Origin of the sequence: Paenibacillus bovis (assembly GCF_001421015.2) — a bacterium.
Lineage (GTDB): Bacteria > Bacillota > Bacilli > Paenibacillales > Paenibacillaceae > Saccharibacillus > Saccharibacillus bovis.
This window is the reverse complement of sequence record NZ_CP013023.1, coordinates 3,029,977-3,087,647: the sequence shown is the minus strand read 5'-3', so window position 1 is coordinate 3,087,647 and position 57,671 is coordinate 3,029,977. Positions and strand designations below refer to the sequence as shown.

Annotated in this window: 48 protein-coding genes, 1 pseudogene and 2 riboswitches (2 of these 51 only partly in view); of the genes and pseudogenes, 15 read left to right on the top strand and 34 right to left on the bottom strand. The window is 46.3% G+C overall.

What is annotated here, in order from left to right; genetic code table 11:
- From AR543_RS13265 to AR543_RS13235, 7 genes are all read right to left on the bottom strand, one after another.
- On the bottom strand, positions 1–575 hold the 5' portion of the coding sequence (locus tag AR543_RS13265) for an LLM class flavin-dependent oxidoreductase (RefSeq protein ID WP_060534971.1). 754 nt of this gene lie to the left of the window's left edge; the window shows 575 of its 1,329 coding nt (coding positions 1–575); the start codon lies at positions 573–575; its stop codon lies beyond the left edge, outside the window.
- A gap of 137 nt (positions 576–712) precedes the next feature.
- Complete coding sequence (locus AR543_RS13260; RefSeq protein ID WP_060534970.1) at positions 713–1,006, bottom strand: glutaredoxin family protein; 294 nt, start codon at positions 1,004–1,006, stop codon at positions 713–715.
- Position 1,007: 1 nt separating this feature from the next.
- On the bottom strand, positions 1,008–1,700 hold the full coding sequence (locus AR543_RS13255) for a GNAT family N-acetyltransferase (protein ID WP_060534969.1): 693 nt from the start codon (positions 1,698–1,700) through the stop codon (positions 1,008–1,010).
- Positions 1,701–1,745: 45 nt separating this feature from the next.
- Entirely contained in the window at positions 1,746–2,534 is a 789-nt protein-coding gene (locus tag AR543_RS13250; RefSeq protein WP_060534968.1) for an ATP-binding cassette domain-containing protein, read from the bottom strand.
- Between the two features lie 21 nt (positions 2,535–2,555).
- The gene (ssuC, locus tag AR543_RS13245) at positions 2,556–3,326 is read right to left on the bottom strand and encodes an aliphatic sulfonate ABC transporter permease SsuC (RefSeq protein ID WP_060536775.1); all 771 of its coding nucleotides are present in this window, start codon (positions 3,324–3,326) and stop codon (positions 2,556–2,558) included.
- Positions 3,327–3,508: 182 nt separating this feature from the next.
- Positions 3,509–4,531, bottom strand: coding sequence for an ABC transporter substrate-binding protein (locus AR543_RS13240; protein ID WP_064505585.1), 1,023 nt, complete (start codon positions 4,529–4,531; stop codon positions 3,509–3,511).
- A gap of 63 nt (positions 4,532–4,594) precedes the next feature.
- Positions 4,595–5,734 (bottom strand): iron-containing alcohol dehydrogenase family protein, encoded by a 1,140-nt coding sequence (locus tag AR543_RS13235; RefSeq protein WP_060534967.1) that lies wholly within the window; start codon positions 5,732–5,734, stop codon positions 4,595–4,597.
- 467 nt (positions 5,735–6,201) lie between these two features.
- On the opposite strand from AR543_RS13235, the gene AR543_RS13225 reads away from it, so the two are divergent.
- Genes AR543_RS13225 through AR543_RS13215 form a run of 3 tightly spaced genes read left to right on the top strand, consistent with a single transcriptional unit; the run spans position 6,202 to position 8,558 of the window.
- Entirely contained in the window at positions 6,202–6,630 is a 429-nt protein-coding gene (locus AR543_RS13225; RefSeq protein ID WP_060534965.1) for a CcdC protein domain-containing protein, read from the top strand.
- Positions 6,631–6,678: 48 nt separating this feature from the next.
- Positions 6,679–7,857 (top strand): sensor histidine kinase, encoded by a 1,179-nt coding sequence (locus tag AR543_RS13220; RefSeq protein ID WP_060534964.1) that lies wholly within the window; start codon positions 6,679–6,681, stop codon positions 7,855–7,857.
- 14 nt (positions 7,858–7,871) lie between these two features.
- Complete coding sequence (locus AR543_RS13215) at positions 7,872–8,558, top strand: response regulator (RefSeq protein WP_060534963.1); 687 nt, start codon at positions 7,872–7,874, stop codon at positions 8,556–8,558.
- A gap of 295 nt (positions 8,559–8,853) precedes the next feature.
- Here AR543_RS13215 and AR543_RS13210 read toward each other — a convergent pair whose 3' ends face one another.
- From AR543_RS13210 to AR543_RS13200, 3 genes are all read right to left on the bottom strand, one after another.
- The gene (locus tag AR543_RS13210; RefSeq protein WP_017812079.1) at positions 8,854–9,663 is read right to left on the bottom strand and encodes a carbohydrate ABC transporter permease; all 810 of its coding nucleotides are present in this window, start codon (positions 9,661–9,663) and stop codon (positions 8,854–8,856) included.
- Between the two features lie 37 nt (positions 9,664–9,700).
- Complete coding sequence (locus tag AR543_RS13205) at positions 9,701–10,573, bottom strand: carbohydrate ABC transporter permease (protein WP_174703742.1); 873 nt, start codon at positions 10,571–10,573, stop codon at positions 9,701–9,703.
- Between the two features lie 68 nt (positions 10,574–10,641).
- Complete coding sequence (locus AR543_RS13200) at positions 10,642–11,898, bottom strand: ABC transporter substrate-binding protein (protein WP_060534962.1); 1,257 nt, start codon at positions 11,896–11,898, stop codon at positions 10,642–10,644.
- Between the two features lie 222 nt (positions 11,899–12,120).
- On the opposite strand from AR543_RS13200, the gene AR543_RS13195 reads away from it, so the two are divergent.
- Positions 12,121–12,990 (top strand): AraC family transcriptional regulator, encoded by an 870-nt coding sequence (locus AR543_RS13195; RefSeq protein WP_060534961.1) that lies wholly within the window; start codon positions 12,121–12,123, stop codon positions 12,988–12,990.
- A 247-nt stretch (positions 12,991–13,237) separates the two neighbouring features.
- Here the strand turns inward: AR543_RS13195 and AR543_RS13190 are convergent, their stop codons facing one another.
- The 9 genes and pseudogenes from AR543_RS13190 to AR543_RS13150 form a co-directional block, all read right to left on the bottom strand.
- A complete protein-coding gene (locus AR543_RS13190) occupies positions 13,238–13,516 on the bottom strand; it encodes an HPr family phosphocarrier protein (protein ID WP_017812075.1) in 279 nt (92 codons plus the stop codon).
- Between the two features lie 371 nt (positions 13,517–13,887).
- Complete coding sequence (locus tag AR543_RS13185) at positions 13,888–14,571, bottom strand: hypothetical protein (protein ID WP_060534960.1); 684 nt, start codon at positions 14,569–14,571, stop codon at positions 13,888–13,890.
- Positions 14,572–14,596: 25 nt separating this feature from the next.
- Positions 14,597–15,406, bottom strand: coding sequence for a pyridoxine/pyridoxal/pyridoxamine kinase (gene pdxK / locus AR543_RS13180; protein ID WP_060534959.1), 810 nt, complete (start codon positions 15,404–15,406; stop codon positions 14,597–14,599).
- Between the two features lie 98 nt (positions 15,407–15,504).
- The gene (locus tag AR543_RS13175) at positions 15,505–16,446 is read right to left on the bottom strand and encodes an oxidoreductase (protein ID WP_060534958.1); all 942 of its coding nucleotides are present in this window, start codon (positions 16,444–16,446) and stop codon (positions 15,505–15,507) included.
- Positions 16,447–16,473: 27 nt separating this feature from the next.
- Entirely contained in the window at positions 16,474–17,286 is an 813-nt protein-coding gene (locus AR543_RS13170; protein WP_060534957.1) for a uroporphyrinogen-III synthase, read from the bottom strand.
- An 84-nt stretch (positions 17,287–17,370) separates the two neighbouring features.
- The gene (locus AR543_RS13165; protein WP_060534956.1) at positions 17,371–17,988 is read right to left on the bottom strand and encodes a flavin reductase family protein; all 618 of its coding nucleotides are present in this window, start codon (positions 17,986–17,988) and stop codon (positions 17,371–17,373) included.
- 364 nt (positions 17,989–18,352) lie between these two features.
- A pseudogene (locus tag AR543_RS13160) lies at positions 18,353–19,815 on the bottom strand (DHA2 family efflux MFS transporter permease subunit).
- A 64-nt stretch (positions 19,816–19,879) separates the two neighbouring features.
- Entirely contained in the window at positions 19,880–20,467 is a 588-nt protein-coding gene (locus AR543_RS13155) for a TetR/AcrR family transcriptional regulator (RefSeq protein ID WP_060534955.1), read from the bottom strand.
- A 204-nt stretch (positions 20,468–20,671) separates the two neighbouring features.
- Entirely contained in the window at positions 20,672–21,184 is a 513-nt protein-coding gene (locus AR543_RS13150; protein ID WP_060534954.1) for a mismatch-specific DNA-glycosylase, read from the bottom strand.
- A gap of 263 nt (positions 21,185–21,447) precedes the next feature.
- Here AR543_RS13150 and AR543_RS13145 point away from each other — a divergent pair, with 263 nt between their 5' ends.
- Entirely contained in the window at positions 21,448–21,828 is a 381-nt protein-coding gene (locus tag AR543_RS13145) for an IDEAL domain-containing protein (RefSeq protein ID WP_158523961.1), read from the top strand.
- Between the two features lie 289 nt (positions 21,829–22,117).
- Complete coding sequence (locus tag AR543_RS13140; protein ID WP_060534952.1) at positions 22,118–22,540, top strand: DUF4190 domain-containing protein; 423 nt, start codon at positions 22,118–22,120, stop codon at positions 22,538–22,540.
- Here the strand turns inward: AR543_RS13140 and AR543_RS13135 are convergent.
- Together AR543_RS13135 and AR543_RS13130 are read right to left on the bottom strand one after the other, a co-directional pair.
- Positions 22,537–23,403, bottom strand: coding sequence for a VOC family protein (locus tag AR543_RS13135; RefSeq protein ID WP_060534951.1), 867 nt, complete (start codon positions 23,401–23,403; stop codon positions 22,537–22,539). The two genes, AR543_RS13140 and AR543_RS13135, sit on opposite strands and share 4 nt — an antisense overlap.
- 247 nt (positions 23,404–23,650) lie before the next feature.
- Complete coding sequence (locus AR543_RS13130; RefSeq protein WP_158523960.1) at positions 23,651–24,589, bottom strand: cellulose binding domain-containing protein; 939 nt, start codon at positions 24,587–24,589, stop codon at positions 23,651–23,653.
- Positions 24,590–25,047: 458 nt separating this feature from the next.
- On the opposite strand from AR543_RS13130, the gene AR543_RS13125 reads away from it, so the two are divergent.
- Positions 25,048–26,727: a multicopper oxidase family protein gene (locus AR543_RS13125; RefSeq protein WP_060534949.1), complete on the top strand. Its 1,680-nt coding sequence runs from the start codon at positions 25,048–25,050 to the stop codon at positions 26,725–26,727.
- Positions 26,728–27,044: 317 nt separating this feature from the next.
- Positions 27,045–29,690, top strand: a complete 2,646-nt coding sequence (mprF, locus tag AR543_RS13120) for a bifunctional lysylphosphatidylglycerol flippase/synthetase MprF (protein WP_060534948.1) — start codon at positions 27,045–27,047, stop codon at positions 29,688–29,690.
- A 188-nt stretch (positions 29,691–29,878) separates the two neighbouring features.
- Here the strand turns inward: mprF and AR543_RS13115 are convergent, their stop codons facing one another.
- Together AR543_RS13115 and AR543_RS13110 are read right to left on the bottom strand one after the other, a co-directional pair.
- The gene (locus tag AR543_RS13115; RefSeq protein ID WP_060534947.1) at positions 29,879–30,427 is read right to left on the bottom strand and encodes a hypothetical protein; all 549 of its coding nucleotides are present in this window, start codon (positions 30,425–30,427) and stop codon (positions 29,879–29,881) included.
- A 319-nt stretch (positions 30,428–30,746) separates the two neighbouring features.
- Positions 30,747–31,319 carry a hypothetical protein gene (locus tag AR543_RS13110; RefSeq protein WP_060534946.1) on the bottom strand — a complete coding sequence of 191 codons (573 nt, stop codon included), beginning with the start codon at positions 31,317–31,319 and terminating at the stop codon, positions 30,747–30,749.
- 420 nt (positions 31,320–31,739) lie between these two features.
- Here AR543_RS13110 and AR543_RS13105 point away from each other — a divergent pair, with 420 nt between their 5' ends.
- Entirely contained in the window at positions 31,740–32,087 is a 348-nt protein-coding gene (locus AR543_RS13105) for a DUF3243 domain-containing protein (protein ID WP_060534945.1), read from the top strand.
- A gap of 236 nt (positions 32,088–32,323) precedes the next feature.
- On the opposite strand, the gene AR543_RS13100 is transcribed toward AR543_RS13105, so the two are convergent.
- The 5 genes from AR543_RS13100 to AR543_RS13080 all read right to left on the bottom strand — a co-directional run bounded on the left by AR543_RS13100 (position 32,324) and on the right by AR543_RS13080 (position 38,633).
- Complete coding sequence (locus AR543_RS13100; RefSeq protein WP_060534944.1) at positions 32,324–32,941, bottom strand: undecaprenyl-diphosphatase; 618 nt, start codon at positions 32,939–32,941, stop codon at positions 32,324–32,326.
- 204 nt (positions 32,942–33,145) lie between these two features.
- A complete protein-coding gene (locus AR543_RS13095) occupies positions 33,146–34,477 on the bottom strand; it encodes an amidohydrolase (RefSeq protein WP_060534943.1) in 1,332 nt (443 codons plus the stop codon).
- A 208-nt stretch (positions 34,478–34,685) separates the two neighbouring features.
- A complete protein-coding gene (locus AR543_RS13090) occupies positions 34,686–35,894 on the bottom strand; it encodes a threonine synthase (RefSeq protein WP_060534942.1) in 1,209 nt (402 codons plus the stop codon).
- 119 nt (positions 35,895–36,013) lie between these two features.
- Positions 36,014–37,354, bottom strand: a complete 1,341-nt coding sequence (locus AR543_RS13085; protein WP_060534941.1) for a response regulator — start codon at positions 37,352–37,354, stop codon at positions 36,014–36,016.
- Positions 37,355–37,586: 232 nt separating this feature from the next.
- Positions 37,587–38,633 (bottom strand): NAD(P)/FAD-dependent oxidoreductase, encoded by a 1,047-nt coding sequence (locus AR543_RS13080; protein ID WP_060534940.1) that lies wholly within the window; start codon positions 38,631–38,633, stop codon positions 37,587–37,589.
- Positions 38,634–38,949: 316 nt separating this feature from the next.
- On the opposite strand from AR543_RS13080, the gene cls reads away from it, so the two are divergent.
- From cls to AR543_RS13065, 3 genes are all read left to right on the top strand, one after another.
- Entirely contained in the window at positions 38,950–40,401 is a 1,452-nt protein-coding gene (gene cls / locus AR543_RS13075; RefSeq protein WP_060534939.1) for a cardiolipin synthase, read from the top strand.
- A 1,096-nt stretch (positions 40,402–41,497) separates the two neighbouring features.
- Positions 41,498–43,438 (top strand): threonine--tRNA ligase, encoded by a 1,941-nt coding sequence (gene thrS, locus AR543_RS13070; protein WP_060534938.1) that lies wholly within the window; start codon positions 41,498–41,500, stop codon positions 43,436–43,438.
- A gap of 66 nt (positions 43,439–43,504) precedes the next feature.
- On the top strand, positions 43,505–43,840 hold the full coding sequence (locus AR543_RS13065) for a DUF3219 family protein (RefSeq protein WP_060534937.1): 336 nt from the start codon (positions 43,505–43,507) through the stop codon (positions 43,838–43,840).
- 161 nt (positions 43,841–44,001) lie between these two features.
- On the opposite strand, the gene AR543_RS13060 is transcribed toward AR543_RS13065, so the two are convergent.
- The gene (locus tag AR543_RS13060) at positions 44,002–45,063 is read right to left on the bottom strand and encodes a hypothetical protein (RefSeq protein WP_060534936.1); all 1,062 of its coding nucleotides are present in this window, start codon (positions 45,061–45,063) and stop codon (positions 44,002–44,004) included.
- 532 nt (positions 45,064–45,595) lie between these two features.
- Here AR543_RS13060 and AR543_RS13055 point away from each other — a divergent pair.
- The 3 genes from AR543_RS13055 to AR543_RS13045 all read left to right on the top strand — a co-directional run bounded on the left by AR543_RS13055 (position 45,596) and on the right by AR543_RS13045 (position 49,916).
- Positions 45,596–46,732 carry a family 10 glycosylhydrolase gene (locus AR543_RS13055; RefSeq protein WP_060534935.1) on the top strand — a complete coding sequence of 379 codons (1,137 nt, stop codon included), beginning with the start codon at positions 45,596–45,598 and terminating at the stop codon, positions 46,730–46,732.
- Between the two features lie 198 nt (positions 46,733–46,930).
- Positions 46,931–47,872, top strand: coding sequence for a DUF4097 family beta strand repeat-containing protein (locus AR543_RS13050; RefSeq protein WP_060534934.1), 942 nt, complete (start codon positions 46,931–46,933; stop codon positions 47,870–47,872).
- Positions 47,873–48,074: 202 nt separating this feature from the next.
- The gene (locus tag AR543_RS13045; protein WP_060534933.1) at positions 48,075–49,916 is read left to right on the top strand and encodes an ATP-binding protein; all 1,842 of its coding nucleotides are present in this window, start codon (positions 48,075–48,077) and stop codon (positions 49,914–49,916) included.
- A gap of 27 nt (positions 49,917–49,943) precedes the next feature.
- Here AR543_RS13045 and AR543_RS13040 read toward each other — a convergent pair whose 3' ends face one another.
- The 5 genes from AR543_RS13040 to kdpF all read right to left on the bottom strand — a co-directional run bounded on the left by AR543_RS13040 (position 49,944) and on the right by kdpF (position 56,873).
- A complete protein-coding gene (locus AR543_RS13040) occupies positions 49,944–52,283 on the bottom strand; it encodes a histidine kinase (RefSeq protein ID WP_060534932.1) in 2,340 nt (779 codons plus the stop codon).
- Positions 52,280–52,855: a potassium-transporting ATPase subunit KdpC gene (gene kdpC / locus AR543_RS13035; RefSeq protein WP_082472224.1), complete on the bottom strand. Its 576-nt coding sequence runs from the start codon at positions 52,853–52,855 to the stop codon at positions 52,280–52,282. Before kdpC ends, AR543_RS13040 begins: the two co-directional genes overlap by 4 nt.
- Before the next feature lie 80 nt (positions 52,856–52,935).
- Positions 52,936–54,963 carry a potassium-transporting ATPase subunit KdpB gene (gene kdpB, locus AR543_RS13030; RefSeq protein WP_060534930.1) on the bottom strand — a complete coding sequence of 676 codons (2,028 nt, stop codon included), beginning with the start codon at positions 54,961–54,963 and terminating at the stop codon, positions 52,936–52,938.
- Between the two features lie 139 nt (positions 54,964–55,102).
- Positions 55,103–56,773, bottom strand: a complete 1,671-nt coding sequence (gene kdpA, locus AR543_RS13025) for a potassium-transporting ATPase subunit KdpA (RefSeq protein ID WP_082472223.1) — start codon at positions 56,771–56,773, stop codon at positions 55,103–55,105.
- 19 nt (positions 56,774–56,792) lie between these two features.
- Positions 56,793–56,873, bottom strand: coding sequence for a K(+)-transporting ATPase subunit F (gene kdpF, locus AR543_RS25060; RefSeq protein WP_064505584.1), 81 nt, complete (start codon positions 56,871–56,873; stop codon positions 56,793–56,795).
- 411 nt (positions 56,874–57,284) lie between these two features.
- A riboswitch (cyclic di-AMP (ydaO/yuaA leader) is annotated at positions 57,285–57,467 on the bottom strand.
- A gap of 74 nt (positions 57,468–57,541) precedes the next feature.
- Positions 57,542–57,671: riboswitch (cyclic di-AMP (ydaO/yuaA leader) on the bottom strand; it runs 71 nt beyond the window's last position.

The window sequence follows — 57,671 nt, the reverse complement described above, 5'->3', positions numbered from 1 at the left end:
TGATGATTCAGGGTATGCAGCTTGGAAGGATCAAAGAAAACACCGGTTGTTTTGTCCCGGACAAAGGCATCTTCTTCCCAGGAATCCCACAGCCCTTTGGTAACTTCCAGATATTCGGCAGCAATCTTGTAGCGTTCGGGATGGGAGGGATGCTGGGCGCGGCTGTAATTGAGCGCAGAGCCTTCCAGTGGAGAAGTAACCACATTCCAGCCGGCACGTCCGCCGCTGATATGATCCAGGGAAGACAGCTGTCTCGCAATCGTAAAAGGTTCGCTGTAGCTGGTAGAAATGGTCCCCACCAGACCAATCCGTGAGGTAACTGCCGCCAAGGCGGACAGAATAGTCACTGGCTCGAACCGGTTCAGGAAATGAGGCAGTGACTGCTCGTTGATAAACAACCCGTCGGCGATAAATACCAGATCAAACTTGCCTGCTTCCGCCTTTAATGCCTGGCGCTTATAAAAGTCCAGACTCACACTGGCATCCACCGGTACTTCCGGATGTCTCCATGTAGACATGCTGCCTCCGATTCCATGTATAATCGCTCCAAATTTAAGCTGACGTTGCTGACTCATTGCCGTCATCCTCTCTGCCCACAGGCCCAATAGTAGAAATAATCGTATTTGATAAGTATTTGATAGTATTAGGTAGCACCCAATCCATCTGATCCGGTTAGTTATTATTCAAAAGCCGCTCTGTATATCCTGTCGCTTCACTGTACCCTGCTCTCTTCTACCTGCGTGCTGTTCAGCAGATACTGCAGCTTCTCCAGATCCGGCTCCAGCAGAGCCGTATATTGTCCATTGCCGCCTACTTCCACGACCGGGACATGCCGGATACCATATTTGGCTTCCAGTACATCACGCAGCACATCATTGCCGGCGACTTCCAGATTGGTATAGGTATACCCGTTTATTTCCAGATAGGTTTTGATTTCCTGGCAAAAGTGGCAGCCTGTTTTGCTCCAGACAATAATATGCGTAACCGGTTGAGTGATGGTGGACATGTTATTTCCCTCCCGTAGTCGTATGGATAAATGATTGTAATTTCTGTGCAGGGTCCAGCAGTTTGGCCATAAAAACAATATGCTCGCCGTTATGGGTTTCATCATAAAAAGTATAATAACCACGTCGCTCGTACATCGGTGCCAGCCATGGGTGACGGGTTGCTGTTGCTAGCATTACTCCGGGCTGACCATGCTTGCCAGCTATAATTTCCTGTTCCAGCCAGTTCAGCAGCTGGGCTCCATACCCCTGCCCTTTGAAATCCGGTCCAACGGCAAACCAGCGGATAAACGGCAGGCTGCTCAGTTCCTGCAGCCGCGGCTGATGATCCCGATCCAGGGTAACCGTCGCGGCAATCCTCCCTTGCTTGATCAGAATATAGCATTCATGTGCGGCAATATTATCCTGAATCATCTCCAGTGTCGCGTAACCGGCCGGAAAAGGAATCTGCAGCTGACGCAGCGGTTCGTACGCATCCAGTATGACCTGCAGTAATTCCTCCGCATCTTCCGCTATAGCCTGACGGAGAACAATATCAGTCTGCCGATCAACTGAAGCTGTTGGCCGTACAGTGGAATAAGCTGTATCCTGACTGCTGTCGGCAGGTTTGGAATTATAATCCGACGATGGTTGTGTAGACAGAGAAGGCTCGGCAGGAATTTGCTGCTTGGTTGGCTTGGATCCGGTAAAAGTCATGGATATTCCTCCTTGTAAAGGGTGTATGGTACCACTATGTGCGTGCTATATCGAAAAATTGGGCTGTCTAATGATGGGCAGCGGCGTTTTGCTATCTTGCTGGAGCAATCTGCCCAGAATCTGGTTCTCAAAATGAGCAAATCCGCTATTCCGTTCCCGCGGTCGATCCAAAGTGATGCGCACATTCAGTGCAATATGTCCTTCTTCAATCAGCAGTACACGATCCGCCAGAGCAACTGCTTCACTCACATCATGGGTAACCAGTACAACCGTTAATCCCTGCTCGACCCAGAGCCGTTCGATCAGCTGCTGCATTTCGATACGCGTGAGTGCATCAAGCGCGCCGAGAGGTTCATCCAGCAGCAGCAGATCCGGATGACTGGCCAGTGCCCGTGCCAGAGCAACCCGCTGTTTTTGCCCGCCGGAGAGTACGCCCGGCCATTCCTTTTCCCGATCGGCTAATCCTACCTGTGCCAGGGCTTCACGGGCAGTATTCCTGTTTTTGTCCGGAATGCCCAGCCTTACATTATCCAGCACTGTTTTCCATGGCAGCAGCCTGGATTCCTGAAACAGAAACCTTGTTGAACGCGGCCTGTCAGACGCTGCTGCCGAAGAACCCGGGGCTGTGCGATTGATGCTGATCTGTCCGCTAGTAGGCTGCTCCAATCCGGCTATCAGACGCAGCAGCGTACTTTTGCCACAGCCGCTGCGTCCGACAATCGCGACGAACTCTCCCCGCTCAATCGTAATATCCACCTGCGACAGAATCTGCCGCTCTCCAAACCGTTTACCGATATGATGTACATTCAGAAAAGCTGCCTGATCCACGGTCATTGCTTGTTCTCCTTTGACTGTTTATTTACGGGATAGCACTGGATTCCAGCGCAGCCAGCGCTTTTCCAGCAGCTTCGCGATACTATCGGACAGCTTGCCGAGCAGCGCATACAGAAGAATACTGAGTACAATGACATCCATTTGCATAAATTCCCGTGCGTTCATCGCCATATAGCCAATCCCTGCATCGGCTGCCACCGTCTCTGCAACAATCAGGGTCAGCCACATAATACCAAGCGCATAACGGATACCGACAAGAATCGATGGCAGTGCACCTGGCAGAATAATATGCGCATATAGCGCCAGCCGACCCAATCCGTACACTTTGCCCATTTCGACGAGTCCGCGGTCTACCGAACGAATACCGTGAAATGTATTAAGATATATCGGGAAAAATACACCCAACGATACAAGAAACAGCTTGGCCTCCTCACCGATTCCAAACCAGACGATTACGAGCGGAATCAGCGACAGGTGGGGGATATTGCGAATCATCTGGATCGATGAATCCGATATTTTCTCGGACAGCTGCGAAATCCCATTCACTACACCGAGCAGGAATCCCAGACCGCCTCCGATGGCAAATCCACTCAGGGCGCGGCTTGTGCTGACAGCAATATTTTCTACCAGTTCTCCTGTACCGAGCAGCCGGATCAGTGCACGGACTACTTCTGCTGGTGTCGGTAGTATATTTCCGGCAATCCATCCGGTAGTGGTCAGCAGCTGCCAGGCAATAAGCAGCAGCAATGGCAGACCAAATGGCAGCAGCCGGTTGAACCATCTTTTTCCCAGTGATGTGCCACCATTTTCATAGCGCTGCTTTGGGGATGCTGCCGCAGAAGATCGAGATTCACGATTGACGTTATTTTCTGCAGCTGTCTGAATAGCAGGCTGTTCCTGAAGTGCCGGTGCCGGAGAAGTTATACTTTTTGAGGACACGCAATGACCTCCTTTATCGTCTTGTAATATCGCTGTTATGATTTTGGAGCTGTGGATAGACCGGAGCTGAACGCATCACTCCAGAAAGTAGATACGGTGACCGGCTTGGACAATACCCCTGCCTTGCTGAATGTATCAGCCACATCCTGCTCTGACCGGATAGTCTCTGCCGAAGCTGCAATAATACGACTGGGACGCTGGGCTTCTCCTTCCTGCAGGGTTTGCAGCGCCTGCTCTACCGGCTGATGAGTTGCATCTGCTGTAATCTGCGCCCATTTCTGTACATGACTGCGGGACCACTCATGGAATTGGTTGATTCGTTTTAGATAATCGGCAATCGCTTTTTGCCTAGCACTATCTGCGATTGCACTGTCCGATACATTCACGAGAAAACTGCCGGACAGAATATCTTTGGCACTGGCAATTGTGACGGCCTGCTTCTGATGCGCAGAGATAATCGCATTGCCATAACTTGCGAGAGCATCGACTTTACCGCTGATCAGTGCACTCAGACCATCTGCTGTGGACAGTTCCACTGCATCGATATCCTGCCATTTGAGCCCTGCTTCTTCCAGCATTTTGAGCAAGAAGTAATGAGCTGTAGTATTTTTGACAAAAGCAACCTTTTTACCTTTGAGATCTGCAACGCTATGAATCGGTGACCCCTGCGCGACTACCAGCTCCTGATTAAGCGTATTTCCTTCCTGTACTGCAACGACTTTGAAGCCGCCACCACCAGCTGCCTGGGAAGCAAAAATAGGCGGAATCTCGCTTGTAATACCAAAATCGACCTGTCCGGCGGCCATCGCTTCCAGAATCAGATTACCTCCCTGGAAAACGCTGTATTCTACATGGTAAGGTGTATCGTCCAATCCGGCCGCTTTCAAGCCTTCCTCCAGATTGCCCCAGCCCGTCTGACCGACACGGATCGTTACTTCGCCGGCAGCCGCTGCTTCACCGGAAGAGGACTCATTGGATGTATCCGAGCAGCCTGACATCAGGATCAGCAGAGCCAGCAATACCATTGGCAACAAAAGATGGTTTATACGTTGTTTCAAGAATCATCACCTTTTCTTGTTTAAAATCAATCGGTCTAGATATAAATGGGACAGTAGAATCGTTTATCGAACAATCACACTCCCTGATAACTTTTGCTGCCGATCGGCTGTCGAGGCAATCAGCTGCGTTCCGAGCTCATCCGCCTCCAGAATAGCACGGGTGACTGCATCGATATGAACTGCAAAAGCCAGATGACGTTCAGCACCTTCCCGCAGCGTTAATCCTTCGGCAATTTGTCTGGCTGCCTGCTCCCGTTCGCTTTCAATACCCAGCTGCCTCAATGTCACAGGCAGATCCAGCTGATGCAGCAGCGAAGCCAGTCGATGCAGTTCCTTGTATTCCTTTTGTTCCAGCTGCCACTGGGTAAGCAGTCCAAAAGCTACCTTTTCCCCATGCAGACTACGATGGGTATCTTCCAATCGGGTCAGGCTGTCATGCAGTCCATGCGCGATTGCTGCATGCACCGATCCATCCTGGATACTCCCTACCAGACCTGCCAGTACAATAATGGCATCTGTTACCTGTATAAAAGCTGGAGTCACCTGCTGTAGAGGAGCCTGCTCATATACATCGAGTGCGTGCTCTTCCAGAATCTCCAGTGCCAGACGAGCGGTAGCGACGCTGCTGCGCAGGGCCAGACTGGAATAGTTGCCATTTAGATTGACAGCAAATTCGTGCCATTTAACCAGCGTATCCCCGATCCCTGCTGCCAGATACCGGGCAGGTGCCGCCGCCAGCAGCGCTGTATCTGTCAGTACCAGATCCGGTGAGCGACGCAGCGGCCAATATCCGGCGGCATTACCACGCTCGTTATACAGTACAGTGAGCGCCGACCATGCTGCGCAGGTAGCCGGGATCGTCGGAATCGTCACCACTGGCAGTCCTGCCTGTTCGGCTACTCCTTTTGCCAGATCCAGTACTTTGCCTCCACCCGCACCAATAATCAGCTGAACCTGAACCTTGCGCGCTATCCCCGCATATGCCTGAATTTCTTCACGGGTGCATTGTCCCTGAAAAGGCTGCAGATGATAGCTCACTCCTGCCTCGTCCAGTGCCGGCAGCAGAGCAGGTGTAACTTTCTCGAGTGCCGTATAGCCGCCGATAATAAGAGCACTACTGCCTAACGCTCGTATATGTGAGCCGCTTGCAGCCAGCAAATTCGACTCGTTCAGATAGACCGATGGAGCTTTTACAGTGATCATGTACAGCACCCCTTTGATTTTGAATAATCATGCAGCGAGAATAACGCAGCATTGAAAATTAATACTGTTGAGCTTTACAGATTCCCCCAGTTGGACATTGCATACCGGATAGTAGATGAGCAGCGGTCATCCCTGCAATCCTTGGCAACATGCCATCCAGACTATATCCGATAATTCCGACCATTTAAGTTGGTTAAAACTTGAATAAAGTCTAGCATCCGTTACGCCGGAGCGCAATGCATCTGCTAATCAATAAATTCTATACACTTATCAAAAGGTTCTATTCATCCGCGGATTCTTCGCTCCATCTGGAGGTGGAGAACAGCTGGGACGAAATCCATCCAACCACCGATGAAGCACAGATCATTACGGATTATACTGGAATTAACTTCATGATTGGCGGGATATTTATCCGCTCCTACTGCTGATAATTCCTATCTCTCCATCTACAGAAAGCGAGTGATCCTATGGCCAGAGTCAAGGAAGTACGTCCGATTCAACTATTCCTGCTGCCGGCAATTCTGCTGTATGCTGTGTCTCCCCAGATTCAGCCTATGCTGTCAGGCGGCCTGATCATGGAAATTATATTATTTGTCAGTATAAGTATCGGCGCTATGATAGGCTGGCTTCGTTCCCGATCCCATACTGTTCATCAGGACCCTATAAATGGTAAAATTGTAACGCAATCTTCTATTACCAGCATGATTATTGTACTCGTGCTGATTGCTGTACGCGTATTCATCGGTTATTTGATTGATTCAGGGTATCTGCTGCCCCATCACAGCGATGCGGCCACATTGATATCCAACAGCCTGCTGATTGTAGCCCTGGCCAATGTCGTTACTACCCGCATTATGATTTATCTTGATTATAACCGGCTGATTCATGGAATCTGATACCGTCAGCTTCAGCAAAGAGTAACACTGCGGGAAGGAATTAATCGTATGGACAATCTGAACAGGCTGATGGGCAACCACTCGCTGGTATTCCGTCTTTCTGTCACCATCATTATGCTGTACAGCTGCTTTACCATCTATTTCCGGGAGTCCTTTTTTATCTGGTCGATCTATACAGTGACCATGCTGATTTTTGTCATTCTGACATGGGCTCCCCTCAAGCTTCATACGCTTTTTATTATTGCATTCAGTTTGTTTTTGTATGTCATGATGTTCGTTAATGAACGCATGGCTAATGCTCCTGCCAACTTTTTGGCGCTGCTCTGGGTATGGTTTGCTATTCTTTGTACCATATCGGTACGCGAGAAAAGTATTGCTTCCTTTTTTGCCCTGTTAACCGGTGTATTGATGCTGATTGCGGATTATGATCGCGGGTTTCCGTATTCCATGCTGATCTCGCTGGTAAGTATTTATTTTGGCGTACATAGCATTTACCGGTATATCTCGGTACTTCGCATTAACAGTGAACAGCTGCAGGAGCTGGAGACCGTGCACAACGAGCTGAAGCATGCCCATAATGAACTGCAGGAAAATGCGCTGCAGTCGATCCGCTACGCTGCACTGGCCGAACGTACCCGGATTGCCGGCGAGATCCATGATGGGTTGGGTCATCATTTTACTTCCCTGATCGTGCAGTTGCAGGCACTGAAGTGGATGATCCGCCAGAATCCAGATCAGGCCGAGCATACTGTCAACCAGCTGCTGGACGTTTCCCGGCAGGGACTCGCTGAAGTGCGTAGTGTCGTAAGAGACTGGTCGGTCAGTGAACGCGGGGTCAATGAACTGCATACACTTGCTTCCCAGGTCGCCGAGCGTTCGGGGATTACACTGAATTTCCAGGCGGATGCCGCCGATTCCCAGTGGGGCGAAGCGGTCGATGGCATTCTGTACCGCATCCTGCAGGAATCGCTAACCAATATTGTTCGCCATGCCGAGGCTTCGGTCGTAGACGTGACCATTAATCAACTGGGTGATCAGGTGATTATGCGTATTGCGGATAATGGAATATACCGCGAGGAGACACCTTTAACCCACGGCTTTGGTCTGCAAAATATGATCCGGCGCTGCGAGCAGCTGCAGGGTCAATGTATTTTCCGCGCACGCGAAGGCGGCGGCCTGATCGTCGAAGCCCGCCTGCCGCTATCATTTGCAATACATCATGAATAACAAAGGAGTATGCCATGAACCAGCCTGACCGTCCTATTCGTATTATGCTGGCTGATGACCAGTCCCTGATCCGTCAAGGTATCCGTTATATTCTGGATCTACAGCCCGATATGCAGGTTGTTACCGAGGCATCCACCGGCGATGAAGCGGTGGCACTTACCAGTGAATACCAGCCGGACCTGATTCTGATGGACATCCAGATGCCCGGTATGACCGGTATTGAAGCAACCCGTGCTATTTTGCAGCATCAGCCGGAGATCAAGATTGTGCTGCTGACTACCTTTGATGTACAGGAATATGTTATTGATGGTATCCGTGCAGGAGCCTCCGGTTATCTGCTCAAGGATATTGATATGAATGAAATGATTCAGGGTATTCGCTCCGTCTGTGCAGGCGGCGCCATTTACAATACAACAACAGCCGGTAGTGCGCTGGTCGAGCTGCTCGGCCGTCCTCTCTCGGTGCAAAATGGCGACGACTCCTCTGTCGCCTCCATCCCGCTGGCGGAGCCGCTGACCGAGCGAGAGCTGGAGGTGCTGCAGGCGGTCGCCTATGGCAAACGCAATTTTGAGATAGCTGCCGATCTGTATGTATCCGAAAGTACAGTCAAAACCCATGTGCATAATATTATCCAGAAGCTAGGTGTCAAAGACCGTACCCAGGCAGCCGTAGTCGCTATCCGGCAAGGCATTGTCAGCTAACTTCCGCCAATTTCACGGAGTTGAACCGTTAGAATCTTTATGCAGTTTAACCGGGGTCTGCTGGTGTTACTTTGCGTTGCCTTGCACTTTATACACTGCTAGGATACAGCGATTCTATTTCTGCATATCTATATCTATCACAATCCAAAAAATATGCAAAAAGCCAGGTTGGACCCGGGAATTACTTTTCCCGATATCCATCTGGCTTTTCTTTGATTCTATTAAGACTATCCCTATAAATAACAAAATCATTTCAAACTTACAACTTGCAGTTCCTTTCATATATCCATGCTTTTTATCCTTTGACCGAACCTGCTGTCAGACCGGTTACAAAGAAACGCTGCAGGAATACAAACAAGATGACCATCGGCAGTGCCGTAATCACGACTCCTGTCAGCAGCATTGTATAATCTGTGACATATTCGCCTCGGAACTGCATCAGTGCCAGCGGTAGCGTTAGCTTTTCCGTGCTGTTCAGCAGCATGAGTGGAATCAGCAGATCATTCCATACCATAACGAACAGGAACGCTGCTGTAGCCGACAGGGATGGACCGGATAAAGGCAATACCAGACGCCAGTAAATTTTCCACTCTCCGGCTCCGTCCATACTTCCCGCTTCCATCATTTCCTTGCTTAGCATCTCCATAAACCCAGTTAGCGTGAATACTGTCAGCGGTAGTAGCCCAGCAGCAGTTACGACCGTCAATGCGGTCAGACTGTCCGACCATCCGAGCTGACGCACCAGTGAATATAGCGGCAGCATAATAACCTGTGAAGGAATAATCAATCCGGCTACAAAGTAGGCAAAAGCGAACTTGCCCAGTCTGCCACCCAGTCGCACAATTGCGTAGGAAATCAGACTTCCCAGGAACAATACAATAACGACTGTAAATAAGGTTACCCTTGCGCTATTCCAGAAATACTGCAGCATCGGCTGCGCATCAAAAATATGAATAAAGTTCTGCAGACTCCATGTATCCGGCCAGCCCAGCGGATTCGCGTAAAAGGCCTGGCTGGTTTTGAACGAAGATACAACTACAAAGTACAGTGGCGCTGCAACCAGCAGCCCGTACAGGATCATGATAATACGTCCAACCCATTTCATTGCAGCAGCTCACCCCGTTTTCCTGTAAAATACGTTATCATCCTCTCGCCCCTTCCTGACGCAGCGCTCTGAACTGGAAGAAGGTCAGAATGCCCAGCAGCACCAGGAAGATCATCGATCCGGCAGATGCCAGCCCAAAGGAATAGTTGGAGAATGCCAGATGATAAATATACGTCGTCAAAATCTCGGTCGCATAGTTCGGTCCGCCATCCGTCATCACAAAGATCAGATCGAACGCTTTGAACGACTGAATCGTTGTATACGAGATTACGATTGCTGCCGATGGCGCGAGCAGCGGCCAGGTAATTTTGCCAAAAATCTGCAAACGGCTGGCACCGTCAATACGGGCAGCTTCCATCAATTCTCCCGGAATCGCATGCAATCCGGCAATAAAGATAATCATCATCTGTCCGGCATGCGCCCAGATCTGTACAAAGGCAATAGCATACAGGGCAATCTTGGCATCCCCTGTCCAGCTACCCATCAGACTATCCAGTCCCGCACTTTGCAGCGACATATTCAGCAAACCGATCGAAGGGTCATAAATAAACGACCAGATCAGTCCAACAGATACCGATGACAGAATAGCCGGGAAAAAGTACAGCGCGCGGAAAACCACATGCGTACGGCTATTTTTGGCGAGTACGAGTGCCAGTACTAGCGAGATTACAGTCTGCAGTACCACCACAACGACCATGAATTTGATATTATTCACAAATGCTTTACGGAACGTAATACTGTCAAAGCTATCCTTGTAGTTGGCAATCCCTACAAAATCATAGGACGGTGATACACCGTCCCAGTTGGTAAATGAGTAAAACAATCCCGATAAAGCCGGGTATACGAACAGGCCGGTGTACAGCAATATTCCTGGGAGCATAAACAGCCATAGTAATTTACGATTAATCATAAGCGTTACCGTATCCCTTTACTTTATCTTTTGACGCTGTGGTACATAGAGCTGTATATCAGCAGAAATTAGCGTCCGATCTGCTGATCGATAATAGCCTGTGCGTCCTGAGCTGCCTGTTCCGGTGTAGCACCACCCAGAACAGCCTGGATCGAGTTGGTCACAGCCTTTTGATTCTCGGCATTTACAATTGTATACCGAGGCTGGAATACTGTTTTCTTGTCTGCCCATTCCTGAGCTATATTCAGCTCTTTGCTATCATACTTGATATCCTTGAGCGTTACGTTTTGTCCGGTCTCATTGGCATACTGGGCAGCGATATCCGGTTGACTCAGGAATTCGACGAATTTCTTCGCTTCTTCCGGATGCTTGGAGCGGCTGTTGACTGCCAGCATAAATGTGCTTGTATGCACACCTTCATATTTGGCCTGATCGGCAGATACAGTAATCGGCGCGAGCAGTCCTTGCTGCAGCTCCGGATTCTGCTTGACATTTTGGCTCAGCTGGTAGGAACCACTCGCCAGCATTGCAGCTTTGCCCTGGATAAACAGCGCACCTGCAGCAGGATCTTTGGTACCCAGTGAATTTGGCTGGAAGAATCCTTTGTCATTCAGTTCTTTGAATTGAGTCAGCGTCTTCACCCAGAATTCGTCTGTCAGCTTGGCCTGTCCTGCTTCCACCTTGGTAAAAATATCTTCGCTTGGCTCGTTATTCATCACCATGGTATTCATAAATTGTCCCGGTCCAATATCCCCACCGGCAAAAGCAATCGGGATAATTCCGTTATCCTTGAGCGTCTGGCAGACTTTGAGGAACCCTTCCCAGTCTTTGGGTGGAGTCAGACCATATTTCTCGAACAGGGCTTTATTGTAAATCGGCATATTGTAGACGAGCTGATAAGGTACAGCCCATTGTTTGCCGTCCTGGCTGCCCGCTTCAATCAGATTGGCATTGTAATTTTTGAGAAATGATTCACCAGTCAGATCGGTGAATAATCCGGCTTTGGCCAGCGCGGCAAATTGTGCACCTGGGAAAGAAGCAAATACATCGCCTACCGACCCATCTGTCAGCTTCGCCTGAGCTGTCGTCTGATATTGATCAGAAGTGAGCGTTTGCATATCGACGACAATATTCGGGTTCTTTTGCTCAAAAGCATCAATAATCTTCTGGAACGTCTGTGTATCTTCCCCGCGCCAATGGAGGAAACTGATTGTTACTTTGCCATCATCTGCCTGCTTCGATCCACCTCCGCATGCAGATAGCACTCCAGTAAGTGCAAGTACCATAACAAGCAGTAAAGCCAATCTTGTTCGTTGAGTTTTCATTAACCATCCTCCATTTTTATATCGTCAATTAACATCACGGGATCATGTATGTAAATTAACTAAAGTTAAAATATCCCCATTAATTTAGTAGGAATACCGTGATTTAAATCATAGCAAAAACAAAGATTATCAAACAATGTCATTTTGTGCTGTTTTTATTTGTCAATATGTGTTGTATAATGGTAGGGTACCTATTAAAACAGAAAGGATGAATACGAACGGATGGCAAGTGATATTATTATTCAGGCCGAAAGAGAAAGTCTGGAACGTTTTATGCTTTCTCCTTCTTCATTCATACAAACCGGCGGACTGTGGATTACACAGGCAGGCCGTTATTCTATAGAACCGGGCTGTCGGAGATTATTCGCCAGCAATCCCACTTGTTTCTGGGTAGCTAACCGGCAGGGTGGTATGATTATCAAAAACGGTCATAATTATGTACTCGGCACAAATAATATATGGTGTATGCCTTCTATGGCTACCATTGAATATATCAATAATACCGATGAACCTCTCGATACGTATTTTGTAGGCTTTACCGGTCCCCAGGCTGATCTGCTGATCCAGGAAAGCAACATGAAGGACGGTTACAGCGAACTCAGTACCGAGCTTTTTGAACAGATGATTGACTATTATAATCTTATATTAAACACGAATCAGCGTTCTGATACCTTTAGCGCTGAACTACGTCGTCTGGAGCTATTATTCGGTATGTTCGCCATGCTGTCCGCCAATCAGGCAGCACGTACCGATTATACCCCGACCAAAGATCCCCTGCCCTGGATGGAACAGGCGATTGAATATATTCATGCCTATTTTGATAAAGGGCTGACTGTGACCCAGGTTGCGAATTATGTCGGTATTCACCGCACCCATTTTAGCAAACAGTTCCACGAGAAATACAGAACTCCTCCTGCTGAATATATTCGCAGTCTCAAAATGGAAAAAGCACGTCGCCTGCTATCAGACACCAATGATTCTTTGGCCGAAATCGCTTTTGCGGTAGGTTATCCGGACGTCTTTTCTTTTTCCAAAGCATTCAAAAAGCATAGTGGATTTACTCCCAAGCGATACCGGGTGCACAAATTTTGATGGTTGATATCGCCTCACTGTCGAAGCACACGCTGATCTGCTTCGCATTTTTTGAAAATCACCATCCTTCGATGCTCGCAAAACAGAAACAGATATTATTCTACAAACTTCAATAAGATCAACACTCTCCCGCTTGTCATAGAATGCTATATCCGTCCATTATAAAATACAAAAATCCCCGCTGCCGTGAGCAGGTCGATAACGATCCTGCTGCGGTAACGGGGATTTTATGATATTCAGCTGCAACCTACATCGATGGTGCAATAATAATTTGTTCAAACAGCGACTGCACATATTCCAGTGCTTCCAGCTCATCCTTGCCGCGTGTAGTCAGGCAGATTTCGGTGTTGGCTGGAATGATGGTCAGCATCATACCGAGCAGACTTTTCACATCCACCTCTCTGCGGTTCGTGTCAGGACCAAAGGATACGCGAATATCGGAAGCAAAGCGTGATGCTTCGTTGGCGATGCGCAGCAGATGTGCGCGATCCAGATTACTTTGAACGGTAAATTGATGTACTCTCATGTTCTCATATCCTCTCTCGTATTGGCATAATGGGAATTGATCCATTTGTGAGCTGCCTGTTGAACGATTAGGAAACGTCTATTGTAGCGAATAGGCAGCAGGAACGTAAAATCTGTTCCGTGCCTGGAAAGTTGTAGAAAAAATATAACCGCTTTAACAATTCAACAAGCTATATATAGTTTACATTTACCTGTTTTGACGGCAAATGATAGCCAACATTCACAAATTATCTCAAGTAAATATGCCATGATCATTTTCATGAAAATTCTATTTGTTACAAAATAAATAAAAGGGTATTCTGGCACCAAAATACCCCTGCCATAACGATAGGCAGAGGCTTTTGGATCGTGCGAGGTACCGTATGATTCTATTTACTGCAAGGTCACATCTTCATACCAGGTCAATTCATCTCCCGCTTCATTACGAAGCGTAAGTGTTACTTTTCCTTGTTCTCCACTGTGGCTCTGATTATAAATAAAACCAAAATTACGCTGGTCACTACTTGCAAAAAATCCGTCTTTGCCATTCTTGCCATTTTGTACAGCCTGATCAAACGTAGCTGTCTCATTGGAATTGGCAGCTTGCCATTCCATATTGCTTACTTTGTAGCCCTGCGGCAAAGATTCTACACGCAGGAACAGCTGACCCGGGCCTTGTTGAACAGTACTGATTTTCAGTTCTTTGGTCTCCGGGGTCAATTCGGGATTGGCATTGTTGCTGGTTCCTTTATCCGTACCTGCATCTGTGCTGCCTGCTCCTGTACCGTTATTCCCTGAACCAGCAGCTGATCCGTTAGAGCTGTCCGGAGCGGTAGTTCCATTACCGGTCGTACCTTCTGTTGATCCGGTAGAGCCGGTATCCGAACCGTTACTGGTGCCAGTTTCTGGTGCTGTTGAGCCGGTACCTCCCGGCTGCGCCTCTGTTCCGCTATCGGCCCCAGTCTCACTCGCTGCTGGTGGCTGAACAGGCTGATCTTTGTCCGATGAACAGGCACTGACCAGCATAAGCATTAGTACAAGTCCTGTACCTAGTATCCATTTGGATAAGCGATTCATAGCAATTCCTCCACTCTACAGGCTGTTATTTCAGTTGCAGACGGTGAGCCGCATGCAGTGTAGGACCTACATAACGGTTCAGCGGGAATCCATTGGATATCGCCTGTGTAATGAAGTTTTTGGCATCGCTGTAAGCATCCTTCACAGCCAGACCTTTTGCCAGACCTGCCGTAACTGCTGCAGACGTGGTACATCCTGCACCATGCGTATACTCCGTAGCGATTGCATCCACTTCAAACCAGTCAAAGCTTTGACCGTCATACAGCAGATCCAGCGCTTTGCCTTCTTTGACTTTACCGCGGGTTTTGATCAGTACATGCTTGGCACCGCGCTCATAGATACGTACGGCTGCTTCTTTCATCTGATCTTCCGTCGTAATTGGACCGGTCTTCGCCAGCTGGGAAGCTTCAAACAGATTCGGTGTAACCAGATCGGCGCCTGGAATGAGCAGTTCCAGCATCGCTTCTGTATTTTCCGGCTGAAGAACTTCATCCGTACCTTTGCAGACCATCACCGGATCAATTACGATGCGGTTCAGCGGGTAACGCTTCAGATAGCTGGCTACCAATTCGATAATCTCAACCGAGCCGAGCATTCCTGTTTTCATCGCATCAAATCCGATGCCTTCCAGTACGGTACGCATCTGCGCTTCCACTACGTTCAGTTCGACCGGGAATACCTGATGATTCCAAGTCTCCGGTTCCATAGCTACGATAGTAGTCAGCACCGTCATACCATAAACGCCTAATTCCTGAAAGGTTTTCAAATCCGCTTGAATTCCTGCTCCGCCGCTTGTGTCCGAGCCGGCTATCGTTAAGGTTTTTGGTATCGTCATGTGTGTAATTCTCCTTCGCATAGAGTCCCTTTATTTTAGCACAACCTGACATGAGAATACATCCTTTTCATGAAAAGGATATGTAAGTTTCAGCTTATTCATTCTTCTGTCTGGTGAGCTGATGTAAAATCATAATGTACATTTGTCAGTTCTTCGGATACCTTCCACAGCTTGGCTGCTGTCCCATAATTCACTTTGTGTTCAAACGAAATATCATGCTGTGGATATCCTTTGCGGCTGCCCGGACCATCGGGACCGATAAATTCACCGCCGATCAGAGAGGGTTCGGTCGCTGCATACAGGGTAGGCAGTGCGCCAAATGCCGCTGTCTGGCTGAATAATCCCCAGACAAAACGAACCGGCCAGATCGCCTGCTTGCCTGAACCGCGCGAGACCAGATTCGTATTGGCAATCCCCGGATGGCAGCCTACACTGATTGTATCAGCACCTGCTTCGTTCAGCCTTTTTTGCAGTTCTTTGGCAAATAACAGATTCGCCAGCTTGCTCTGACAATAGAACTTGCCGGCACGATAACCAATTCGTCCATCCAGATTGTTAAAATAAATATATCCTGTTCGTGCCGCAATACTGCTGAGCGTTACGATTCGTGAATGTGGAGTAGCCATCAGCAGCGGCAATAGATGGCCAGTCAGCGCAAAATGTCCCAGATGATTGCTGCCGAACTGCAGTTCAAAGCCCTGCTTGGTTTTCTGGTAAGGCGGAATCATTACTCCTGCATTATTTATCAGAATATCAAGAGAGGTATAACGGCTCCGATACAGCTCGGCAAATTCCCTGACACTGTTCAGATCGGCCAGATCGAGCGGCATGATCTCGACCTGTGCTTGTGGATAGCGCTGATTGATCTGAACGGCTGCCTGCTTGCCTTTATTTGCATTGCGTACAGCCAGCACCAATGCTGCCCCTTTGGCAGCCAGTTCCATGGCTGTCTCCAGCCCCAGTCCTCCACTGCCTCCTGTTATAATAATGCGCTTGCCTGTCTGATCCGGTATACGACTCGCTGTCCACTGCTGACCCATCCCTGTTCACTCCATTTCGTGATCTGATCACTGCTGCTCGTAATATTTGCTCATTTCAATAATCATTGCACCCATTCGCTCATTCTCTGGAGCTATAATACGCTCTACACCTTCCTGTTTCAATGCTTCGGATGTTACTTTGCCTACCGATACAGCCAGTATACGCGATCCCATTTCTTTTCTCAGCAGATCGGCATATCCATGCTCAGCCGCATCTGCGAATAGATTGCGCACCTGCACTGCTGTTGTAAAGCAAATCGCATCGATCTCGCCAGCCGCAATCTCCTGTCTGAGCTGCGCCAGCGTATCCGGTTCAGGTCCCAGATTCTGATAGGGAAGCATCGTATGCACGGATGCCGCCCCTTTCTCCTGCAAAAAGCGAACCAGCTCGGGCGCAGGATCACCATGCAGCTGTACCCAGATATTCATGCCTTCCAGGCGGATCTGCTGCAGCTGTTCCTCCAGCCCTTTTACCGTACCATCGGAATCCCGTACATCCGGAGCCAGATCTTTTGATTTGAGCGTATTATAGGTTTTGTAGCCTCGAATAGCGATATTCGCCTGACGAACTGCCGCTGTAAAATCCTCGCCTATCCCCAGACGCTCTGCCGCTTCGAATAACGCAGATGCTCCAATACCTGTGGTGAAGATTACCCATTCTGGTTGTTCTTTAATAAAACGCCGCAGTTCCTGCTCCATTTCCTGCTCTTTGAACAATGTAATGCCTTGAAGAGAACGCACTTCGGCTTGTCCGCCCTGACGTTCGATCAGTACAGACATTTCTTCCAGTTTGCGTGAGCCTGCAATAATTACTTTTTTGCCATCCATTGCCTTTGTCATGTATATCCCCCTGTATCCCCATTATTCTGTATTTCTGTATATGGAGTTATCATTTAACCTTTGAACTGGAAACAGATAAATCGGTTAACTCGGACGGTCAACACTAAATTGCTGGGCCAGACCCGCATAATTATTGCCGGCAAGACGTGCTACAGGCTTCAGCTGTTCGGTGAGAATATACATATGCTCATGATCGATTACCGTTTCGTCAAAATGGTAACACAGCACGCGCACAAGCAGCAGATCCTGTACAATGATACCTTCACCGTTGGTGATGGCCACATGCTGATCCAGCTGGCATTCATAACGTACCAGCGCTTCACGGATTCCCGGTACATTCACTTTTTCACTCGGTATCGTATGTAGATCCGTCAGATCCAGTTCACTCTGATCCGGCGGCAGACTGGCCGCCGTATGGTTCATCTGCTCGGTCATCTCCTCGTGCACGATATGAATAACGAGCTCCTTGCTGTCCAGAATATTGCGCGCTGTATCTTTCATCTGTCCCTGCTTGCGCGCGATAGAAACCGACAGGATGGGAGGATCGGAAGCAACAATATTGAAATAACTGAACGGGGCAATATTAAGAACCCTGGTTTCGGAAAGGCTGGTGACCATCGCAATCGGTCTTGGCACTACCGAGCCGGTGAGCAGCTTGTAATTTTCAATAGTAGAGATAGATTCAGCGTGTATGGTTATCATATTTCTTCCTCCTCGGATAGTGGGGTGTATTTTCTTTACTATATCTTAAATTATACGCAAAAACGATGGATAGACATGATGGAGCATGCAGATTTGGCATCACTCCTATTATTTACACATTATATACGACATATATACAGTGCCTGATCTTATCTGTATTCGGCAAGAGACAGCCGCAAAGCAGCAGCTTACTTGGTCGCGCAACTCATTCATTGAAGATAAAATGAAATGCCCCGCCATTCCTGTTAAGGGATAACGGGGCATTTATTATCTGTCAGAACAGATCAATGAGTCTATTTGCTGGTTCAGCTTCATAATTTATATGAAGCCAAACAGATGATCAACTTAACCGGAGTTCGGCTTTTTAATGCATTGGACCTTGACCAGCCTGCTTGCCTACCTGTACGCGACGGACAAAGAAGGAACATACCAGACCGATCACTGACAGTACCAGTGCGAAAATAAAGGCATGCTGGATACCTGTCGTAAATCCGGCCAGCTGATTCGCCGGACTTTGCGGATCGGTTACACGGCTCAGATAACCGGTTTGTCCGGCACTCAGAATACTAACAGCCAGTGCAGTACCAATCGCACCTGCTACCTGCTGCAGCGTGTTCATGATAGCTGTACCATGCGGGTAGTATTCGCTTGGCAGCTGATTCAGACCATTCGTCTGTGCCGGCATCATGATCATGGAGATACCTACCATCATGAACAAATGCATAGCGACAATCATACCTACAGGTGTATTCGCATTAATACCTGTATACATGAACAGAATAATAGCTACGACTGCCAGACCGATAATAACCAGCCATTTCGGTCCGAATTTGTCAAACAGTCTTCCCATAATCGGTGACAGCAGACCATTCAACAGACTACCCGGCAGCAGTACAAGACCTGCAGCCAGAGCTGTCAGCGCCATACCCTGCTGCAGATACATTGGCAGGATCAACATGGATGACAGAATAATCATCATACAGATGAACACTAGGATCAGACCGATCGTGAACATTGGATAACGGAATGCCCGCAGGTTCATTACCGGCTGCTCCATCCGCAGCTGGCGGATACAGAAGATAACGAGAGATATACCACCGATCAGCAGTGCAGCAATAACAACCGGACTGGTCCAGCCGCCGCCTTCTCCATGACCGCCAGCACTACTGAATCCGTACACGATACCACCGAATCCCAGTGTAGACAGAACGATCGACAGGATATCAATCTTCGGTTTGGTCAATTTGGAGATATTCGGCAGGAACAACAGACCACATACCAGTGAAATAATAAAGAACGGCAGTGAAATCCAGAAAATCCAGTGCCATGTCAGATTAGCTAGAATCAGACCCGAAATCGCCGGGCCGCTCGCCGGGGCAAACATAATAACAAGCCCGATCAGTCCCATCGCCGAACCACGCTTCTCTATCGGGAAAATAACCAGAATCGTATTAAACATCAGCGGCAGCAGCAGTGCTGTACCTACCGCCTGCAGTACGCGTGCTACCATCAATATTTCAAAACTCGGTGATAGCGCAGCAACAATTGTTCCTGCAATTGAAAAAACAAGCGAAGTCGTAAATAACTGCCTTGTCGTAAACCACTGCAGCAGCAATCCTGAAATAGGTACCAGGATTCCCATTACCAGCAGATAGCCGGTAGTCAGCCATTGAATAGTTGTCGGTCCTACCTGCAGCTTGCCCATTAGTGGGGTGATGGCTACATTCAGTGCCGTTTCTCCAAATAGTCCGATAAACCCGCTTAACAGCATGGCGAACAAGATCGGCATTACCTTGTATTGCTTAGTTTCTTGCTGGTCCTCTGCAGGACCTGTCTTCATGGATACGTCCACGATCCCATCCTCCTTTGATCTCTCTCTGTTGTATTTCATTTAGTGATTCATGCTTGCGCTCTTCATAACGACAGACAAATAATCGGCTGCCGTGAGCATTGGTTCTTTGCTCTGGTTGGTCAGACCGATAATCAGAGCCCCTTCCATCATGGAGATCATCAGCAGCGCAGCCTCTTTGGCTTTTTGCTTGGAGGCTCCCTCCTGCTCCAGTCGTTCAGCGATAATCTGCTGCCAATCGGCAAATACGCTCTGGCAGGCCTGACGCAGCTTCTCACTGATACATGATGTCTCTACTGCCGCCCAAAAGCTAAATGGCAAAAATCCGGTATACCCGGCCTTCTCCGCATCCTCAGCCGTTTGATGAATAAAATAGCGAATCGCATCTCCTGTATTATCATGCATGTCAAACGTGTCTTTGAATTTACCCAGAATATACTCATTGGTTTTCTGAATACATTCATAAGCAAGTTCTTCTTTGCCATGCGGAAAATAATGATATAGCGAACCTTTCGGCGTTTCACTTTCTTTAATAATCTGGCTAAGACCGGTGGCATGATATCCCTGGGAAAAGAAAAGTCTGGCTGCTGTATCAAGAATCAGCTGTCTGGCATTCGACTTTTCGCTCACAAGAATCACATCCTTCACATTAATTATAACGATCGGTCTATATAATTAAAGCTTTTTCAAAACAGATTGTCAATAACTATAAAATGGTAATTGATTTTCTCCGATGATACCTTAACAGCTGTTTCACTTCCTTACAGATATTCATACCGCAACTCCTTTCATTAGAAAGCAACCCGGATGAATCGGAGAATGCAAATAGACGATCTATTGGTCTCCAGGTATTCTGTTTCTCAGCTGCTTATAGATATGCACGATATCATCCATCGGGATACGGACCAATCCGCTTGAAGATGGCGCTACAAATTCATGTACACCCGATGTAACCGGTTCTTTCTGAAATCCCCAAGGTGCCTGCTTGCGCTGACTATACTGGGTATACACGCCCTTGCCGACAAAACAGGCAATAGACGGTTGATACAAAGCAAGTTTACGACGAAGTTCCTGTCTTCCTTCACGATACTCCTCGGGCAGAATATCTTCGGCTCCACGAGTAGGCCGGGAGACAATATTCGTGAATCCGTATCCCAGTTCCAGCAGATCTCCATCCTCTTCCGGATGATACAGTCGCGGCGTGATTCCTGCCTGATACAGAATCTGCCAGAATCGGTTGCGTGGATTGGCATAATGATGCCCCACTTCTCCAGAACGAAGACTTGGATTGAAGCCAATAAACAGGACAGAAAGATTGTGCTTGATATGATCTGCGATTGCTGGCATAATGTCACCTCATATATATTTTCATCATTTTTTTCTCTTTTTCGACAAAACTACTATACAATATATAAGACTATTGACCGATATATTTATTCAACAAGCAATAATTACCAAGTCGAAATGACCTTCCCGCTGAATATGAACATTAACATTTAAATTAAAAATTACTATATCGAAAAGGAATGATTAGCATGATTAAATTAAACGAAGAGCAAATTTATGCTGTCCTTCATAAACAACTGAACAGAAACTTCCCTGTACAAACAATGGAACTGCAATATCATATCGAAGCCGATGCACGCCTGATCAATGAAACCGGCAGCGTCTCCCTTACCAATAAACACTACTGGGTAAAAGTAATGGATTGCATCTATCCAACACATGCCCGTCCGATCCTGATGAGTGAAATCATCTACTTCCTCAGACAAGAGTATATGGACAGCACGATCCGTGTATTCATGGAGCAGGATACAGACGGCAAAGTATCTGCTACTGCTGAAATTTCTTTCCAGGATCAAGTTGTTCTTGAATCCGAACAACTCAAAAGCCTGATCGATCTGGCACTTGTCGTTAAAGACAAACAATGGTTTGATGAACTCACAGCCAGCTATCTGATGATGAACCGTTCCCTGCCAAGCTCACTGTAATTGCATATAACCGATACGGGACTTTCCATAACGGAAAGTCCCGTATTTGTATTCTCTATTCCAAGTGTAACACCTTAATGTAAAAATAAATCCTATGATTGCTCTCATTTATATATTTCATGCCAGCCATCAGATAACCACCCCGGTGCAGGGATGACGGTTCGGACAAAATAGAGTAATTTGAAATGCTTTTATAAAGAAATGTTGTTATTATGTAAAAGATGGTTGAATAGATAGTAACAATCTTATTCATAACTCTCATACATACCCTATACAAGGAGGAATTACAATGGGACCCGAAGATCCATATTCACGCCCGCCGGGCAACGGTGTACCACCTTATAACCAGTATGACCCTTATCAGCAGCCATACGGACCCGTGCCAAATAACGGCAAGGCTATCGCTGCGCTCGTGCTCGGAATCTCGTCGATTGTATCCATAATGATTTTTCCGGGAATCGGAATTATCCTGGGGATTCTGGCTATTATTTTCGCTGTTATAGCAATGAAAGAATTACAGCATCGACATCAGCAAGGACGCGGACTGGCAATAGGAGGTCTGGTATGCGGCATTATCGGATTCATAATCCATGTGCTGCTCGTTCTGTTTATTGTAGTTATCATTGGTGCCTCTCTGGCCAGCTATTCGCCGGTCGGCTCGGATGAATGGGAACCGACCATTGAACAGAACAGTGATGCAGACTTCTATTAAACAGCTGCCGTATAAAAAAGAATCCGGATATGACTGGGATCGGTAACCCAGAGAAACTGTTCTTCTTCATCGGCAGGGATGCCGGCAGACCGTACCCGTGCTTTTACCTCATCCAGTGCTTGACGATCAGGCAGCTGCAATGAATAGTAATCAATACCGGCAGCGTTGGCAGGTGCTTTTTTTACCCCAACGCCTGCCCAGGTATTGAGCCCCAGGTGATGATGGTAACCGCCTGCAGCTATAAAAGCTACCGAGCGATTATCGGTCAGCATCATTTCAAACCCAAGCACATCTACATAAAATCTACGCGCTTCAGACAGGTCAGAGACATGAAAATGGACATGGCCTATTTTTGTGCCTGCAGGCAGTCCAGTCCATGTTTTGCCTTCGGCCAGTTCTAGCAGCCCTTCTACATCTACAGGTTCTGTGCCCATTATAATATAGCCATGCTCATCCTTCTGCCAGGTTTCTTTTGGTCGATCTGCATAGATCTCGATCCCGTTATTATCCGGATCATTAAGATACAATGCTTCACTGACCAGATGATCCCCTTGTCCAATATTCTGCCGATGCTGCAGCAAATTGCGAAGCGCCAGCCCCAGACTAACACGATCTGGTAGCAAAATAGCAAAATGATATAATCCTGCTGCCGATTGCGGAGGCAAAATCACCGCATTGGCAATTTCCTTGATGATTACGATAGGATGAATACCATCTGCAGACAAATGAGCAGTCGTATCGTCCTGCTGCAATACCTGCAGGCCGATTACTTCGGTATAGTAAACAATAGAACGCTCCAGTTGGCTTACTTTGATTTTGACCAGACCGATTTCCAGAGCAGGACTGATAACGTGCGTATCCATAACTTTTCCTCTTCTCTATACTTACTTATTTTTTATAAGTATATTAACATTTTGTAAGTTACTAATCAAGTACGATTATGGATACGGTTATATCTTGTGTGATGATATATATTCATTTTTATTTGGATCATGCAGCAGAAATTATATTGATTAATGGATACGAGTGCATGAATTTCCTCTTCTCCTATCCAGCACAAAAACAGACAGCCTCTTGTTGAGACTGTCTGTTTTGTAATGTATCTGTCGATTATTCTTCAGTTACGCCTGGATCTTGTCCCCATACCGGTGCACCTTGATAGTACAGTACGATGTGGTTATTGTCGCTCATTGTTGTGCTGTCATTGTAAGAGTAGTCAGCTGTACCGGAACCACTGGAACGCTGAATAGTAAAGCTCATATCGCCTGTCTCGCCACCAGCCGGGATAATACCTGCTTCGGCATTAAAGCGCAGCTCCAGATAGCTGTCAGCACCTGTTTGAGGGTCTTCCATATTTACGATATATGGCTCTACGTTCTTCGCACCAAAGCTTACATTCCCGATGGAAACGCTCTTGGTTGTCAGATCTTTACCACCTGTAAAGTAATAACGAACACGGATATCGCTCAGATTGATATCTTCGCTACCTGTGTTCATGATGTTGACCATTGGACGGATTGCACCGGAAGTGCTGCCGCCAGCTGAAGAACTGGATTGTACCACCAGTGATTGTGCTACACTGCCTGTTTGAGCCATTGGAGCAGCAACTACCGGAGTAGACATCTGACTAACCTGGCCATCTCCATAAACTGCGTTTACCACATATCCGTATACACTGCCGTTCATCACGGACGTATCCACGTATACAGCATCGGTTACACCTGTAGTATGAACAGTGTACGTATTGGCTGCTACGCTGTCGTATGTGTTATTTACAACATTATAACGACGTACATCATAGCTAGATGCTCCCTGTACAGGTGCCCATGTCAATACAACCTGCTTGGAACCGGAACGTGCCTGTACATTGCTTGGTGCAGCCGGTGCAGATGTGTTAGTCCATGCAATATCGTTGGCTACCACATTGCTTTCGATAGCAGCATGCGCGCTTGGCGCTGCCATAAAACCTCCTCCTGCAGCAAAAATAGAAGCGGCCACCAGAATAGAAGCCTTTTTGGAATAATTGAACATTTCGTAATCTACCTCCATATTGTATAAGTTTGGTATTATGCAGATCATGCTGTTAAGTATTTGGCTCAGTACCTCTATGTTGGATATATTGGAACCTGCTTCTCTCCTCCTTTACTTGTCCTCTACCTTCAGAATCGAGCGGCTTATGTGTAGGATGCCAGCCCGAATATTGAGCCCGGTGAGAGATTATTAAACAGTAATATAGCAAACAAAACACCTAGCAAGCTCAAATTATAACATTTTTGTTACCAGTTGAAGATAGACAGCAAGTTCTAATCGTCAATAAAACGACAATTCCATAAGTCCTACTCTTTGGTAATTTAAGGCATAATATATAAGGTAAGTACTCTGACTTTGTTTTTTGTCTGTACCCAGCCTGTGTATTTTGTACTATATATTGCTTTTACTTTGTTCTATGCAATTATTGATTTAATTCAACCATCCGAATGACATATTTATATACCAAGGGAGAGATAATGTTGCATTCGAAGTCCGATTTTGCGCCTTTTCAATCTACACACCCATTTTCCTATAAAACCGTTAGCCTTTTTATAATGCTGATGGCTGCTTTGCTGCTGCTTGGAGGCTGCAGTGAATCAGCAGACAACGGGCAGCAGCCTGCGACCAGCTCGCCGGCCCCAGACACCTCGATGTCCGCTCACTCCATGAATATGGATCACAGTGCCCATATGGGTACGACTGCTGTTGCACCGGAAGGCAGTATTACTACCAAGCCTGCCGATATAACCACCCAGCAGCAAATACTTACCGGCAAAGAAATCACCCTTACCGCGCGCAAAGCTCATCTGGAGATCGAGAAAGGCAAATATTTGCCAGTCTGGACATTCAATGGCTCTGTACCCGGTCCCCAGATTGAAGTAACACAAGGAGATACGGTTACTGTTCATCTCAAAAATGAACTCGATGTTCCAGTCTCTATTCATTTTCATGGTGTAGTATTGCCTGTAGCTATGGATGGAGTTCCCGGTGTCACCCAGGATGCAGTTCAGCCTGGAGGAACATTTACGTATACATTCAAGACACTTCATGCCGGAACCTACTGGTATCATTCACATCAGGACAGTCTCAATCAGATCGGCAAAGGATTATATGGTACCTTTATTGTCAAAAAGAAAAATGCCGAACCGGTCGAGACAGACCGTACACTTGTGCTGGATGAATGGAATGATCCCAATACCCATGCACCTGATCGGGAAGCCAACACAGCAGCCCTCAGCAGCAATATGGGAATGTACAATATCTATACGATTAATGGGCGTAGCGGCAGTTATATAGAACCTGTGCGTGTCCAGCAGGGCGATCGGGTGCGTCTAAGATTTGTAAATGCAGGCAATATGACTCAGCTGCTCTATATCAATCATGCAGCTTATCGCGTAGTGTCTACAGATGGCGAAGATATCAATAGACCACAGACACTTCAACGTGGACTGCTGCGCATTGCGCCTGGCGAACGATATGATGTAGAATTCATAGCTGCCGAGCCTGGCGTACAGCTCATCGGAGCTGTCGGTGATTCGGATTTTGCCCGCTCTATGCGTATTCCTGTCGTTACGGAGACCGCTGATACGACGCTCAGCGATACCCAAGTGAATGACCAGGTAAATAGTCAGCAGAACAAGCTAACTACCCAGATGGTCGCCAAATGGCCTGAGCTTGATCTGACCCGTTATGGCAAAGCTGCTCCATCACAGTTCAATCTGCAGCAGTCTTATGACCGGGATTACCGGATGACCCTGAATATGGGAGTCAGCAATGGTCAGACTGCCTATACGATTAATGGACAGGCTTATCCCAAAGCTGACAATATGACTGTCAAAACGGGCGACACCGTGAAGATTACCATGACTAATGAATCGGTCAATGAAGACCATCCGATGCATTTACACGGTCACATTTTCCAGGTATTATCCAAAAACGGCAAACCGCTTTCCGGTTCTCCGCTCTGGAAAGATACACTGAATGTGCGTCCTGGCGAAACTTATGTAGTGGCCCTCAAAGCCGCTAATCCGGGAATCTGGATGTTCCATTGCCATGAGCTACATCATGCTACAATGGGGATGATGATTGATCTGGTCTATGAGGACTATGTATCTACCTATAAGCCTGATCCTGGGGTCAATAACATTTCCGAGTAACCGGCCTTGTCGATCGTCTGGTATTTATGACATTTATGTATCAAAAAAGCAAGCGTCCTGTTCTATGATAGAGAAAGTCTCCATCATAGAACAGGACGCTTTTGTGATCATCGTGCAACAAAACCAGGTTTTCTGTGTAATACATAGTGAGAAATAGAATGAAAACATCACAAAATGTTTTTCGGATACCGATGTAGTATGATAGTAAGTATCTGAAATATCCAGATTGCAGATATACAATATATCTATTGTTACATGAATATGCTCTATTGAAGATGAACCCTAATTATATCTATAAAGGTGGAGTTAAAAACCCCATGAGAGAGTCTTTACGCAAACTCAAGATCCTGCAGTTGCTGACTGCCTTATTCAGGGCCAGAATCATCAAAATACTTATTCCCCTGATTATCCTTGCGGTTATCTATATGCAGGGACGAAAAGAAATTGAACATATTAATCTGGCAAGAGTCTTTTTCGAACTGCGGCATATGCCTCCTTCGGCTATTATCCAGATTCTGATTGCTTCCTTTGTAGCGGTATCGGTAATGAGTACGTATGATTATTTGCTGCGACGCCAGTTCAAGTTGGATGTAAACTGGAAAGCAACCTTCCGGTATGCATGGATTGCCAATACGTTTAACAATATGATCGGATTTGCCGGACTTACCGGTGTCGGTCTGCGTACAATCCTATACAAAAAAAGCGGAATACCGATGAAAACGATGGGGGCAGCCGTTCTTTTCCTGTCTCCAATCATGCTGGTAGGCCTGTCCCTGCTGGGTTGGTTGACGATTATCGGTGTTTTCCCGGCAGAGCCGCTGTTTAACGCTCATCCATGGCTGCGATTTGCCGTATGGGGAATTTCGCTATATCTGCCATTCTTCTTGTTGATGCAGCGTTCATCTTTGTTCGCCAAGTGGTTTCATAAGGGAGAAGGCAAGCTTCCATGGAAAGTAGTTATTGCTTCGGTAGGTTCTTCTTTTCTGGAATGGGCGTGTGCAGGACTGCTGTTCTGGATTGTCATTTACCATGATCTGGCGCATCTGCCTTTGCAGGATACGCTGGGTGTATATATCGTAGCGGCAATTGCAGGTATTATCAGTATGGCACCGGGTGGTATCGGAGCCTTTGACCTGACTGCGCTGCTCGGTCTGCAATCGCTGGGTGTCGATTCCACCCGCGCGATTACTGCCCTGCTGCTGTTCCGTATTTTTTATTTCCTGATTCCCTGGCTGATTGGTCTTGTACTGGCTGCTTTTGAGATTACCCCAAGCCGCAAGCAAATGAAGGAAATGGTAACGACCGGTTATGACGCATCGCGCAGTGCCTGGCTCAAATTCTGGGGCTGGCCATCACAGTTTGGCTTCCTGGGTGATCTGGGTGCATGGGCGCTTGGTAAACTGGTATTGGCGAGTGGTATCATCCTGCTGCTATCTGCTGCTACACCGGGCCTGATTGAGCGGCTGCGCTTTATGGAGCATATCCTGTCGCTGCCGATTATGCGTTTTTCCGAACAGTTGTCGGTTGTGATCGGGATTATGCTGATTATTGTATCCCGGGCCATTTCGATGCGAATCCGGCGGGCATTCCTTTGGACAGCCGGACTACTGCTGGCAGGAGCCATATTTACCTTTGCCAAAGGATTCGATTATGAAGAAGCGATTATTCTATTAATTGTTGCTGTGATTCTATGGGTATCCCGTGCACGATTTAATCGGGAAAGTGTTAGCATAGCACCGCGTAATATTCTGATCTGGATCATTTTGGCTTTTGTTTCTTCCTTATCCTATTACGTAGTCGGTACACAGATCCATCCTGCACTGCTGCGTCATCTGCCGCTGCGTGCGCAGCAATGGTTCCTTGACCCGCATGAGTACGCTATTACGGCTGCTGTTGGATTTATCGGAGCTATTATACTGCTGGCTGCTATATTCGCACTTCGTCCGAACCGTCATATTGAAGATCGTCCGACTGCAGAGGACATGGATAAGTTTGCGAACTTCCTGCAGAATGAGCAGGGTAATCTGCTTACCCATTTGCTGTATCTGGGTGACAAATCCTTTTACTGGGCGCAAAATGATAAAATTCTGATCCCGTATTCCCGTGTCAGAGACAAGCTGGTAGTACTGGGAGATCCGATTGGCGAGAAAAACCTGGTCGGTGCTGCTATTCAGGAATTCCAGCGTTATGCGGATCATTATGCGTTAACAGTGGTCTTTTACCAGGCCGCTCCTGAATATCTATCGATCTATCACGAGAATGGCTACAATTTCTTCAAGCTTGGTGAAGAAGCATTGGTACCGCTTGAGAAATTTACTTTGTCCGGCAAAAGTAACCAGGGGCTGCGTACAGCCAAAAACAAATCCGAGCGTGAAGGCCAGCAGTTCGAAGTGCTGCAGCCTCCATTCTCTTCCGAGCTTATGGCAGAACTGCGCGTGATCTCTGACGAGTGGCTAGGCGACCGCAAAGAAAAAGCCTACTCTCTTGGCTGGTTCAATGAACAGTATATCCAGCAGTCTCCTATTGCTCTGTTGCGCGATGCAGAACACCGTATTCTGGCTTTTGCCACGTTGGCACCGGCTTACGATAATCATCAAGTTATTTCTATTGATCTGATGCGCCATCTGAATGATACGCCTAACGGAACAATGGATGTATTATTTGTCCGTCTGATCGAATGGGCCAAAGAAAACGGATATACCTACTTTAATCTGGGAATGTCCCCTCTTTCCAGTGTCGGAGAAAATATGAATGCTCACCGCGAAGAAAAGCTGGCACGTCTTGTTTTCCAGTATGGTGGTCACTGGTACGGATTCGAAGGATTGCGACGCTACAAAGAGAAATTCTCGCCCGAATGGGAAGCACGTTATCTCGCTTATCCAGCAGGCATTCCATTGCCTATTCTGACGATTGATTTGGTACGACTCGTCTCCCGCAGACCTCGCCCGGTTGAAGCGACGTAGGCTTCCCGGCAGGCTGTTCCGAGTAAACTTCTAGTCCTTTCCCGTTTCTATATAAAACAAAAAGCCCCCTGACCTGCTAAGAGCAGTTCAGGGGCTTTTGTTTTTTCATTTGTACTGCTTGCCTACTCTATCCGGATACACTGCTTATACTCCAGGGTATCGCGAGCTCATAGACCTTTAATCGATTATTATTTGGATTGTTCTACTTCTACAATCGTTTTCAGCTTGGTAGAAGCATCACCAGGAATCGGTTTTTCCGTATACTTGAACGTAATTTCGGAACCTTCTTTTAATTTGCTCATTGCATTCTGTACGCTGTCATTCAGCTGATATACAACCGGGCTGCCATCTACCATGATTTCGGCAGAATGCTCATCTGCCAGTCCGGAAAATGTACCTTTAGCGACTTGGGTCTCGGCATTGGCAGTTGTATCATCAGCTGCTGCCGTATCTGTTGTACCTTTGGTAGTACCTTCGCTTTTTGTACCATCATCCGTTTTTGGAGAAGAAGCCTCTGCGCCATTACCGTTAGTAGCTTCAGTGTTATCTTCCGGCGTAGTTGCTGGTGTAGAAGGGGTCTGCTCGGTCACTTCCGTTTCAGTACTGCTGTTCGGAGCGGGAGCTGCCGCTGGTTGCTGTTCCGCCTTATTGCCACAAGCTGCCAGAAGCAGCACTCCTGCAAGCAGGATAAATGCAAAGGGAATCCGTTTGAATAATGATTGCTTATTTAGTTGCATCGTAAATGCACCTCCTCAATAGTGTAACGCATCTTCAAGCCAAAAGTTGCAGCAAACAGCTACAAAGCAAGAGAGCCTTATACCAAAAGCATACCAGATTCTGGCGTGGTAATAAAATTTACATATACTCTTTATCTGCTGCGATGCTGCCTGATGGCTATATCATAACAAAAGGAATCGCCAGAGCCGGCTACACAACAGGGCGCCAGAGTAACGATTCCTTGAGATAAAAAACATACCTATCACTTGTAACAAAACTGTTTATTGCTCTGTATCCCGATATGACTATTGATTGTATCCAGTATCGCTATGATGCGACTTAAGGAATATATTGCTGAACGATTTTTACAACTTCACCATCTTTGACAGTAATGTGATACGGGAATACTGTCGGATCAAGCAGATCCGGCTTTTGGAAAATGGCATTCAGTTTGGACATGCTCACCGGTTCATTCCATTTGGTATCAATATCTTTCCAGCTGCCTGTATGATCGTAGATTTGCATCAATACCTGTGCGTTTGCTGGAGCTGTATAGTTAAAGGTAGTTGTATCTGTATTGGTAATGTAGTAGCCATCCGGCGCACCATCGATTCCGCTATCCGGATTTTCTTTGGCGAACACCTTGTTGGCAGCTTCGCCAATATACCAGTTGATAGGATCAATAGTAAGATTGAATCCACCATTACTGTCACGTTTGATTTCGTTAATAAAAACAGTATAGGTTCCATCTGCTGGAGTTGTATCCTCGGTATATGTGTTCTGATATACACTTTGTGTTACTGTTGATGCCTCAGCTGTACTGACCGCTCCGGTCTGACTCAAGCTGCCCGAAGTCAAAAAGATTAAAGAAGCAGCACCCGCTCCAAAAATTCCCATCATTGTTTTAATCATCGCTGCATCTCCCCTTCTAATTGGTCAGTCAGCAATATCGGCTGACAATAACCTGCTTGTTCATAAATATGGACTTCTATCGGCATTTATTTACCGCTTTGCTTCAAGCGGTGTGTAACTCTTATTAACCAGATTGCCTTTTTCAAGAACCATTCAATTTTTTCCAGTTTCACTTTTGACGGTAATATCAAGAGTGAATGGCGCCTGAATGATTGCTGTGTATTGCTTGCTTCCTAACCATACTATATACGGATATCGCAGCGAAAAAGTTGCAATAATGTTAATACTGATTTACAAAATTAATACCTAGTCCTAAAACCTTGTTATACAGGAATTTTATGCGGCCACCGATTCGTTATTGAGGTGATGGTTATATATATGAGGGAAGCCAAAACACAATTTTTGAGGAGGAAATACATCATGTCAGAACAACCACATGTAGTGAACAAAGCTGGACAAGTTTCCACTGATCAGGTAGAACCGGTAATGGACCGAATCAGCGATGATCGCAAAAAGCAGATTCTGGACGACTTCGAGAATTTCAAATCCTACCTCGGCAAACGTATTCGTATGGCGGAAAGTATCGGATTGAGTGAAGAAAGCATGGCCAAAGTCGCGCAAAAGATCGCTGATTATCTGGCCAAGCATGAAGAACCACAAAACAGCGAAGAAAAACTGCTGTATGAACTTTGGAAAGTCGGCGATGAAGATCAGCGTCACAAACTGGCACATATGCTGGTACGTATGGTACAGGCAGATAAAGCGTAATTTATCCTGTTAATCGTCAGATAACAAGGATTTTACAATCTTTTTCTTCAGTATTCTATCTAGTATTTCTTTCTATATTCTATAATTTACAAATCTCAGGATTCATAAATGATACAAAACAAACCCGAATCTGTCCCTGGTGTATTACCAGTCATACAGATCCGGGTTTGTTTTTGGTTGTTTCTCATTATGTGTTTTACAAGAACATGCTTGTATTGAATGATAATTGGAACTACTTATCTATGCATAGAATGATGACGGCTTCGTCTTCGGGAACGGGGCCATATTTTCATTTCCAGACGTTCATATCCATAAATACCAAGCTCCATCAGGCTGTTAGCCAGCGATATGCGAGTAAACAAGCGATGTACCAGCACCGATACAAGTATACCAATACAGGCTCCTGCCAGTACGTCTCCCGGATAATGTACTCCGGTCCATACCCGACTGAGCGCAATACCCGCTGCCAGTACCAGCCACATCCATCCGTCACGGCGACGGAACTGCCAGATGGTCATAGCAATCACAAAAGATCCAAGGGAATGTGTGCTGGGAAAAGAAGCATTGGCTTCATGATGAACCAACTGGATCACTTCATGATTTACAAAAGGTCGATCCCTGTAAAATAGTTCGCCCAGCACCCAGTTTACCGTCACACCGATCGCAGCCGATACCAATGCTTCGGTAATCATGCGCCGATTCGCTCGCGCACGTGTAAACCAATAGACCACAGCTCCAATCATAAATAGCAATACCGCGTATTTTGAAAGAAAAATCATTAACGGATTCCAGAAGGTCGCGTAACCTGCTCCTCCATTAATCCAGTGAAAAATCTCATAGTCCAGCTCTGACATATACTGTGATTACCTCCTCTGTCGAATGTCCAATGTGTCTATGTATTTCAGGAATCTATGAAATAAGACCCCTTTACCGTTAGTCAGTTTAACACTTTTGTTAACCCAGTGTAAAATTTGCAAAAAACAGCTGAAGCCAGACTCCCTATTCCGGGGCAATCTGGCTTCAGCTGTATAGATTCTATCAATAGATGGTTCGCGTGCTCAAATACCTTCTACAATCCGCTTTGCTCTTGTATGGGCTTCATGCAATACAGTAGGCTCATCCATAGTCAGCAGCTGACGATTATGCATGAGCACCTGTCCATTTACAATAGTCGTATGCACATCTCCTCCAACAGCTGCATAAGCAAGTATCGAATAGAGATGATGCACAGGCTGCAGGTGAGGCTGATTCAGATTAATCAGGATTAAATCTGCCTTTTTGCCTGCTTCCAGAGTACCCACCTCATGATCCAGACCGAGCAGCCGTGCACTTCCGGTTGTAGCCAACTGCAACGTATCGTAGGCAGACATCCGGGTAGGATCGCCATAATCCAATTTTTGCAGCCAAGCTGCCGCTTTGATCTCGGCGAACATATCGAGAGTAGTCGCACTGCCGGCACCATCGGTGCCCAGACCTACCGTAATCCCCTGCAGCTGCAAGGCTACGATTGGAGCGATACCACAGCCCAGCTTTAGATTACTGACCGGATTATGGACAACGCCTCCTCTCATTCCTCGCAGATAACCAATATCCCGTTGATTCAGATGTACGCCATGTGCCAGCATAACATGGAGATGCTCGAACAAACCCAGCTGATACAAATATTCTGTTGGCGTCTGCCCGTATTTTTCCCGGATTATGGATACTTCCTCGGTCGTCTCCGCCAAGTGGATATGAATAGGACGCTCATACTGTTCGGCCAGGGTAATCACTTCACGCAGTTTTTCCGGCGGACAAGTATATGGAGCATGTGGGCCGAACATAGTCGTAATTCGGCCATCTGCCCCTCCCTGCCAGCGCTCTACCAGATCAATCGCTTCCCGGATACGCTCATTCGAACGATCATCTCCAAAAACAAGTCCGCGTGTCAGGGAGGCTCGCATACCAGTCTCTGTCACCGCATTCGCAATCTCATCCATATGAATATACATATCGGCAAATGTTGTAGTACCGGAGCGAATCATTTCGGCCATAGACAATTTACTGCCCCAGTAGATATCCTCTGCAGTCATTCTTGCTTCCGCCGGGAACATTTTCTGCTCCAGCCAGTCCATCAGTTTCAGATCATCCGAGAATCCTTTGAGCAGATTCATTGGAGTATGCTGATGAGCATTAATCAGTCCGGGCATTACCGCCATACCAGTTCCGTCAATGACCTGTACTTCTATCTCTGCTTCTGGCGCGGCAGGATAAGGGGAATTATATTCTGTACTTGTCGCAGGGATAATTGCCTCAATCCGGTCCCCTTTCAGTATGACGTCTCCTTGAAAAGGCTCTGGATAAGCACTGCACATCGTTACAATAGTCGCATTACGAATTTGGATGCTCATTTTAATCTCCTCCGTTTGTCTAGTAAGGATCAGACATGTAGATGTCCTACACGAAGAATAGACCTTGACGCAGCGTCAAGGTCAACGATTATTTGAGAGGTGCAGATGCCTGATTGACAGTGCCTCTATATTAAGTGATATCGATGTATCCTGTTGTTCCATCAGATCGTCTGTTAGTACCAATGATTACTGTTATTCAGTCGGATCTTTACAATATGGAATCTCCTATTTCCAGTATCGGCGCTTCTGTCTGAACCGTGTCCGGGTATTTGATTCCTGCTCCTGTATTCAATACGACCACGGATTCGCCGGGATGAATCCAGCCCTCGACAGCAAGTCGCTTGGCTGCTGCAAAGGTGGCTGCTCCTTCCGGGCATACAAAAGCACCTTCCATAGCTGCCACTTCCTGCTGCACCTGGAGCAGTTCCTGATCCGATACCGCGATGGCTACTCCATCGGTCTCATACAGGGCTCGCAGAACAAGAAAATCGCCCAGCGCTTTGGGTACATTGATGCCAAAAGCAACGGTCGTCGATTCTTCCCAGAATTCGGATCGTTCTTTTTTCTCCTGCCAGGCTTTGACGATTGGCGCACATCCTTCAGCCTGCACCGCAACAAGACGAGGCAAGCTGCCGGTGATCCATCCTATCGCTTTCAGTTCCTGCATTGCCTTATGAATACCGATCAGACCTACACCACCACCGGTTGGATAAAGAATAACATCCGGCATCGTCCAGCCCAACTGCTCTGCAATTTCCAGTCCCATCGTTTTTTTGCCTTCAATCCGGTAAGGCTCCTTGAGCGTAGACGCATCGTAGACTCCCTGCCGCTGTACCTTTTCGGCGACCATTTTCCCGGCATCACTGATCAACCCGTTGACCAGATACAGCGAAGCACCTGCCAATGCCACTTCACTGCGGGTAATCATCGGCGCATCCTGCGGCATGACGATCGTCGCCCGCATACCGGCTCTTGCCGCATACAATGCCCAGGCTGCACCGGCATTGCCATTGGTCGGCATCGCAAATTCCTCTACACCAAGCTCTTTGGCTCGCGAGATTCCTACTGCTGCTCCACGTGCTTTGAAGCTTCCGGTCGGTATCAGACTCTCATCCTTCATATACAGATGATCTATTCCGTAATGGGCTCCGAGAGCAGGCATATTCAGCAGCGGAGTCATCCCTTCGCCCAGTGTCACTACATTATCCTCTGAAGCAACAGGCAGCAGTTCATGATATCTCCACAGATCAGGCTTGCGTTCCTGGAGCAGCTGGATATCGACCTCCTGCTGCAGACGTTCCAGATCATATTCCACCAGCAGCGGCGAACCGCACTCGCATAATTGATGAATCTCATGCAAATCGTATTCATTGCCGCAGACTGGGCATTTTAGATGTGAAGCATAGCTGTATGGCATCTTTGGATTCCTGCTTCCTGTAGTGGTATAAGTTGCACTATCAGAAATCATACCAGTTCAGATGCCTTTTGCCAATTATTCTGATCTGTTCACACGGATATAAATATTCTATCTATAGATCAGACCTGGAGCTGCTTGAATTCGCTCGGACTAATACCATAATATTTTTTGAATATTTTGCTAAAATGCTCCGGCGATTCATAGCCCACTTTATCTGCTACTTCATAACGGCGCAGATCGGTACGGGTCAGCAGTTGGCGGCTTTCTTCCATTCGCAGCTTGATTACATATTCCCATAGCTTGAATCCGGTGTATTTTTTGAATAGATAACTGAGATAATTGGGACTGACATGATTTTTGCGGGCAACTTCATGAATAGTCAGCCCTTTCTGGTTGTAACATTGATCAATATAGGCTTTGACCTGGGATACAATCATATTATTGCGCAGACATTCTGTCTCGGCTTCTTCTACCGGTCGTATCGTTTTCCAGTGGTACTTGCCATAATAAAACACATAATGATCCTGATATTCCTGATGCAGATCAATAGCTCGGTCGGTCTGTGTATTCAGTTGCCCCAAAAAATGAATTCCTCTGAGAATCTGGCTAATCCCTATCACACAGGGAATACGCAAAAACTTGTGAATATGAAAATGCAGACTCTGACCGAGCGCTTCGAGCTGGCGAATAATATGGGACATGCGGTCTGCCGCATCTGTTTCTCTCCACTGAAAAATAACACTCAGTTCCTGATCACCCGACTCAAAAATAAGTGTATTTTCCTGATCCTCCACTTCCAGCAGCTCTTCCGTTACATTCCATATCGCATAACACAGCCACCGATAATCATCCGGCTGACCCGCAAAAGGAACGCCGGCAAAATTCATTTTGAGCATCGCATAGTAGGGCCCTTTCAATGGCAAATACTGCTGCAGCAGCTGCTGTTCATCGATATGGATCGAACCAGTCAGCAGTCTATTGAGCAGTTCATAATGACGCTCGGGCAGTCGTTCCATTTTGAAACGGGCTGAATGGTCAGGCATATTGTATACCGGCTGTTCGATCCTGCCCTCCGATACAGCAGGCTTATCCAAATGAATAAGTACTTCGCGAATACAATCAAGGAACTGCTCGGAATCCAGCGGTTTGATCAGATAACTGCGTACCCCAAGCCGAATAGCTGTCTGAGCATACTCAAACTGTTCATGCGCCGATATTACAATCAATTGAATATGGGGCTGCAGCATACGCAGCTGCTGCATAAGCTCAATACCGGATAAATCCCGGGTATGTACATCACAGATCAGCAGATCTATATGGCATTCGCGAGCATAAGTAAGCGCTTCCTTACCGCTGGGGGTTGTATAGATATGCCCTATATTCAGACCGGAGGACATCATTAATTTCATTAAAAGCTGGATCATCATCGGTTCTTCATCCACTATCAGAATGTTATACACAGTGCAACCTCCCGTGATGTAAGATAGATGCATTAATTCCATAGTATTACATTTATACTAGCCTTAATATAACAGAAGTTTAAGCGCTTTAATATGGTAAATATTTAAGTTATGCTTTTAGGTATCACTTTAGCTATACGTAAAAAAGTCTGACCCTTTGCAGGCCAGACTTTTTTATTTCCGCTATGAAGCAACTGTAACAATTACTTGTCTATTATTCACTTAGATAATTCTATAATCCTGATGATACCGGCTGCTGTTCAAGCTGACGGTTTTTCTCTGCAAATTTCTTGTTATGGGAAGATACATAAGCCTGATCATACGCTTCGGGCTCCAGGTATTTTTTGACACTGTTCACTGCGGTGGCTCCATCAACCAATGCTCCGCTGATCAGGTGCAGCTTGCCATCATAGTGAATCAAATCACCGGCTGCGAATACGCCAGGAAGATTGGTCTGACGCTTTTCATCGACTATAGGTTTGCCATGCTCATCCATTTGTATTCCCCAACTTAGCAGCGGACTGAGATCCGTCGTCAGCCCGTGATTGACGATAACCGCATCAACAGACAGCGTCTCCTCTTCTCCCGTCTCAATATGCTTAATTGTTACTTGTTCCACCAGGCTTCCTTTGCCCTGAAGTCCAGTCAGTTCATAGGAAGTGAGTACCCGTGAACAATTTTGCTTCATCTGCAGTACATTGCGCTCGTGTCCACCGAACTCTTCTCTCCGATGTACTACAGTAATACTCGCTGCCAGCGGCTGCAGAGCATTGGCCCAGTCCACCGCAGAATTGCCACCACCGGAAATGACTACATGTTTGCCGGCAAAAATATTCAATTCCTGTACGGTATAATGCAGATTGGTAACTTCATATCGATCGGCTCCAGCGAGTTCCAGCTTGCGCATTTTGGGAATACCATGCCCCATAGCCAGAATCACTGTACGTGTATAATGAACTTCTCCTGTATTGGAGAGCAGTACGATCGTGCCATCCGGCTGACGCTCTAATCGGGTAATCTGCTGATCGAGTACAACTGTTGGCTCAAATACCATAGCCTGTTCCGTCAGATTGCGAATCAGTCCTTCTCCACTAATCGGAGGTACACCGCCTACATCCCAGATAATCTTTTCAGGATACATCAGGATTTTGCCGCCCAGTGTTGGATTATATTCTATAATTTTTGTTTTCAGATCACGCATTCCACTATAAAAAGCACTATACAAACCGGCCGGTCCGCCTCCGATTATCGTCACATCATATAATTCAAGCTGCTGCATGGGTACGTAATCCTCCTTAATTTACACACAATAGAGATACCAAGATTTCAGAATGACAAATGCCCGTATTTCTACTCATCATAAGTTATGTAATGAGATTTTTTTCAATTGATAATGATTATCATTATAGATTAGTAAACGGCAAGATGCAATATAAAATGATTACGGCTATCCCCTTTTGTTTTTCGCTGCCTTATTTTAAGTAGGGTAGTTCTCTTCTTTATATTTCTTAGTGTGTAATATACATTTTTTTGGTATGCTGATTGGTGAACTGTTTATTTGTAATCTACTATTTTATTAAGGTGGGAAGCTGGGAATGGCCGATTTTTATGCGCATTTCTCCTGGATTTTGCTTGTGATCAACCTTTTTCTTGCGCTGTTTATCGTATTTCTCGAACGCCGCAATGTAGGAGCAACCTGGGCCTGGCTTATGGTACTGCTTTTTATTCCGATTGCAGGCTTCCTTGTCTACCTGTTTTTGGGACAAAATCTTAGCCGTGTCAAACGTTTTCGCCTCCGTAAGGAATTCCGCTCTATTATCGAATCTGTCGTAGAAGATCAGCGGATTGAATTTAAAGAAAAAAAGTTCAAATTCAATGACCACTCTATCAGTCGGTATCATGAGCTGGTACATCTTCATCTCATCAGCAATTATTCGCTGTATACGCAGGATAATGCTGTACGCATATTTGCAGATGGACGTGAGAAATTCGATGCACTGTTTGAAGATATCGCCAAGGCACAGGATTATATTCATATTCAATATTATATTATTCAAAAGGATGATCTCGGCCGCAGACTGCTGGATCTGCTGACAGCAAAAGCTCTGGAAGGAGTTACGGTTCGTCTGATCTATGATGCCTGGGGCAGCTCCAAAGTGAACAAAGCGTTTCTCAAGGACTTTGTAGCAGCAGGCGGACATGCAGCAGCCTTTTTCCCGCCGAGTATTCCGCTGATCAATTTCAAAGTCAATTACCGCAATCATCGCAAGGTTGTTATTATTGACGGACTGATCGGTTATATTGGCGGCTTTAATGTAGGAGATGAATATCTGGGTCTGGTAAAGAAATTCGGTTACTGGCGCGATACCCATCTGCGTGTAGAAGGTTCTTCTATTCTGCAGATGCAGACACATTTCTTGCGCGACTGGCATCTTGCCCTGAATACACATATGTCTGGCGATTTCTCATTGTTTGCAGTATCCAAGCCTTTTACCGGCAATATTGGTATGCAGATTGTATCCAGTGGACCCGATAGCAGTCTGGAGACGATCAAATACTCTTATATCAAAATGATGTATGAAGCCAAGGAAAGCATCATGATTCAGACACCTTATTTTATTCCGGATGAGAGTATGGTAACAGCGATGAAATCGGCGATTCTCTCAGGTGTACAAGTGCATCTGATGATCCCCAAAAAACCGGATCACCAGATGGTCTACTGGGCTTCCTACTCGTATTTACGTGAACTGCTGGAGCTTGATGTACATTGTTATCTCTATGAAAAAGGCTTTCTTCATGCCAAAACAATGGTTATTGACGGCAAGATCGCTTCAGTTGGAACAGCAAACATGGATATCCGCAGCTATAAGCTGAATTTTGAGATTAATGCGGTCGTTTACGATAGTCAAACTGCCAAAAAGCTGGAAGATCTATTCCTCAAGGATATACTCGACAGCGAAGTATTGACGCTGGATGATTATAATAATCGTCCACTCTATCAGAAAACGGTCGAATCCTTTGCACGCCTGTTATCACCGATTCTGTAAATATTGCGTATTTCGTAGATAATGTAGATATTAAGGTACTAGAAAAACAAAGTTTTGCAGGCATAAATAAAAATATGTATCAAAGCACAATCCAGCATGTTGCGATGCGGAATTGTGCTTTTTTATTCAGCTGCTGCATCCAGTTGTTGCATCGTTTGTTTAATAGATCAGCCATTTGTATAGTTGTTTAATGGATCAACCGTACTTGAATATAGAGATTCTGCGATTTGTATCTTATATGGATTTATATCTTACATGTTTTTTGTATATAGTTTTGAAAAGAAGCTTTCTTTTTTCTGTATTTAATAATGTGAGAAGCTGGTATGATTCAGGTTATTGCTGGATGATGCGAGAAATCGAAGTAATTTTTTTCTATTATGAATTTTTCATGTATTGAAATAACAAAAAAATGGTTTGAAGATCATTTTATTCTGATTTATTCTTGGCTTTTGCACTTTATGTTATTTATTTTTAAAAAATTCAAACTATAGCATTTGAGGCTTTTTTATTTAATAAACCAAGATAAAAACTTGTTTAGAATAACTTATTTACGTGTTATTAAACACATCAAGATAACCCTCACTTATTTTGTAAATTCAAAAAATAGACTTGACCTTTTTTCAATCCACTCCTATAATCGGAAACCAACAACACATTTTAGCAATGACCAAAGACATGATTCCCTTCATGCGCTGTTCAGAGAGAGAGGCATTTGCTGCGAGCTTCTCCAGTCGACGGTTGAGGAATTACCCCTTTGCAGCTGTAGTATTGAACGGTTACCGGATCGTTTGGGTACTTTTGCCGAATCTGCTTATGCAGATACGCAAACTGCCTTCGTCGCTGTCCAGGTACTTAGTAAATACAACCGTCTAATCCCCGTTAACGGATTCCAATGAGGATTCTGCGCTGTGATGACATATATTGTCTACAGGCAGATCGAATTAGGGTGGAACCACGAGCCAAGCGCACTCGTCCCTTCTGGGATAGAGTGTTTTTTTGCGCTTGTTTTTCCACTTGATCCGGTTGGCTGTTGGTATATCTTGCATCTGTCCGCAGCGAGCCTTGATCACTACTATAATCATTGGAGGTACACATTATGTCTAATTTACAGTCAATCCATATTCAACTCCCTAACGGTTCTGTCCGCGAGATTCCTTTCGGTAGTTCAGCTGGAGAAGTCGCTGCTTCTATCAGCAGCAGCCTTGGCAAAAGTGCCATTGCAGCCAAAGTGAACGGACAGCTCGTAGATCTTCATACACCTTTGCATGCTCCTAGTGAACTTGAGATTATTACAGCAGATAATGAATTGAGCCTGCCTATTTACCGACTCAGTGCTGCTCATATTCTGGCCCAGGCGATTAAGCGGCTGTATGGTGCAGAGCAGGTTAGACTCGGAATCGGCCTTGCAGTAGCTGATGGGTTTTATTATGATTTCGAGCTGGATCGTCCTCTCTCTTCTGCTGATTTTCAGGAGATTGAACAGGAAATGCAGCGAATTATTGCCGAGAATCTCCCTATTCACCGCAAGGAACTGAATCGGGAAGAGGCCATTTCGTTATTCACTGCTCAGGGCGAGCATTACAAGCTAGAGATGATCGCGGATCAGGCCGAAGAGCTATCCTTCTCCGTCTATGAGCAGGGTGAATTTATTGATCTGGATCGTGGTCCTCATTTACCTTCTACAGGCAAATTGCAGGCATTCAAGCTAATGAGTGTAGCGGGAGCTTACTGGCGCGGCGATGCATCGAAGCCAGTATTACAGCGTATTTATGGGACTGCTTTTGCCAATAAAGCGCAGCTGCAAGCTCATCTGCAGCTACTGGAAGAAGCACGCAAGCGGGATCATCGCAAACTGGGTCGGGAGCTCAAATTGTTTATGTTCTCGGAAGAAGCACCCGGCATGCCATTTTATCTGCCACGCGGCATGGCGCTGCGTACGGAGCTGGAAAATTTCTCACGCAAACAGCAGTTAAGCCGCGGTTATCAGGAAGTTCGCACACCGATCATGATGAATCAGCAGCTGTGGGAACAATCCGGTCACTGGGATCATTACAAGGACAATATGTATTTTTCCCAGGTTGATCAGGAAAGTTTTGCGCTCAAGCCAATGAATTGCCCGGGGCATATGCTCATTTACAAAAACGAATTGCACTCTTATCGTGATCTGCCGATTCGTATGATGGAATTCGGGCAGGTGCATCGTCATGAATTCTCGGGTGCTTTAAACGGAATGATGCGAGTACGTACATTCTGTCAGGATGATGCTCATATCTATGTGCTGCCTGAGCAGATCGAATCCGAGATTCACCAAGCGATAGAGCTTATCGATGATATGTATGCTGTTTTTGGTTTCCAGTACGAGATCGAGCTCTCTACTCGCCCGGAAGATTCTATGGGATCCGAGGAACTGTGGGATCAGGCAGAGCAGGCGCTGCGCAATGTATTGGACGCGCGCGGCGTGGAATATCGTCTGAATGAAGGCGATGGAGCCTTTTATGGTCCAAAAATCGATTTTCATATTCTCGATGCGCTCAAGCGCAGTTGGCAGTGCGGTACTATTCAGCTGGATTTTCAGATGCCGGAAAAATTTGATCTCTCCTATATTGGAGAAGACAGCCAGCGACATCGTCCTGTAGTAATTCACCGGGCAATCTATGGATCGGTAGACCGCTTCCTGGGTATTCTCACTGAACATTATGCAGGTGCTTTCCCTCTCTGGCTCGCTCCCGTGCAGGCCCGAATCCTGCCTGTATCCGATCATTATCTGGATTACGCTTTGCAAGTAAAAAAAATCCTAGCGGATGCCGGTTTTCGAATCGATGCCGATAGTAGCAACAACAAGCTGGGTTACAAAATGCGTGAAGCCCAACAGGAGAAGATTCCCTATATCCTGGTCGTTGGAGAAAAGGAACAGCAGTCTGGCAGTGTGAATGTACGCAAATACAACGAAGATGCCCAGCAAATGATTGCTATAGATGAAATTATTGTACATCTGCAAGCGCAAATTGATCAAAAATCCGAATTGCATCATCGCTGATTGATAAACAGCAACAGACGGGTAACATAGATGAGAACAAAAATTTGCCGAGGAGGTAACCTTCTTATGACTCATTCCGATACCCCTGTGTTAATCCGGCTGGGCGATCTGGAGATTCAGGCGACTCAGTACGAGGACAAACTTTTTTCTCCTTCCGGGAATTCCAGTGAGCCGGAACGTAAATGGATTTCATTTGATTTTGTAATTACCGGCGGGCAGGAATATCATGATGTAACAACTCTTCTATACCATCCAACGGTAGAAGTTCAGGTGCCTGATCGTCAGCTGCAATTCCAGGCAGCTGTTCACAACTATTTCACTTCGGTTCCCCGGCTGGAGAAGGACAGCGATACGGTGGATGTTCATCTGGAGTTGATCGAGACAATTCCTAGCAATGGATAGCAGAAAACTTTATTAAAAGAAGCAAATTTCAAAATCTATACCAAAAAGGACAGACATGGCAGCATTTATGCCAGTCTGTCCTTTTTGGTGACTATTATCTTGTACTTGCGCTTATGGCTTACAATTATATGGCAAACTGTATAATCAGCCTGTTCTTTTCCTTAATTGCTTGATTTGAAAATCGAGCTGTTGATCCAGTTGCGATGTACATAAGCAGGTGAGTTATCGAGCGTGCCATACCATTTACCATTACGCTGCTCTGTATATTCGGTATATTGACTCCATGGATAAGCCTGCTCTTCATTAAAGCGTGATACCTGTACATTCTCGTAACGCTGATTCATGGTTGTTCCCTGTATATTGTTGCCATCAAATGCTTTTTTGGCAATAGATGTCACTCTTTTGACAGAAGTCGAATCAGTGTCGCTATCCATCCATTTGGTTGGCGCGATCAGGATCTGGGAATTATCGACGACAAAGTAGGCATTATAATACGTATCGGTACTGACTGTTTTGGCCAGATAGAACTTGACGCTTTTAATCTGGTTGCCATCATACTTTTGCACAGAAGAGTCTCCATAGTAGAATCCATTAGAGCGGATATAAGGCAGCCAGCGGTGTGTACCGGTCTGGTAGGAATAACCTCCTTCAATCGAAGGGCCTCGCTCGGAATCAAAGCCATAATAAACCCACGGCTGCTCCCCTTCACCCAGACCGCTTACAGCAGGCAGTGTAATATCGGAAGTAATACTGTCAAAACCTTCAAAGTCGAGCTGACGACGTTCAAATGCTCCTGTTGTTCCACCATTAATCTGATTCACCGGGAACGTATTATTCGGGTTAAACTGGGTAACAGTAGTAGAATTGTTGATTTCATCATCACGTTTGGCAGCACCCAGATAGCCTCGTTTGGAGCTGTATACTTCACCCGTTACGGTCATATACGTATAATCCGCATTCAGCAGCTGTTTCGCTTCGCTTGCCTGGGCTGTTGAACCGGCAGTATTCGATTCTGTCGATCCATTTACAGAACTGCCCGCCATATCACGAATAACCGCCTGTTTTTGCTGCTGGAAAAAAGCAGCGTTTATCCCCTGCGATGCAGCAGTTGAAGACGATGATTCCTGATTTGCTGCAGTAGCACTCTCCGCATAAGCGGTCGCCAAAGGCAGGCTTAATAATGCTGTCATTCCAATCGATAATACCATTTTAGCTGTTTTCATAAGTATTTCCTTTCAATTCCTTAAGTATAGTGGTACATCTATCTGTATCTGTAATCCGGTTAGCTAGAATACCCTTTGATATTGGGTATAAAACCTATATATACATTACCATGTTTTCGCAGCAAGTTAAAATTTGACGAATTCTGATATGCAGATAACAATCTTCTTGTGCATTTTCTGCTTGAAATTTGTTTTGTTACGATGAATTTGTGAAAATTTCATGTCTATTCCGAAAAATAATTTTAATTTACAGTCAAAAAAGTGAAACATTTTATGATTAGGATACGTAATATATAGTATACCTAATCAAAGCAGGGTATATTTTGCGAAATTTGTCTTCCTGTTGGATACAAGTCGACTTTTTACAAAGTATGATCGCTTTTGCAAGCTGCAGCTTCTTCTATCTTATAGTAACGTCGTTACCGTTCATTAATTATTCATATTATAATGGTATAGTTACAAAAAGTAATAAAGAATCGGCATAGCAATAATACACCAAAACACAACGGATTCACGAAAGGACCGACCCGAAATGAAAAAACTAGCTTATTCCCTCTCCGCTGCTTTGCTGGCGCTGACTATCATGCCTTGGCAGGCTTCTACTGTCAATGCGGCTGAGACAGCTGCTCCTGTTACACCATTAACCAACGAAATCACCGTGCAGACTGAAGCTAATTTCCGTAATGCAGATGATGTAAATTCCTTCATTATAAAAGCTGCCCGTAATCATGTATCAGTGATTAACATGAGTGTCAAACAGGACAGTGATGTTAATGGTAATTCCGGTTTTGCTTTTTACAATAGTGAGATCGTGCCCGAAGCTATTGGTTACGACAGCTTTGATGCTCTATCTGCTGTGATCGACAAAGCTCACGAATATGGTATCAAAGTACGTGCATGGGTACCACAAGCTCAGGACAAAGCTGCTATCGATCTTAACTCATCCTGGCAAATGCGTACAATTGACGATAACGGCAAAATTTCTTCCTATAATGGTTACATCGGTACAGAAAATCATATTAACGTGTTTGAGCCAGCCGTTCAGCAGTACGAACGCTCTATAATCAAAGAAGTCGTACAGAACTATAATATTGACGGTATCGTAATCAGCGGTCTGGATTTTGATAACGAACGCGTAGATATGAATACTTCTACCATTAATGCTTTCCGTCAATCGAACAGTTTTGATCCTAGAGATATCGACTTTACGAAAAGCAGCAGCAGCGGCAAAATTGCACAATGGAACAATTGGAAAGCCCAACAAATGGCTTCCTACATCCAGTCGATCAGTACTGATGTAAAAACGATCAAGCCAGAGCTTGCTGTGGGTGTTTTCACTGCTTCGCCGGACCAAGCCAATTCCGGTCAGGATATTGCCCTGTTCAGTCAATATGTAGACTTCCTGCTGCCGAAAGCAAACTATAGTGGTCTGGGTCATTCGGTAGACTGGATTTATAATTCTACGGGTATTCTTGCCAGCACCAAAGCCAAAGCAACTGACAAAACACTGATTCCTGCTGTTGATATCATTATTGATACCAATACTGCTACCAATCTGTATAATGGACTCCGTGCTAACCAGCCGCAAGTAACCAGCATTAATTATTATGCAACCGGTCAATGGACAGATGCCATGATGAATAATCTGGGACTGCGCTCTGGCCTGTAATATAACAATTTAAGCACCTTTTCATACATTTTAAATATCAGCCTTTTCCTTGTATGGGGAAAAGGCTTTTTATATGCTTTTTTTCTGCAACTTGTGATCCATAATAACGAGTGCTATACTAGTCCGCGTTCAATAATGTAACGATACATAGGTTATAATTTTATTATCCACTATCGGCTGCGAGGAGGAATGTACACTATGACGACTATTCGACTTAACCGCAAAATAGTTATGGGCAGCTTGATCATTGTACTTATTGTGATCGGCGCTATCAGTTGGCTATTGTATATGAATTATATATCCAGACCGGGAACAGCTCATACACAGAGATGGTCTGCACAGCCAGGGGAGCTTAAACACCTGCAGATTGACTCTGATTATGAGATTGCGGTGGAATTTGAACCCAGTACAGATGGCAAGGATAGTGTGCAACTGCACGGCGATCTGTCCCCCTATACGATCAGTCAGCTGCAACAATTGAATATATATCAGCAGACGCTTCATCTACAGTTGAAGCAGCCTCATTATCTCGGAAATATATGGAGCAGCAGTTCTCCTGCCCATGTTCAATATATTACGGTATATCTCGCTGATCCACGTCATATGGAATCGGCCGAATTTCAATTATCTTCCTCTCAGACCAATCTTACCGACGTAACGGCTGATCGTATTATTGTCCATAGTGGTTCGGGGCGTATCAAAGCCCAGCAGCTGAAAGGACAGACCCAGCTGTATACTTCGTCCGGTGATATTCTGGTTCAGCAGTGGCATGGCAGCCAGCTGAATATGGAATCCAGCTCCGGCAATATACGTGTCAATCAGGCGATTGGCCGGACTCGCTCCTTTACTGGTTCGGGCCAGCTGCATATCGAGCGTCTGGATGGTGAAGGGCAAATCGAATCAAAATCCGGTGATGTGGAGATTACACCGATCCATGCGGATATACTGAATATCAAGACACGTTCCGGCAACGTACAGGTACATGATAGTCTGCCGACTGCAGGGAAATACGATATTCAGTCAGATACAGGCAAGATCAAGCTCCCTTCTTCACCTTCCTCCGGTCAGCACTATATGCATATACGTACTACTACTGGTAATATAACGGTTGATAAAAGCAACCCAACCAGCAGTCTGTAACATAACTATATCTGCTTAATAACTTCATGAACTGTAGCTATTTTCTCTCTTCAAAACGTGACACGATACTCCGAATATTTTGTTAATAGGCTTTATTTATGATTATTATGTAAATAATAACCATTTTCCCATCTGTAATTATACAAAATATGTTATAACTAATAGACGAGATGAAATTACGAACGACAATCTGGAGTGTGACATGACTACCGAACCCCAACAATTACATGAATTGTTAAATGCTAACCGCAGCAGTCATATCCTTTATATGTATAATGATTGGTCTTCTTACCTTGACCGTCTGGTTTCTTTTATAAAAGCCGGACTGGAGCAGCGTAGCTATGTACTGATCGCTGAAGATCATGCTATCTACAGCCAGGCGATCGACAGGTTACAGCCGGAATGGATGAGCACTCGACATGGCCTTGTCTATCATATTGATCAAGCATCCTGCAGAACATTTTCTCCGGATGCTCCTTTTGATCCGCTTTTTGATTATTTTACAAATCATCTTTGTTCATCCGAGGACGATCAGCTGCTGCCTGTGTATATGTGGGTGCGGCAGGAACAAGCAGACACAGCAACTGCCTATGATTCTTATTCATCATGTGATGAATGGTCAGGCACAATAGAGACTTTTGCCAAAAAAGTATGTATATGCGCGCGGGACGCCAATCAAGTGTCGGCGGCAGCCCAGCTTCAGCTTATGCGGAATTATCCGTATCTTATGACGGATCAGGAGCTTGTCCCTTCTCCTCTCTACACTGCTCCATCGGCTTCTGACAAAGGAGAACCCGATCAATCCCTTGCTACTTTGAATTCTAGTCAGCAGGACAAGACTCCGGAAGGGCTGGTAGAGCAGCAGATTGTGGAGCAGACCGTACGGGCTAAAAGCGAATTTCTGGCAATGATGAGCCATGAAATTCGTACGCCGATGAATGGCGTGATCGGAATGACCCAATTGCTGCTAGATTCGCCGGATCTGAGCGAACAGCATCGTGAATACGTACAGATCATTGCCAAAAGCGGTCAATCTCTGCTGGCTATTATCAATGATATTCTTGATTTCTCCAAAATCGAAGCGGGCAAAACTACATTGGTGGAAGAGCCTTTTAATATTTATCATCTGATGGCGGAGACACTGGATCTCATGCTGGTACGGGCTAAAGAAAAAAATCTAGAAGTCAGTCTATCCATTCATCCTCGTATTCCGGAATGGCTGCTTGGTGATCCCAAACGTCTGCGTCAAGTGCTGCTCAATCTGATCAGTAATGCTATTAAATTCACGATAGACGGCAGTATCAAGATTGCCGCTCGGCTGCTGGATAACAGTATCGATCCGCTACTTATCCAATTTAGTGTAACAGACAGCGGTATAGGTATACCGGCCGACAAAATGGATTATTTATTCCAGCCTTTTCACCAACTGGATAATCATATTACCCGGACTACAGAGGGTACCGGTCTGGGACTAGCTATCAGTAAAAGTCTGGTCGAACTGATGAATGGGCATATCTGGATCGAATCATTACCGACTCGTGGAACATGTTTCTGCTTTACAGCTAGTTTTCGCCCTGAAGAATCGGCGGTGGCGCTGACAGAGACGGTTGCACAGAATAAACGTATTCAACTTCGTTCGCCACTTAATATTCTGATTGCCAGAGAATCTATCGCCAGCGGGAATCAGCTGCAAAAATTATTGCTTAATCTAGGATATACAGCTGATGTAACGAGCAACCAGCAGCTTGCCGAAAGTATAAAAAAATCTGCGTATCACATTATATTTATAGATCTTCCGGTAGCTGGCAAAGAATTCGATCAGCTGCTGCAGGATAATCGATCGGTTCATCCTCTTCCGGATGGCGTGCAGCCGTATTGGATCGGAATCGTCGATAAAGAGCGCAAAAATGAGCAATATCAGCTGCTGCAGACCAGTCTGAATGAATACCTGACTGAACCATTGTCTGCTGACCAAATCGCCGAGGTACTGCGCAGGTATGAGAACCATTACGGACAGCACGGCCCGGACTCCCTGAATTCCTGATTCAAAAAAGTCGCAGCCATCAGATGTTTAATCTCTGTCGGCTACGACCAAAATATCCATATTACGCGCATAACGAAGCACTTTTCGTAAAATAGACTCTTTACCCCATCGTTTCCAGCGGGGGGTACTGGATTGGCCCAGAAGCATTTGCGTAGCCTGATGCTTTTGGGCCTCTTCGTTAATAACGCGCGCCAGATGCGTCAGCCCTTTACAACCAGGTTCGTACTGAATATTGAATTCACCGCCGAGCCGTGTAGTCAGCTTGTCGAACTTGTCTGCTTTGAGAGCAGACTCTCCGGTCAATGACTGCGGGCTTCCCATATGAATGTACGTAACGATCAGCCGGGCTTTTAGCCGATAGGCAATACGGAATCCTCTTCGGATCAGTCGTTCCGCTTCATGATCCAGCTTGACTCCGACGAATATAATTTCCTCACGATGCCATGGCCCGCGCAAGGAGTCTATGCGTTCCCAGGATTCGAGACGATCATCTACATCATCGGCAACTTCACGCAGTGCCAGCTCGCGTAGTGCAATCAGATTGCCCAGTTTGAAAAAATGATTCATCGCCTGCTCTACTTTGGCAGCTGCATAGATTTTGCCTTCTTCCAGCCGCTGCTGCAAGGTCTGCGGCGTCACATCAATCAACTCAACTTCGTCTGCCAGATGCAGAATCGAATCGGGAACGGTCTCACGGACGCGGATTCCGGTGATCTGTTCAACAGCATCATTGAGACTTTCCAGATGCTGAATATTTACAGTGGAAATAACCGAGATTCCTGCTTCCAGCAATTCCCTGATATCCTCATACCGCTTGCTGTTACGGCTTCCCGGTACATTTGTATGGGCAAGTTCATCAATCAGTGCCACTTCGGGATTACGTGCAAGTACCGCATCAAGATCCATTTCTTCCAGCTGTCGATCGCCATAGGCGATTTTGCATTTGGGAATCATCGGCAGTGTAGCTGATTGGGCAGCCGTCTCCTGTCGTCCATGCGTCTCCAGCAATCCAATGACTACATCAATCCCCTGTCTCAGCAGCTCATTGCCTTCTCGCAGCATCGTATACGTTTTGCCTACACCTGGGGCTGCACCTACATAAACTTTGAATGTTCCTCGTTTGATCTGATCGATTTTCCGTTCGATTTCTTCGGAAGGTAGACGCCGGTAGACCTCGTTTCTTTTGACTGCGCCGGTACGGGCTGGCAGAATACGCTCTCCCTCCTGCTCGGCACGATCTGCCATTAGGAAAATATCGATATCCCGTGTATACAGCAGCAGACCGTTAATTACAGACCGGTTTATTATTTCCTGCCAGCGGTTCTGACGTGAATGTCCCAGCACGATACGGGTAACCTGATGTTCGCGGGCATAGTGCACCATCTGTCTGGGCAGCATCCGCCGCGAACGAATCGGAACTTCCTCGAAAACGCCGCCGATCTGCCGGGTAAGCTCCTGAAATGCACTTTTGAATGTCTGCTCTTCTCTCGTCAGCTTGCGGTTGGAATTACGAAAGGAAACGACAAGCAGATCGCCGCTAAGTCGTCTGGCAATCTGCTGTCCCCGCCGGATATAGATCGATCCGTTCCAATGATATTGGGCCGAAACCATGATTCGTTCTGCAATACCGGTCGGCCCGGTCAATCCCTGCTCGGCACGATGCTTTTCCAGGGTACCGCCTACCCCTTCGGCTACCGTACGCAGTGCCAGTTCACGCAGGACAGCCAGATTACCACGCTCAAAATAATCGCGGTCAGCACTGTTATTCAAATGACCGGCAAAATAACGCTGGAGGATTACCTCCGGCGTTACATCAATCAGACGAACTTCATCCGCCTGCTCCAGTACATTGGCAGGGACCGTACATTTGACTTCACGACCAATATACTGCCGTGCCAGCTCTGCTACTCCCTCCAGCTCATACACATTGACCGTAACCATGATACTGATACCATGCTGCAGTAAATACTGAATATCTTCCCACCGCGTAGCATATTTGGCTTCCGGCCGATTGCGATGGGCAAGATGATCCACCAGCAGCACTTCCGGATTGCGGCTGACGATTTGTTCAATATTCAGATCCTTTTGCTCGGTCTGCTGTCCATCATCCTCTGTCCTGCTCCAGTGAATACTCGCGATTCGCTCCAGGTCTCCCAGCTGCTGCACGGTCTCGGGTCGGCGAAGTGTAGATACGGCACACATTGCCACATCGATTCCTTCCTGCTTGAGCAGTTGACCGTCCCGCAGCATATGATAAGTCTTACCGGAGCCGCTGACGGCTCCGATATAGACTTTGAGTTTGCCATGATGCAGCTTGGCGATCATTTGCAGCAGCTCTTCCGGTGTCTTGCGCCGAAAGGTGCTCATGATTGGGTACGCAGCTGCTGAACAGCCAGATTCAGCTTGAGTACGTTAACAGCGGGTTCACCGAAAATACCCAGCTGCGCAGACGTTGTATTTTCCTGTACCAGCGATTGCAGCTGTTCGGTTTTCAGACCGGTCAGCTGGCTGATACGCGGAATCTGGGCTGCTGCTGCCTGCGGAGTAATATCCGGGTCAAGACCGGAACCGGAATTGGTAACCAGATCAACAGGTAGGGCAGATACAGGCACATCCGGATTTTGCTTCTGCCAGGTAGTTACCGATTCTTCGATCCGTTTGATCAGATCCGGATTGGACGGTGCATAGTTCGGGGAGCCCGAGCCATTGGCATTGTAGTCGATGCTGGATACCCGTCCCTGAAAATAGTGCGGATCGGTAAAAGATTGCCCAATCAGCTCTGAACCAACCACATCCTGGTTGCTGTTATATACGAGGCTGCCTGCCGCTTGATGCGGCATGGCAACTTTGGCAATTCCGGTAATAGCAAGCTGGTACAGTACACAGCACAGAACAAAAAGTATTGCACTCGTACGTAATGTAATCCATACATTTTTCACGTTTATTCTTTCCTTTCCGAATAGGCGGTTAATCTTGCTCATGTATATACGAAAGCGATATGAAAAAGCTCAGATCCATCCTAGACAAACCACTGGATCAGCAAATCAATAACCTTGATCCCGATAAAAGGTACGACTACACCGCCAAATCCATAAATAAACAAGTTACGCTGCAGCAGCCGGCTGGAACTCATCGGCTTGTAGGCGACCCCTTTCATCGCCAGCGGAATCAGAATCGGAATAATGACCGCATTGAAAATCAGTGCCGACAGAATCGCCGAAGTGGGTGAATGCAGATTCATTACATTTAGCAGCTGCATCTGCGGAATAGCCACCATGAACATAGCCGGAATAATCGCAAAATATTTGGCAATATCATTGGCAATACTGAATGTGGTCAGACTGCCGCGTGTCATAAGCAGCTGTTTTCCGATCGCTACTACTTCGATAATTTTGGAAGGATCAGAGTCCAGATCGATCATATTGGCAGCTTCCTTGGCTGCTACCGTACCGCTGTTCATTGCAATCCCTACATCGGCCTGCGCCAATGCCGGAGCATCATTTGTACCGTCTCCGGTCATAGCGACCAGCTTGCCTTCTGCCTGTTCACGGCGAATCACAGCAATTTTGTCCTCAGGGGTACTTTCGGCGATATAATCATCGACCCCTGCTTCCCGTGCTATCGTTGCAGCAGTCAGCGGATTATCACCGGTACACATAATCGTCTTGATACCCATGCTGCGCATCTGTTCAAAACGTTCTTTCATGCCTGCTTTGACCGTATCCTTGAGATAGATCAATCCATAGATCGTATGATCCACCGCTACTGCCAATGGTGTACCTCCTGCCGAAGCGATAGCATCGCTATTAGCCTGCAGGGAAGGAGGAATCGTTCCTCCTTGCTCGGTTACCCAGTTTTTGACTGCATCAACAGCTCCCTTACGCACTTTGCGGCCATCCGGCAGATTCAGACCGCTCATGCGCGTCTCTGCCCGGAACTCGATAATTTCCGCACCCATCCCCAATTCCTGATCGTAAGTCCAGGCCTGCTTTTTCATAAGTTCCAGTACGGATCGTCCCTCTGGTGTCTCATCGTAGGTTGAGCTGATCGCTGCCCAGTATCCTACCTCCTGTGCAGTATGTTCATCTGTCGGTACAAATTCGCTCGCCATCCGGTTACCGTAGGTGATCGTACCTGTTTTGTCCAGAATAATCGTGTTGATATCACCGGAAGCTTCGACAGCTTTCCCTGACATAGCCAGTACATTAAATCGTGTAACCCTGTCCATACCGGCAATCCCGATAGCAGACAGCAGACCACCGATTGTTGTTGGGATCAGACAAACCAGCAGAGCAATCAGCACCGGAACCGCCAGATCAATCTCCAGATAATTGGCCATAAAAGGCAAAGTGACAACTACCATCAAAAAGATAATAGTTAGGCTTATCAATACTGTGTTTAACGCAATTTCATTAGGTGTCTTCTGGCGCTCGGCACCCTCGACCAGACTGATCATCCGATCCATAAAGGATTCGCCGGGGTCACTTGTAATACGTATCATAATCTCGTCACTGATGACCATTGTCCCTCCGGTCACCGAGCTGAAGTCTCCCCCTGCTTCCTTGATGACTGGAGCCGATTCACCGGTAATAGCAGATTCGTCTACTGATGCCAGTCCCTTAATAACTTCACCGTCTCCAGGAATCATCTCTCCCTGGGATACTCGTACAATATCGCCTTTGCGCAGATCGGTAGAAGGCACTTCCATTACTTTGTCGCCATCGACCCGATGAGCCATAATTTCCTTTTTGGTCTTTTTGAGAGAATCTGCCTGGGCTTTGCCCCGTCCTTCTGCCAGTGCTTCGGCAAAGTTGGCAAACAGTATGGTGAACAGTAAAATAACAGCTACTGCTATATTGAAGCCGGTCGATACCGATTCTCCAAACGCATTGGGAACAAAAATCAGTAAAATACTGATGATCAGACCTACTTCAACTACAAACATGACCGGATTTTTCATCATTAATCTGGGATTTAACTTTATGACCGATTGCTGTAAAGCTTTACTAATCAGTTCCCGGTTCATCACGGAAGCTTGATTTTTCATTGCTGATTCCTCCACTTGAAATGTCTCTATTTTCGCGATGCTTTATTTTATTAGCGCAGATAAACTGCTGTCCTATAATGAAGAATTGCGGCCAAGTGATCACGTCGGTTATTCTCCTGGCTGCAGCCTCTCCATCTTTTTACAAAGTTAGCTGTTCCGCAATCGGTCCCAGTACCAGTGCCGGGAAAAAGGTTAATGCACCTACGATAACTACAGCCACGACAAATACCAGACCAAACAGCGGCTGATCGGTACGCAATGTTCCGCTCGTCTCGGGTACAGGCTTTTTCATCAGCAGCGATCCGGCTACTGCCAGCAAAGTTACCATTGAAAAATAGCGTGCAATAAACATAACGGCACCTGTCGATACATTCCAGAATATCGTATTATCGCCCAATCCTTCAAAGCCCGAACCATTGTTGGCTGCCGAGGAAGTAAATTCGTACAGCACCTGGGTCAACCCATGATAGCCCGGATTCGAAATGGTATCCGGATACGCCATGAGTGCAATAGCGGTTGGTGCCAGAATCAGCAGCGGCTGGATCAGCAGCGTCACTGCAATCAGCTTCATCTCTCTGCCTTCAATTTTGCGCCCCAGGAACTCCGGTGTTCGTCCAACCATCAGTCCGGACAGGAAGACCGCGATAATGGCGTACATCAGTACATTGAGCACACCGACTCCTGAACCGCCAAAGACGGTATTTAGCATCATATTGCCTATAGCGACCATGCCTGCGATTGGTGTCAATGTATCATGCATTGTATTGACAGCACCTGTCTCCGATGCGGTCGTTACAACCGAATAGAAAGAAGATTGCTCCACACCAATCCGTACTTCCTTGCCTTCCATCGATCCGGTGCCCTGCTGGATACCTGCCTGTTGAATCAACGGGTTACCCTGGTGCTCACTGACCAGCGAGACGCTCAACATAACAATGAACATCATCATCATGGATACGAACAATACACGGCCCTGTTTGTTGTTGCCAACCATTTTGCCATATGTAAATGGCAGTGATACCGGCACCAGCATCATCAGAATAATTTGCAGCATATTACTGATGCCGCCCGGGTTTTCAAACGGATGTGCGGAGTTGGCTCCCATAAAGCCCCCACCATTGTTACCAAGCTCCTTGATTGCCAGGAAAGTCCCCATTGGTCCTGTAGCAATCTGCTGCTGTGCTCCTTCCAGTGTCTGTGCTGTCACTCCGGTCTGGAACGTCTGTGGTACGCCAAGACCGATCAAGATTATGGCTGCGACACATGCCAGCGGGAGCAGAATACGAGTCAATGCCCGTGTCAGATCGACGAAGAAATTCCCCAGTGGCTTGCCTGCCAGTCCACGAATAAAGGCAATCGCTACGGCAATACCTGTAGCTGGTGAGACAAACATCATAAACACGATAGCTGTCATCTGCGAGAATAACGATAATCCGCTTTCCCCGCTATAATGCTGAAGGTTCGTATTGGTCATAAAACTCACAGCTGTGTTGAAAGCTAGATCCGGGCTCATCGCTCCGATACCTGCCGGATTCAGCGGCAGCTTGTCCTGTACACGGAAAATCAGATAAACCACCAGCAATAACACCGTGTTGCTAATCAATACGGCCGCTGCATACTGCTTCCATGTCTGATTCTCCTGACGGATACCACCAATACGGTAAATTCCTTTTTCCAGCGGACCGAACCAGCGATCCAGTCGTCCAGGCGTATAATCAAATGCCCGTGCAATATAGCCGCCCATCGGACGAGCCAATAAAATAACAATAATCAGGGTTACTACAATGCCGATATATGGAAGAATACTCACAACGCTCTCTCCTGCCTATTTAAAATTTTTCCGGATAAATCAAGGCATAACACAGATACACCAGCAAACCAGCAATAATGATCCATAATAACCAGGTCACTTGTCATTCCCTCTTTCTCCAATGACTCGGGATGACCATTCTGCCAGTCCTCCAAGTGCGAATGCGATGAGTATTACCAATACAATCATCATAATGTCCAGCATAGTTTCGTTGCTCCTTCATAATAAGTTCGGATCCCTATCCACGGCCTGCAGCAGGCATCATTTGTCTGTAACGTTTATTTTCTTCGCCTGCCAGCCGTTTATTACGCTATAAATATAATATTACCAACACGTTGTTATGCGTATTATAAATAGTTGATCCTGTACTAACAGCCAAAATTGGCGCAAAAAAAGAAGCCTGGAGAAAAGCAGAACTTTTCTCCAGGCTTCCTGACAGCTGCCCGTCCTGTCGGTGCATCCAATTCATGCAGCACCAAACAAGCTTCGCAATCTGTTATAAGCCGGATATAAGTTCTCCCTGATACGCTGACGAGGTTAGCTGTCGGGTTCGGGCTGGAAGATTGCCCGTTCCGGAAGGTTCCGGAATTCACCCCGTGTCATAGGCAGTATGAACTGTACTCAGTTCGCAGATTACTATGACGTTTGGTTCCCCCGCTTTCCATGTTCAATGGAAACTAAGCGTTGTGACGTTTTCCTGTATGCTGCTCGGAGCATAATAAAACACAGAGTTTCTATACCCTGTGTCATGAATGGCACAAGTCCTACACTCCCTCTCCATCTGCGCTTACGAGGTTAGCTGTCGGATTCGGGCGGTGAGAGTCGCCCTACCTTCAGACCGATACCATGGTGATCGGCCAAAAGGATTCACCCCTTGCGGTACATATGGTGGCTCTCA

Excerpts from the sequence above, each read along its gene's own strand:
- AR543_RS13260 (WP_060534970.1), bottom strand. The coding sequence starts at position 1,006 with ATGTCCACCATCACTCAACCGGTTACGCATATTATTGTCTGGAGCAAA.
- AR543_RS13255 (WP_060534969.1), bottom strand. The coding sequence starts at position 1,700 with ATGACTTTTACCGGATCCAAGCCAACCAAGCAGCAAATTCCTGCCGAG.
- AR543_RS13250 (WP_060534968.1), bottom strand. The coding sequence starts at position 2,534 with ATGACCGTGGATCAGGCAGCTTTTCTGAATGTACATCATATCGGTAAA.
- AR543_RS13235 (WP_060534967.1), bottom strand. The coding sequence starts at position 5,734 with ATGATCACTGTAAAAGCTCCATCGGTCTATCTGAACGAGTCGAATTTG.
- AR543_RS13225 (WP_060534965.1), top strand. The coding sequence starts at position 6,202 with ATGGCCAGAGTCAAGGAAGTACGTCCGATTCAACTATTCCTGCTGCCG.
- AR543_RS13220 (WP_060534964.1), top strand. The coding sequence starts at position 6,679 with ATGGACAATCTGAACAGGCTGATGGGCAACCACTCGCTGGTATTCCGT.
- AR543_RS13215 (WP_060534963.1), top strand. The coding sequence starts at position 7,872 with ATGAACCAGCCTGACCGTCCTATTCGTATTATGCTGGCTGATGACCAG.
- AR543_RS13210 (WP_017812079.1), bottom strand. The coding sequence starts at position 9,663 with ATGAAATGGGTTGGACGTATTATCATGATCCTGTACGGGCTGCTGGTT.
- AR543_RS13205 (WP_174703742.1), bottom strand. The coding sequence starts at position 10,573 with ATGATTAATCGTAAATTACTATGGCTGTTTATGCTCCCAGGAATATTG.
- AR543_RS13200 (WP_060534962.1), bottom strand. The coding sequence starts at position 11,898 with ATGAAAACTCAACGAACAAGATTGGCTTTACTGCTTGTTATGGTACTT.
- AR543_RS13195 (WP_060534961.1), top strand. The coding sequence starts at position 12,121 with ATGGCAAGTGATATTATTATTCAGGCCGAAAGAGAAAGTCTGGAACGT.
- AR543_RS13190 (WP_017812075.1), bottom strand. The coding sequence starts at position 13,516 with ATGAGAGTACATCAATTTACCGTTCAAAGTAATCTGGATCGCGCACAT.
- AR543_RS13185 (WP_060534960.1), bottom strand. The coding sequence starts at position 14,571 with ATGAATCGCTTATCCAAATGGATACTAGGTACAGGACTTGTACTAATG.
- pdxK (WP_060534959.1), bottom strand. The coding sequence starts at position 15,406 with ATGACGATACCAAAAACCTTAACGATAGCCGGCTCGGACACAAGCGGC.
- AR543_RS13175 (WP_060534958.1), bottom strand. The coding sequence starts at position 16,446 with ATGGGTCAGCAGTGGACAGCGAGTCGTATACCGGATCAGACAGGCAAG.
- AR543_RS13170 (WP_060534957.1), bottom strand. The coding sequence starts at position 17,286 with ATGACAAAGGCAATGGATGGCAAAAAAGTAATTATTGCAGGCTCACGC.
- AR543_RS13165 (WP_060534956.1), bottom strand. The coding sequence starts at position 17,988 with ATGATAACCATACACGCTGAATCTATCTCTACTATTGAAAATTACAAG.
- AR543_RS13150 (WP_060534954.1), bottom strand. The coding sequence starts at position 21,184 with ATGCCAGCAATCGCAGATCATATCAAGCACAATCTTTCTGTCCTGTTT.
- AR543_RS13145 (WP_158523961.1), top strand. The coding sequence starts at position 21,448 with ATGGAACTGCAATATCATATCGAAGCCGATGCACGCCTGATCAATGAA.
- AR543_RS13140 (WP_060534952.1), top strand. The coding sequence starts at position 22,118 with ATGGGACCCGAAGATCCATATTCACGCCCGCCGGGCAACGGTGTACCA.
- AR543_RS13135 (WP_060534951.1), bottom strand. The coding sequence starts at position 23,403 with ATGGATACGCACGTTATCAGTCCTGCTCTGGAAATCGGTCTGGTCAAA.
- AR543_RS13130 (WP_158523960.1), bottom strand. The coding sequence starts at position 24,589 with ATGGAGGTAGATTACGAAATGTTCAATTATTCCAAAAAGGCTTCTATT.
- AR543_RS13125 (WP_060534949.1), top strand. The coding sequence starts at position 25,048 with ATGTTGCATTCGAAGTCCGATTTTGCGCCTTTTCAATCTACACACCCA.
- mprF (WP_060534948.1), top strand. The coding sequence starts at position 27,045 with ATGAGAGAGTCTTTACGCAAACTCAAGATCCTGCAGTTGCTGACTGCC.
- AR543_RS13115 (WP_060534947.1), bottom strand. The coding sequence starts at position 30,427 with ATGCAACTAAATAAGCAATCATTATTCAAACGGATTCCCTTTGCATTT.
- AR543_RS13110 (WP_060534946.1), bottom strand. The coding sequence starts at position 31,319 with ATGATTAAAACAATGATGGGAATTTTTGGAGCGGGTGCTGCTTCTTTA.
- AR543_RS13105 (WP_060534945.1), top strand. The coding sequence starts at position 31,740 with ATGTCAGAACAACCACATGTAGTGAACAAAGCTGGACAAGTTTCCACT.
- AR543_RS13100 (WP_060534944.1), bottom strand. The coding sequence starts at position 32,941 with ATGTCAGAGCTGGACTATGAGATTTTTCACTGGATTAATGGAGGAGCA.
- AR543_RS13095 (WP_060534943.1), bottom strand. The coding sequence starts at position 34,477 with ATGAGCATCCAAATTCGTAATGCGACTATTGTAACGATGTGCAGTGCT.
- AR543_RS13090 (WP_060534942.1), bottom strand. The coding sequence starts at position 35,894 with ATGCCATACAGCTATGCTTCACATCTAAAATGCCCAGTCTGCGGCAAT.
- AR543_RS13080 (WP_060534940.1), bottom strand. The coding sequence starts at position 38,633 with ATGCAGCAGCTTGAATTATATGATGTGACGATAATCGGAGGCGGACCG.
- cls (WP_060534939.1), top strand. The coding sequence starts at position 38,950 with ATGGCCGATTTTTATGCGCATTTCTCCTGGATTTTGCTTGTGATCAAC.
- thrS (WP_060534938.1), top strand. The coding sequence starts at position 41,498 with ATGTCTAATTTACAGTCAATCCATATTCAACTCCCTAACGGTTCTGTC.
- AR543_RS13065 (WP_060534937.1), top strand. The coding sequence starts at position 43,505 with ATGACTCATTCCGATACCCCTGTGTTAATCCGGCTGGGCGATCTGGAG.
- AR543_RS13060 (WP_060534936.1), bottom strand. The coding sequence starts at position 45,063 with ATGAAAACAGCTAAAATGGTATTATCGATTGGAATGACAGCATTATTA.
- AR543_RS13055 (WP_060534935.1), top strand. The coding sequence starts at position 45,596 with ATGAAAAAACTAGCTTATTCCCTCTCCGCTGCTTTGCTGGCGCTGACT.
- AR543_RS13050 (WP_060534934.1), top strand. The coding sequence starts at position 46,931 with ATGACGACTATTCGACTTAACCGCAAAATAGTTATGGGCAGCTTGATC.
- AR543_RS13045 (WP_060534933.1), top strand. The coding sequence starts at position 48,075 with ATGACTACCGAACCCCAACAATTACATGAATTGTTAAATGCTAACCGC.
- AR543_RS13040 (WP_060534932.1), bottom strand. The coding sequence starts at position 52,283 with ATGAGCACCTTTCGGCGCAAGACACCGGAAGAGCTGCTGCAAATGATC.
- kdpB (WP_060534930.1), bottom strand. The coding sequence starts at position 54,963 with ATGAAAAATCAAGCTTCCGTGATGAACCGGGAACTGATTAGTAAAGCT.